Annotated in this window: 54 protein-coding genes (2 of these 54 only partly in view); 27 read left to right on the top strand and 27 right to left on the bottom strand. The window is 69.6% G+C overall.

Annotated elements, in window-relative coordinates; translation table 11 throughout:
* Positions 1-144, bottom strand: the start of a protein-coding gene (locus tag ABD987_RS08395) for a TetR/AcrR family transcriptional regulator (protein WP_345388830.1). Its footprint begins 432 nt before the window's first position; only the first 144 of its 576 coding nucleotides appear in the window; it begins with the start codon at positions 142-144; its stop codon lies off the left edge, out of view.
* A gap of 37 nt (positions 145-181) precedes the next feature.
* The gene (locus ABD987_RS08390; RefSeq protein WP_345388828.1) at positions 182-550 is read right to left on the bottom strand and encodes an SPW repeat domain-containing protein; all 369 of its coding nucleotides are present in this window, start codon (positions 548-550) and stop codon (positions 182-184) included.
* A gap of 223 nt (positions 551-773) precedes the next feature.
* On the opposite strand from ABD987_RS08390, the gene ccrA reads away from it, so the two are divergent.
* From ccrA to ABD987_RS08365, 5 genes are all read left to right on the top strand, one after another.
* Positions 774-2,114, top strand: a complete 1,341-nt coding sequence (gene ccrA / locus ABD987_RS08385) for a crotonyl-CoA carboxylase/reductase (protein WP_345388826.1) — start codon at positions 774-776, stop codon at positions 2,112-2,114.
* Between the two features lie 203 nt (positions 2,115-2,317).
* Positions 2,318-3,496, top strand: coding sequence for a coiled-coil domain-containing protein (locus tag ABD987_RS08380; protein WP_378214272.1), 1,179 nt, complete (start codon positions 2,318-2,320; stop codon positions 3,494-3,496).
* Positions 3,497-3,598: 102 nt separating this feature from the next.
* Complete coding sequence (locus ABD987_RS08375; protein WP_345388822.1) at positions 3,599-4,048, top strand: universal stress protein; 450 nt, start codon at positions 3,599-3,601, stop codon at positions 4,046-4,048.
* Complete coding sequence (locus ABD987_RS08370; RefSeq protein ID WP_345388820.1) at positions 4,045-5,190, top strand: adenylate/guanylate cyclase domain-containing protein; 1,146 nt, start codon at positions 4,045-4,047, stop codon at positions 5,188-5,190. Before ABD987_RS08375 ends, ABD987_RS08370 begins: the two co-directional genes overlap by 4 nt.
* A 79-nt stretch (positions 5,191-5,269) precedes the next feature.
* Positions 5,270-6,415: a hypothetical protein gene (locus ABD987_RS08365; RefSeq protein WP_345388818.1), complete on the top strand. Its 1,146-nt coding sequence runs from the start codon at positions 5,270-5,272 to the stop codon at positions 6,413-6,415.
* A 34-nt stretch (positions 6,416-6,449) separates the two neighbouring features.
* Here ABD987_RS08365 and ABD987_RS08360 read toward each other — a convergent pair whose 3' ends face one another.
* Both ABD987_RS08360 and ABD987_RS08355 read right to left on the bottom strand, forming a co-directional pair.
* Positions 6,450-7,160 carry a class I SAM-dependent methyltransferase gene (locus tag ABD987_RS08360; RefSeq protein ID WP_345388816.1) on the bottom strand — a complete coding sequence of 237 codons (711 nt, stop codon included), beginning with the start codon at positions 7,158-7,160 and terminating at the stop codon, positions 6,450-6,452.
* Positions 7,161-7,164: 4 nt separating this feature from the next.
* Positions 7,165-7,845, bottom strand: coding sequence for a class I SAM-dependent methyltransferase (locus ABD987_RS08355; protein WP_345388814.1), 681 nt, complete (start codon positions 7,843-7,845; stop codon positions 7,165-7,167).
* A 188-nt stretch (positions 7,846-8,033) separates the two neighbouring features.
* On the opposite strand from ABD987_RS08355, the gene ABD987_RS08350 reads away from it, so the two are divergent.
* Positions 8,034-9,248, top strand: a complete 1,215-nt coding sequence (locus tag ABD987_RS08350) for an HNH endonuclease signature motif containing protein (RefSeq protein ID WP_345388812.1) — start codon at positions 8,034-8,036, stop codon at positions 9,246-9,248.
* Positions 9,249-9,288: 40 nt separating this feature from the next.
* On the opposite strand, the gene ABD987_RS08345 is transcribed toward ABD987_RS08350, so the two are convergent.
* Positions 9,289-10,011 (bottom strand): MarR family transcriptional regulator, encoded by a 723-nt coding sequence (locus ABD987_RS08345; RefSeq protein ID WP_345388810.1) that lies wholly within the window; start codon positions 10,009-10,011, stop codon positions 9,289-9,291.
* Positions 10,012-10,206: 195 nt separating this feature from the next.
* On the opposite strand from ABD987_RS08345, the gene ABD987_RS08340 reads away from it, so the two are divergent.
* Positions 10,207-11,343 carry a serine hydrolase domain-containing protein gene (locus tag ABD987_RS08340; RefSeq protein WP_345388808.1) on the top strand — a complete coding sequence of 379 codons (1,137 nt, stop codon included), beginning with the start codon at positions 10,207-10,209 and terminating at the stop codon, positions 11,341-11,343.
* A gap of 13 nt (positions 11,344-11,356) precedes the next feature.
* On the opposite strand, the gene paaE is transcribed toward ABD987_RS08340, so the two are convergent.
* From paaE to paaZ, 6 genes are read right to left on the bottom strand one after another with little or no spacing between them, the layout of a single operon-like run.
* A complete protein-coding gene (gene paaE, locus ABD987_RS08335; protein WP_345388806.1) occupies positions 11,357-12,436 on the bottom strand; it encodes a 1,2-phenylacetyl-CoA epoxidase subunit PaaE in 1,080 nt (359 codons plus the stop codon).
* Positions 12,437-12,928 (bottom strand): 1,2-phenylacetyl-CoA epoxidase subunit PaaD, encoded by a 492-nt coding sequence (paaD, locus tag ABD987_RS08330; protein WP_345388804.1) that lies wholly within the window; start codon positions 12,926-12,928, stop codon positions 12,437-12,439. It lies immediately after the preceding gene.
* Positions 12,922-13,779 carry a 1,2-phenylacetyl-CoA epoxidase subunit PaaC gene (paaC, locus tag ABD987_RS08325; RefSeq protein WP_345388802.1) on the bottom strand — a complete coding sequence of 286 codons (858 nt, stop codon included), beginning with the start codon at positions 13,777-13,779 and terminating at the stop codon, positions 12,922-12,924. Before paaC ends, paaD begins: the two co-directional genes overlap by 7 nt.
* Entirely contained in the window at positions 13,776-14,060 is a 285-nt protein-coding gene (gene paaB, locus ABD987_RS08320) for a 1,2-phenylacetyl-CoA epoxidase subunit PaaB (protein ID WP_345388800.1), read from the bottom strand. The genes paaC and paaB overlap by 4 nt, the downstream gene beginning before the upstream one ends.
* Entirely contained in the window at positions 14,057-15,001 is a 945-nt protein-coding gene (paaA, locus tag ABD987_RS08315) for a 1,2-phenylacetyl-CoA epoxidase subunit PaaA (protein ID WP_345388798.1), read from the bottom strand. Before paaA ends, paaB begins: the two co-directional genes overlap by 4 nt.
* Complete coding sequence (gene paaZ, locus ABD987_RS08310; protein WP_345388796.1) at positions 14,998-17,025, bottom strand: phenylacetic acid degradation bifunctional protein PaaZ; 2,028 nt, start codon at positions 17,023-17,025, stop codon at positions 14,998-15,000. The genes paaA and paaZ overlap by 4 nt, the downstream gene beginning before the upstream one ends.
* Before the next feature lie 239 nt (positions 17,026-17,264).
* Between paaZ and ABD987_RS08305 the strand changes: the two genes are divergently transcribed.
* From ABD987_RS08305 to ABD987_RS08270, 8 genes are all read left to right on the top strand, one after another.
* Complete coding sequence (locus ABD987_RS08305; RefSeq protein WP_345388794.1) at positions 17,265-17,456, top strand: hypothetical protein; 192 nt, start codon at positions 17,265-17,267, stop codon at positions 17,454-17,456.
* Positions 17,457-17,969: a DUF6879 family protein gene (locus tag ABD987_RS08300; protein ID WP_345388792.1), complete on the top strand. Its 513-nt coding sequence runs from the start codon at positions 17,457-17,459 to the stop codon at positions 17,967-17,969.
* Entirely contained in the window at positions 17,917-18,792 is an 876-nt protein-coding gene (locus ABD987_RS08295) for a helix-turn-helix domain-containing protein (RefSeq protein WP_345388790.1), read from the top strand. The genes ABD987_RS08300 and ABD987_RS08295 overlap by 53 nt, the downstream gene beginning before the upstream one ends.
* A 23-nt stretch (positions 18,793-18,815) precedes the next feature.
* The gene (locus tag ABD987_RS08290) at positions 18,816-19,328 is read left to right on the top strand and encodes a DUF6879 family protein (RefSeq protein ID WP_345388788.1); all 513 of its coding nucleotides are present in this window, start codon (positions 18,816-18,818) and stop codon (positions 19,326-19,328) included.
* Positions 19,329-19,393: 65 nt separating this feature from the next.
* Complete coding sequence (locus ABD987_RS08285; RefSeq protein ID WP_345388786.1) at positions 19,394-19,675, top strand: hypothetical protein; 282 nt, start codon at positions 19,394-19,396, stop codon at positions 19,673-19,675.
* Positions 19,676-20,080: 405 nt separating this feature from the next.
* The gene (gene paaI / locus ABD987_RS08280; RefSeq protein ID WP_345389879.1) at positions 20,081-20,473 is read left to right on the top strand and encodes a hydroxyphenylacetyl-CoA thioesterase PaaI; all 393 of its coding nucleotides are present in this window, start codon (positions 20,081-20,083) and stop codon (positions 20,471-20,473) included.
* Positions 20,473-21,762 carry a phenylacetate--CoA ligase PaaK gene (gene paaK / locus ABD987_RS08275; RefSeq protein ID WP_345388784.1) on the top strand — a complete coding sequence of 430 codons (1,290 nt, stop codon included), beginning with the start codon at positions 20,473-20,475 and terminating at the stop codon, positions 21,760-21,762. Before paaI ends, paaK begins: the two co-directional genes overlap by 1 nt.
* Positions 21,759-22,388 carry a TetR/AcrR family transcriptional regulator gene (locus ABD987_RS08270; protein WP_345388782.1) on the top strand — a complete coding sequence of 210 codons (630 nt, stop codon included), beginning with the start codon at positions 21,759-21,761 and terminating at the stop codon, positions 22,386-22,388. Before paaK ends, ABD987_RS08270 begins: the two co-directional genes overlap by 4 nt.
* 2 nt (positions 22,389-22,390) lie before the next feature.
* On the opposite strand, the gene ABD987_RS08265 is transcribed toward ABD987_RS08270, so the two are convergent.
* A complete protein-coding gene (locus ABD987_RS08265; RefSeq protein WP_345388780.1) occupies positions 22,391-22,693 on the bottom strand; it encodes a hypothetical protein in 303 nt (100 codons plus the stop codon).
* Between the two features lie 188 nt (positions 22,694-22,881).
* Here ABD987_RS08265 and ABD987_RS08260 point away from each other — a divergent pair, with 188 nt between their 5' ends.
* Positions 22,882-23,547 carry a TetR/AcrR family transcriptional regulator gene (locus ABD987_RS08260; RefSeq protein ID WP_345388778.1) on the top strand — a complete coding sequence of 222 codons (666 nt, stop codon included), beginning with the start codon at positions 22,882-22,884 and terminating at the stop codon, positions 23,545-23,547.
* On the opposite strand, the gene ABD987_RS08255 is transcribed toward ABD987_RS08260, so the two are convergent.
* Entirely contained in the window at positions 23,459-24,529 is a 1,071-nt protein-coding gene (locus tag ABD987_RS08255) for an AraC family transcriptional regulator (RefSeq protein ID WP_345388776.1), read from the bottom strand. The genes ABD987_RS08260 and ABD987_RS08255 overlap by 89 nt on opposite strands.
* An 85-nt stretch (positions 24,530-24,614) precedes the next feature.
* Here ABD987_RS08255 and ABD987_RS08250 point away from each other — a divergent pair, with 85 nt between their 5' ends.
* Together ABD987_RS08250 and ABD987_RS08245 are read left to right on the top strand one after the other, a co-directional pair.
* Positions 24,615-25,727: a winged helix DNA-binding domain-containing protein gene (locus ABD987_RS08250; RefSeq protein ID WP_345388774.1), complete on the top strand. Its 1,113-nt coding sequence runs from the start codon at positions 24,615-24,617 to the stop codon at positions 25,725-25,727.
* Positions 25,728-26,115: 388 nt separating this feature from the next.
* The gene (locus ABD987_RS08245) at positions 26,116-28,350 is read left to right on the top strand and encodes an ATP-binding protein (protein ID WP_345388772.1); all 2,235 of its coding nucleotides are present in this window, start codon (positions 26,116-26,118) and stop codon (positions 28,348-28,350) included.
* A gap of 314 nt (positions 28,351-28,664) precedes the next feature.
* Here the strand turns inward: ABD987_RS08245 and ABD987_RS08240 are convergent, their stop codons facing one another.
* Complete coding sequence (locus tag ABD987_RS08240; protein ID WP_345388770.1) at positions 28,665-29,870, bottom strand: hypothetical protein; 1,206 nt, start codon at positions 29,868-29,870, stop codon at positions 28,665-28,667.
* 235 nt (positions 29,871-30,105) lie between these two features.
* Between ABD987_RS08240 and ABD987_RS08235 the strand changes: the two genes are divergently transcribed.
* Positions 30,106-33,141 carry an AfsR/SARP family transcriptional regulator gene (locus ABD987_RS08235; protein WP_345388768.1) on the top strand — a complete coding sequence of 1,012 codons (3,036 nt, stop codon included), beginning with the start codon at positions 30,106-30,108 and terminating at the stop codon, positions 33,139-33,141.
* 376 nt (positions 33,142-33,517) lie between these two features.
* Here ABD987_RS08235 and ABD987_RS08230 read toward each other — a convergent pair whose 3' ends face one another.
* Positions 33,518-33,910, bottom strand: coding sequence for a helix-turn-helix domain-containing protein (locus ABD987_RS08230; protein WP_378273060.1), 393 nt, complete (start codon positions 33,908-33,910; stop codon positions 33,518-33,520).
* A gap of 321 nt (positions 33,911-34,231) precedes the next feature.
* Between ABD987_RS08230 and ABD987_RS08225 the strand changes: the two genes are divergently transcribed.
* Entirely contained in the window at positions 34,232-35,722 is a 1,491-nt protein-coding gene (locus tag ABD987_RS08225) for a flavin-containing monooxygenase (RefSeq protein WP_345388764.1), read from the top strand.
* Entirely contained in the window at positions 35,719-37,431 is a 1,713-nt protein-coding gene (locus tag ABD987_RS08220; protein ID WP_345388762.1) for a GMC oxidoreductase, read from the top strand. The genes ABD987_RS08225 and ABD987_RS08220 overlap by 4 nt, the downstream gene beginning before the upstream one ends.
* A gap of 69 nt (positions 37,432-37,500) precedes the next feature.
* On the opposite strand, the gene ABD987_RS08215 is transcribed toward ABD987_RS08220, so the two are convergent.
* Both ABD987_RS08215 and ABD987_RS08210 read right to left on the bottom strand, forming a co-directional pair.
* A complete protein-coding gene (locus tag ABD987_RS08215) occupies positions 37,501-37,659 on the bottom strand; it encodes a hypothetical protein (RefSeq protein ID WP_345388760.1) in 159 nt (52 codons plus the stop codon).
* 233 nt (positions 37,660-37,892) lie between these two features.
* A complete protein-coding gene (locus ABD987_RS08210; RefSeq protein ID WP_345388758.1) occupies positions 37,893-39,374 on the bottom strand; it encodes a chitinase in 1,482 nt (493 codons plus the stop codon).
* Between the two features lie 176 nt (positions 39,375-39,550).
* Between ABD987_RS08210 and ABD987_RS08205 the strand changes: the two genes are divergently transcribed.
* A complete protein-coding gene (locus ABD987_RS08205) occupies positions 39,551-41,974 on the top strand; it encodes a Tex family protein (RefSeq protein WP_345389876.1) in 2,424 nt (807 codons plus the stop codon).
* Between the two features lie 77 nt (positions 41,975-42,051).
* On the opposite strand, the gene ABD987_RS08200 is transcribed toward ABD987_RS08205, so the two are convergent.
* Positions 42,052-42,624, bottom strand: a complete 573-nt coding sequence (locus tag ABD987_RS08200; protein ID WP_345388756.1) for a pYEATS domain-containing protein — start codon at positions 42,622-42,624, stop codon at positions 42,052-42,054.
* Positions 42,625-42,787: 163 nt separating this feature from the next.
* On the opposite strand from ABD987_RS08200, the gene ABD987_RS08195 reads away from it, so the two are divergent.
* The 3 genes from ABD987_RS08195 to vanY-N are packed head-to-tail and all read left to right on the top strand — an operon-like array spanning position 42,788 to position 44,353.
* A complete protein-coding gene (locus ABD987_RS08195; protein ID WP_345388754.1) occupies positions 42,788-43,324 on the top strand; it encodes an AAA family ATPase in 537 nt (178 codons plus the stop codon).
* Complete coding sequence (locus ABD987_RS08190; RefSeq protein ID WP_345388752.1) at positions 43,321-43,746, top strand: nuclear transport factor 2 family protein; 426 nt, start codon at positions 43,321-43,323, stop codon at positions 43,744-43,746. Before ABD987_RS08195 ends, ABD987_RS08190 begins: the two co-directional genes overlap by 4 nt.
* Positions 43,747-43,801: 55 nt before the next feature.
* Entirely contained in the window at positions 43,802-44,353 is a 552-nt protein-coding gene (gene vanY-N, locus ABD987_RS08185; protein WP_345389873.1) for a D,D-peptidase/D,D-carboxypeptidase VanY-N, read from the top strand.
* Between the two features lie 45 nt (positions 44,354-44,398).
* Here vanY-N and ABD987_RS08180 read toward each other — a convergent pair whose 3' ends face one another.
* The 4 genes from ABD987_RS08180 to ABD987_RS08165 all read right to left on the bottom strand — a co-directional run bounded on the left by ABD987_RS08180 (position 44,399) and on the right by ABD987_RS08165 (position 47,677).
* Positions 44,399-44,881, bottom strand: coding sequence for a DUF1707 SHOCT-like domain-containing protein (locus ABD987_RS08180; protein WP_345388750.1), 483 nt, complete (start codon positions 44,879-44,881; stop codon positions 44,399-44,401).
* Positions 44,882-44,923: 42 nt separating this feature from the next.
* Entirely contained in the window at positions 44,924-45,700 is a 777-nt protein-coding gene (locus ABD987_RS08175; protein ID WP_345388748.1) for a DUF6338 family protein, read from the bottom strand.
* A gap of 3 nt (positions 45,701-45,703) precedes the next feature.
* Positions 45,704-45,883 (bottom strand): hypothetical protein, encoded by a 180-nt coding sequence (locus tag ABD987_RS08170; protein WP_345388747.1) that lies wholly within the window; start codon positions 45,881-45,883, stop codon positions 45,704-45,706.
* A gap of 75 nt (positions 45,884-45,958) precedes the next feature.
* Positions 45,959-47,677: an acyl-CoA dehydrogenase family protein gene (locus tag ABD987_RS08165; protein ID WP_345388745.1), complete on the bottom strand. Its 1,719-nt coding sequence runs from the start codon at positions 47,675-47,677 to the stop codon at positions 45,959-45,961.
* 239 nt (positions 47,678-47,916) lie between these two features.
* Here ABD987_RS08165 and ABD987_RS08160 point away from each other — a divergent pair, with 239 nt between their 5' ends.
* Positions 47,917-49,536 (top strand): DEAD/DEAH box helicase, encoded by a 1,620-nt coding sequence (locus ABD987_RS08160; RefSeq protein ID WP_345388743.1) that lies wholly within the window; start codon positions 47,917-47,919, stop codon positions 49,534-49,536.
* A 117-nt stretch (positions 49,537-49,653) separates the two neighbouring features.
* On the opposite strand, the gene ABD987_RS08155 is transcribed toward ABD987_RS08160, so the two are convergent.
* The 5 genes from ABD987_RS08155 to ABD987_RS08135 are packed head-to-tail and all read right to left on the bottom strand — an operon-like array spanning position 49,654 to position 55,105.
* On the bottom strand, positions 49,654-51,027 hold the full coding sequence (locus tag ABD987_RS08155) for an MFS transporter (RefSeq protein WP_345388742.1): 1,374 nt from the start codon (positions 51,025-51,027) through the stop codon (positions 49,654-49,656).
* The gene (locus tag ABD987_RS08150; protein WP_345388740.1) at positions 51,024-52,304 is read right to left on the bottom strand and encodes an FAD-dependent oxidoreductase; all 1,281 of its coding nucleotides are present in this window, start codon (positions 52,302-52,304) and stop codon (positions 51,024-51,026) included. Before ABD987_RS08150 ends, ABD987_RS08155 begins: the two co-directional genes overlap by 4 nt.
* 48 nt (positions 52,305-52,352) lie before the next feature.
* Entirely contained in the window at positions 52,353-53,258 is a 906-nt protein-coding gene (locus ABD987_RS08145; RefSeq protein ID WP_345388738.1) for an ABC transporter permease, read from the bottom strand.
* Positions 53,245-54,030 (bottom strand): ABC transporter ATP-binding protein, encoded by a 786-nt coding sequence (locus ABD987_RS08140; RefSeq protein WP_345388736.1) that lies wholly within the window; start codon positions 54,028-54,030, stop codon positions 53,245-53,247. The genes ABD987_RS08145 and ABD987_RS08140 overlap by 14 nt, the downstream gene beginning before the upstream one ends.
* Positions 54,031-54,043: 13 nt before the next feature.
* Positions 54,044-55,105: an ABC transporter substrate-binding protein gene (locus tag ABD987_RS08135; RefSeq protein WP_345388734.1), complete on the bottom strand. Its 1,062-nt coding sequence runs from the start codon at positions 55,103-55,105 to the stop codon at positions 54,044-54,046.
* A gap of 286 nt (positions 55,106-55,391) precedes the next feature.
* Between ABD987_RS08135 and ABD987_RS08130 the strand changes: the two genes are divergently transcribed.
* A protein-coding gene (locus tag ABD987_RS08130; RefSeq protein ID WP_345389870.1) for a sensor histidine kinase crosses the window boundary here: on the top strand, positions 55,392-56,027 show its beginning. Its footprint extends 891 nt past the window's final position; 636 of the gene's 1,527 nt are visible here — the first part of the coding sequence; its start codon is at positions 55,392-55,394; its stop codon lies off the right edge, out of view.

The raw sequence follows: 56,027 nt of genomic DNA, 5'->3' as shown, positions 1-56,027 counted from the left end.
GCGCTTGAAGTAGTAGTGCACCAGCCCCTTCGGCACCCCGGCACGCTCCGCGATGCGAGAGGTCGGGGTGGCGTCGAAGCCCGACTCGGCGAAGAGGGCTTCCGCCGCGCGCAGGATGCGCTCCTTCGCCGAGTCGTCCTCCATGACTACTCCTTCGTAGCGCCCTGTTCCTGGGTAGGACTCAGTGTGACCCGGCCATCCGGTGCGCCGCCTGTGCGACCGGCATCGCGACCGCGCCGGCGATCACGACCAGCACACCGGCGACCCACGAGGTCCAGGACGCCCCGTTGAATTCGGTGTACCCGATCACCCAGGGCGCGAGGAACATCAACACGCCCAGCACGATCTGGATGCCTTCGCCGTAAACCATGCCAGGCATGGCAAGCGACGCGAGGCCGTCGAGCGCGATCAGCGCGCCGAGAACGATCATCGTCCACATCGCGGCGGTGCTCGTGCTCAGCCAAAGGGGTGAAAGCGCGGCAACGACCCCGATGACCACCTCCGCCCAGTCATGGGGGCGGCTCCAAGGGCGCGTCGACACTTCGTTCATCGTGCTCACCTCCAGTGGAGAACTCCGGTTCCACAGTGCTTCCGCTGCTCCGATCGTCCTCTTGGTTGGCCAGCCGGTCAAGACGGATGAGCAGGGGTTTCGCCGGGTTTTGTGGGGTTCCTACGGGGTTTCGCCGGGCGCGTGTGCGCTTACTCTCGTACTGTTGCCGCCACGAGTTACTGGCGAGTAATTTGATCCGCCAACGCCGCACCGTGGAGGTTCGATGACTGAGCTCGGCGAAATCCAGCAGGCCATCCTGACCGGCGACACCACCGCGGTGGGTTCGCTGCCGATGCCCGAGAGCTACCGGGGAGTGACCGTCCACGCGGACGAGGTCGGCATGTTCGAAGACCTGCCCAGCAGGGAGAAGGACCCGCGCAAGTCGCTGCACGTCGACGAGGTGCCGATCCCCGAGCTCGGCCCCGGCGAGGCGCTGGTCGCGGTGTTCGCCAGCGCGATCAACTACAACACCGTCTGGACCTCGATCTTCGAGCCGATCCCGACGTTCAAGTTCCTCCAGCGCTACGGCAGGCTTTCGCCGCTGGCCAAGCGCCACGACCTGCCGTACCACGTGGTCGGCTCGGACCTGTCCGGCGTCGTGCTGCGCACCGGCGTCGGCGTGCACAACTGGAAGCCGGGCGACGAGGTCGTCGCGCACTGCCTCAACGTCGAGCTGGAGGGCCCGGACGGGCACAACGACACGATGCTCGACACCGAGCAGCGGATCTGGGGCTTCGAGACGAACTTCGGCGGCCTGGCCGAGATCGCGCTCGTCAAGGCCAACCAGCTGATGCCCAAGCCCGCGCACCTGACCTGGGAGGAGGCCGCCTCGCCAGGGCTGGTGAACTCCACCGCGTACCGCCAGCTCGTCTCGCGCAACGGCGCGGACATGAAGCAGGGCGACGTGGTGCTGATCTGGGGCGCTTCCGGCGGGCTCGGCTCGTACGCGACGCAGTACGCGCTCAACGGCGGCGCGATCCCGGTGTGCGTGGTGTCCAGCCCGGAGAAGGCCGCGATCTGCCGCAAGCTCGGCGCCGAGCTGATCATCGACCGCAACGCCGAGGGATACCGGTTCTGGAAGGACGAGAACACCCAGGACCCGAAGGAATGGCAGCGGTTCGGTGCGAAGATCCGCGAGCTGACCGGCGGCGAGGACCCGGACATCGTGTTCGAGCACCCGGGCCGCGAGACCTTCGGCGCGTCCGTGTACGCCGCGCGCAAGGGCGGCACGATCGTCACCTGCGCCTCGACGTCGGGCTTCATGCACCAGTACGACAACCGGTACCTGTGGATGAACCTCAAGCGGATCATCGGCTCCCACTTCGCGAACTACCGCGAGTCGTGGGAGGCGAACCGGCTGATCTCGAAGGGTCTCATCCACCCGACGCTGTCGAAGACCTATCGCCTCGAAGAGACCGGACAGGCCGCGTTGGACGTCCACCGCAACGCGCACCAGGGCAAGGTCGGCGTCCTCGCGCTGGCCCCGGAAGAGGGTCTCGGCGTCCGTGACGAGGAACTGCGCGCCAAGCACCTCGACGCCATCAACGCCTTCCGCGGCGCGTAATCCCGGGGATCGGGCACAGCCGTGCCGCTCATCGACGTGCCCGGTGACATCGCGATGAGCAGTGTCACGTCGGTGCCGTCGCCACGCGGCGCACCAGCGCGTGCACTCACCGCAGGACACCCGCCGCGAACCGGGTGCTCACCCTTCCGGGAGACGCGAGCGACTACGGTAGAAGAATGAGCCTTGGCGAGGAACGGGAGCTGGTGCCGCTGGGAGCCGGCTTCGACGTGGCGAAGCGCGGGTACAGCCGGGCCCAGGTCGACGAGCACCTGGAGCGGCTGGACGGCGACCTGAAGATGCTCACCGCGGACCGGGACGCCGCCATCGCGCAGGCGGGCGACCTGGCCAGGCAGCTGGAGATCGCCCGCGGTGAGATCGCGGACCTCCGCGGCCAGGTGGACCGGCTGGCGCAGCCGCCGACGAGCGTGGAGGGCCTGTCCGAGCGCCTGCAGCGGATGCTGCGGCTGGCCCAGGACGAGGCCGCCGACACCAAGGCACGGGCCGAGGCCGAGGCCGGGCACATCCGGGCGAAGGCCGAGACCGACGCGAGCGCCATGCGCGCCCGCTACGAGCAGCTGCTCACCGAGCTCGACCTGCGGCGCAAGGAGATGGAGGCCGAGCACCGCAAGGTCCTGGAGGACGCGCGGGCCGAGGCCAAGGACATCACCGACAAGGCCAAGGCCGAGCGCGACCGGCTCGACGCGGAGTCCGAGGCGCGGCGCACCCAGGTCGAAGAGGACTTCGAGATCGCGATGGCCACGCGTCGCACCGAAGCCATGCGCGCGCTGGCCGAGCAGGAGGCGTCGAGCAAGGCCGAGGCGGCCCGCCGCGTCCGCGAAGCGACCGAGGACGCGGCCGCCATCCGCGCGAAGGTGCTCGAAGAGGAGACCGCCGCGAAGGCGGACATCGAGCGGCGCCAGCGCGAGTCGGTGGCCGACGCGAACAAGCGCAAGCAGGACTCGATCACCGAGGCCAACGCCCGACTCGCCGAGGCCGCCGACGAGGCACGCCGCCGCGTCCGCGTCGCCACCGAGGAGTCGAACCGGCGGATCACCCAGGCCAACGAGCGCGTCGAGTCGCTGCGGACGGTCCGCGCCGGGCTGGCCGAGCAGGTCCGCGCCGCGCGCACGGTGCTGGCCGAGGCGAGCACCGTGCTCGGCGACGAGCCGGAGATCCCGGCCGAGCTCATGGCACCCGCCGCCGGCGCGCCCGCGAAGCCACAGCCGAAGGCCCAGCCCGCGAAACCCGCCCAGCCGGTCGGGGCCGCGAAGGCGTCCAACGGCGGCGATTCGGAGAAGACGGTCCAGCTCAGCACCGCGAGCGTGCCCAAGCCGCAGCCTTCACCCCGGCCATCCGGAGCGCAGAAACCGACTGGCGAGTAACCTACGTCCCGACAAGGGCGGCCGACGGTCCGCGCGGGTTCGCTGAACCAGGCGTCGTCGCTGCTCACGCGGGAAGTGGCGAGCTTCGGTGGAGGTTGGCGGATGGTTGCGTATCGGACCGTGGTGGTAGGGACGGACGGCTCGGACTCGTCGTTCGCGGCGGTCGACAGGGCGGCCGCGGTCGCCGGCGACGCGGGCGCGAAACTGGTCATCACCTGCGCCTACTTCCCGGCCAGCAAACAGGACGTGGAGAAGGCGCAGGACGTGCTCGGCGACGAGGCGTACCAGGTCGTCGGATCGGCCCCGGCCGAGGACACGCTGCAGTCCGCCAGGGACCGCGCGACCAGGGCGGGCGCCAAGGACATCGACACCGTCGCGGTGAAGGGCGAGCCGGTCGAATCCCTGCGCAAGGTCGTGACGGAGCGTTCGGCGGATCTCCTGGTCGTCGGGAACCGCGGGCTCAACACCCTCGCCGGGCGCATCCTCGGCTCGGTGCCCTCGGAGGTCGCCCGCAAGTCCGGGGTGGACGTCCTGATCGTCCACACCACGTGACCGATCCCGGCGAAGCCGCGGCGGACGCCGGGCTCCAGCAGCGGCTCGAACGGATTCTGCTCGGCGGCAGGCGCAAGTACACCCGCGCGGAGGTCGCCGAGAAGGCCGGTGTGCCACCGGAACGGTCCCTGCGGCTGTGGCGCGCGCTGGGTTTCGCCTCGGTCGGCGACGACGAGGTCGTCTTCACCGACGCCGACATCGACGCCGTCCGCACGGCCGACCAGCTCGTCCAGTCCGGCCTGATCGACCAGAGCGTCGAGGTGGCGATCACCCGCACGCTCGGTCAGCACCTGTCGCGGCTGGCCGAGTGGCAGGTGCACATGCTGTGGAAGCTGATCACCGAACAGCCGGAGGTGGCCGGGAACGAACGGCAGATCGCGCGCCTGGTCGACCGGCTGCTGCCCGAACTGGAGCAGGTGCAGAACTTCGTCTGGCGCCGTCATCTCGCGGCCTACGCCGGCCGCGCGCTGGCCTCGGACGAGGATCTGGAGGAACGCACCGAGGTCGTCGGGTTCGTCGACATGGTGGGCTACACCCGGCTCACCCGGCAGATCGACGAGGACGAGCTGGGCCGGGTGCTCGACTCCTTCGAGTCGCTGACCACCGAGGTCATCGCGGAACAGCACGGACGCGTCGTGAAGATGATCGGCGACGAGGTGCTCTTCGTGGCCGACTCCGCGGCCGACGCCGCCGAGATCGCGCTGGCACTGACCGAACGGGCCGACCAAGCGGACGAGCTGCCCGCGGTCCGCGCGGGCATGGCCTCGGGCCGGATCCTCAGCCGCTACGGCGACGTCTACGGCTCGGTGGTCAACCTCGCCGCGCGGCTGACGTCGATCGCCCGGCCGGGAACCATCCTCATCGACAAGCAACTCGCCTCGGAGCTGGAGGACGAGCCCGCCTACGAGGTGCGTTCCCGGCGTCCGGTCTCGGTCCGCGGTTACAGCCGGATGCGTCCCTCGGCGCTGCGGCGGGCACGGGTGGAGCCGACCGGGATGTTCGCGACCTCCCAGGAACTCGCGGCCGAAATGCTCGGCCTCGCCGACGCCGCCGAACCGGAGGCGGACACCGGCGACGCGGCCGAGCAGGAACCGGAAACCCCTGCGGAGTACCGAAAGCGCGGCAGGCGACGTCGGCGCTGACCCCCGAACGGCCGCTGTCGGGCACGCGCTTTCCCGCTAGATTCGGTTTCACCGAGTCAATCTTCCGAGGGGGAAACACATGCGCAGTCATGCCCGCAGAACCGTGCTGGGCGCCATCGTCCTGGCCACCGCGTCGGCGCTGGTGGCGGCGCCCGCCGCGCAGGCGAGCACCGCCGGATTCACCGCTACGGACACGAAAAAGCTGCTGACGACCACCGATCTGGAAGCGATCACCACCGCGGGCGAGGACGGGGTGTGGGCGGTGGGCACCGCGCGCGACAGCCCGTTCGTCGCGCGGTGGGGCGGCCAGGCGTGGAAGTCCGAAAGCTGGACTCCTTCGGTGCTGGGCGGGCTTTCGGCCGTGGCCGCCGCCGGGCCGTCCGACGTGTGGGCGGTGGGCACCCGGCTTTCGCTGTCCCGCCAGCCGCTTCCGCTTTTCATGCACGACAACGGAAGCGGGTGGACCACGGTGGCCGGACCGCCGGACCCCGAGGGCGGTGGCCACCTGCGGAGCGTGGCCGTCGCGGCGCCGGACGACGTGTGGGCGGTGGGCACCGCGGGCCCGGACGCCACACCGCGGCCCTACGCGGCGCACTGGGACGGGCAGTCCTGGCAGGAGGTCACGCTGCCGGACAAGCAGTCGGGGGCGTTGTCGTCGGTGACGGCGGCCGGGCCGGACGACGTCTGGGTCACCGGGGAGGCCGACGTCGTCCTCGGCACCGGCCAAGCGCGTAAACAGGCGATCGTCGCCCACTGGGACGGTCAGCGGTGGACGGACGTCCCGCCGGCCGAGGAGCCGGGCGCCCCGGAGGGGATTCTGCCTATCGGGCAACGGATTTCCGCCGCCGCGCCGGATCAGGTCTGGCTCGTCGGCCAGATCCCGCAGACGTCCAGGACGGTCGTCCAGCGCTGGAACGGCTCCGAATGGACGCGGGGCCCGGCGTTGCCCGCCGAGCAGGCCCGGCCGGGGAACGCGGGACTGAGCGCCGATCCGTCGGGAGTCACGTGGGTTTCCAACTCCGCCAAGAACAGCGTCACCGGTAAACCGCGCCCGGTCTTCGCCCGCTGGTGCGACGGACAGTGGACCGACGTCCCTGTACCGTCCACAGTGGTCACCGGCAACGGCGGCGCGGTGGCCACCACCGCGGACGGCGCGACGACGTGGGCACTGGTCCGCACCGGCACGACGGGAACCCCGGTGGTGTTGCGGTACAACCGGCCGTGACCTGCCGTACCCGACCTCCGTCCACAAAGGAGTATCAGGGGCGGGGGTCGGGCACGGCCCTGATGGCGAGGAACCCGGTCGGCTCGCGAGACAGTCTCTCGTAGCCCTCGCGGTCGATCGCCGCCGCCTCCGGCCTCGGTCGCGGTTCGACCAGCCGCTCGATGAGAAAGCCCGCCGCGCGCAGTTCCTCGCACGTCTGCTCCAGCGGCGCCAGCCAGTACCGGACCCGCCAGCCCTTGCTCCACACCTCCTCGACGATCCGCTCGTCGAAGTAGTTTCCGCCGTGCCGCAACCAGTCGCCGGTGGGATGCATCCGCGAGAACACCAGTGCCCCGCCCGGCCGCAGGACGCGGCGCAGCTCCCGGAACAGGGAGACCCGGTCGTCGACGTATTCGAGCGCGAGCGCGAACAACACCAGGTCGACGGAGGCATCGGGTACCCAGTCGAGCGGATCGGCCAGGTCGTGGACGCGGAACTCGCCGGCGGGGACCCGGTGCCCGGCCAGCTCGACCATGCGCGGGCTGTGGTCCAGTCCGATCACCGTTGCCCCGCGCGCGACGAGTTCCGCGGCGTACAGGCCGGGCCCGCAGGCCACGTCGAGCACGCGGCGCCCGGCCACGTCGCCGAGCAGGTCCAGGCAGGCCGGACGGTCGCAGTGCGCGTTGTAGAGGCCGTCGCGCGCGTGGTCGAGGAACTCGTCGGCGAACACCTCGTACTGCGGCTCCTGGCCCACCATGTCGGTCATGGGTTCAGTCTGCCCCGGACGGCCCCGCACGTCGCGCCCTTATCGCCAGCACCGCGGGGGTCGGCGCGCCGCCCTCCACGAACCGGTCGAGCGTCAGGCCCGCGTCGAGGAAGGCGTGCAGGAGCGCGGGAAGCGGGGTGTGCGTGGCGCCGACCTTGTCCCGTATTCCCCGATCGGTCCAGGATTCCGTGGTCCAGTACCGGTCGAGGTAGCCGGGCCGGATCACCACCGCGCCGGGATCGCCGCGGTCGGCGAATCCACCGCAGAAACAGGGATGGACCCCCACGTGCACGAACACGCCGCCGGGGCGCAGGACCCGGGCCACCTCGCGCAGCACGGCGGGATAGCCGGGCATGTCGGTGTGCACCATCATCGCGAGGACCGCGGGCACGCTGTGGTCCCCGATCGGCAGCCGCTCGGCCTCGGCCCTCGCCACCGGCAACCGGCTTCGCGCGTGCCGCAGCATTCCGCCGGAGAGGTCGATCCCCACCGGCGTCCACCCGAGTTCGCGCACGCCCGCGGCGTGGACCCCGGTGCCACAGCCGATCTCCAGGCAGGGCCCGTGCCCCGGCCCGAGCAGACCGCGCAGCGCGGCGTCGATGCCGATCGGATCGCCGGTCCCCCTGGCGTTCAGGAACTTTTCCTCGTACCAGTCCGCGATTTCGTCGTATGCCGCGTCCGCCATCGTTTCAGCTGAGCACGTTTTCGGCGGTATCGCCGTGGATTTCGCGCGCGGCGGAATGGTGGCCACCCTGACGTCGCGAAGGGGGCGGGCCACGTCGTTCACCCCATTGTGTAGCTACATGCGTTCGACTGTGTCGGTAACGTTGATGGTGTGAGTACCAGCGGCGGCACCCAGACATCGCGCACCGAGTGGTGGCGCGAGGATGCCGACTGCCTGCTGTCCGAACTCGTCCGCACCGAACGCGCACAGCGACGTTTGGCGGCGCGCAAGGAGAAATCCTGGCCGAACTGGAACGCCGCGGAGTCCGGGAAGTCACCGGATACGGCAGTCTCGCACGATTGTTGTGTGAAACCCTGCACCTTCCGTTCTCCGAAGCGAAAACGCGAGCGGCACGCGCGATGGCGTTGAACGGCACCCGCGATCTCACCACCGGCGAGCAACCCCCGATCGCGCCTGCCACGGCACTCGCGGCGGTGGAGGGTGCGGTCGGTGCGGCGCAGATCGACAAGATCCTCGGCGTTCTCGGGAAACTCCCGACAACAGTGTCTGGGCCCGAGCGGGACGAGGCGGAGAAGATCCTCGCCGAACTGGCCCGCGCGGCCGGGCCCCGGGAGATCGACAAGGCCGGGGCGCGGTTGCTGGCTCAGCTCGATCCGGACGGCCCGGAGCCGAAGAGCCCGGAGCCGGAACCCTTCCGGCCCGAGTTCTCCATCGCCCCACACCGCGACGGCGGACACCAGATCAAAGCCCGCGTCGACGACGAGACCTCCGCACGTCTTCAGGCAATGCTCAATCCCTTGGCGAAACCCCGGCCCGCCACCGAAGAGGGCCGGGACACCCGCTCGCCGTGGGAACGACGCGGGCACGCCTTCTCCGAACTCGTCCGCATGTGGGCCGAACATCCCGACCTACCCACCCAAGCCGGAGAATCTACTCACATCGTGGTCACCGTCGGGCTGGAGGAACTACGCACCGGCATCGGGCAGGCCACCCTCGACCCGATCGGCGAGATCACCGCCGCCCAAGCCCGACGGCTGGCCTGCGACGCCAAAATCATCCCCATGGTGCTGGGCACCCACAGCGAACCTCTTGATGTGGGCCGGGCGCAGCGACTCGCAACACCGGCGATCCGCCGCGCCCTCATCCACCGCGACCGCGGATGTGCGTTCCCGGGCTGTGAAGCCCCCGCCTCCCAATGCACCGCGCACCACATCGTCTGCTGGGCACACCACGGGGAGACCAAAGTGGACAATCTTGTGCTCGTATGTTCCATACACCACAAGGTCATCCACCGATCCGAATGGGAAGTCCGCATCGCCACCGACGGACTCCCCGAATTCCTGCCACCCACCTGGCTCGACCCGACCCGTACGCCTCGACGCAACACCATCAACCGAACCTGAGGAGATCCGTCAGGTCAGCCGGTGCGGCACTGTCCGGTAGTCACTCGACAGGCGGAGGCGTGGCGTAGACCTGGCGCCACCGCTGGGCCGAGCGAACCATGTCCTCGCTGACATGGTGGATGAACTCGCCCATGTTCTCCAGCCGGGCACCGGCGGGAGTGGTGGCGCCGAGGCGCCGGGCGCCGGTCCGGCAGGCGGCGGCGATCTGGGCGTCGACGCGCGCGCCGGCGATAACGGCCTGGAACCACATGTCTTCGTCGACCACGTAGCGTTCCGCGCGGCGGCGGGGGTCGCGTTCGCGCCTGATGAGTTCTCGCTCCTCCAGGTAGCCGACGGCCTTGGAGACGGAGGCGGGACTGACCCGCAGCCGCCGCACGAGATCGGCCGAGGTCAGGCTGCCGCTGTCGGTGGTGAGCAGCGCGGAGAGCACCCTGGCCATCATCCTCGGGAGTCCTGTTTGGACGAACAGATCCGTGCTCTGCGCGGCCACCCCGTGCACGGTCCGTGGATCGCGGCCGCCGAGGTCGGCACCTCGTGGTGGCGGAGCCTGCGGAGCGGTCCCCCGGCTGCGCGCGTGCCGCGTTCCGGCCCGGTGGGCCTGGTCGACGCGATAGTCGCCCGGACCGCCGTTGCGCATCACCTCACGGGTGACGGTCGAGGTCGGCCGCCCGATGCCGCGGCCTATCGCGGCGTAGGTCAGACCCTCACGCAGCCCCGCGGCGATCTGCCGCCGGTCGGCCCTGGTGAGTCTTTCTCCAGCCATCCGTGCCCCTGATTCCTTCGACGTCGGAACATCGTAACGCACTATGACCATTGCATTAGCCGACAGCACTGCGCAACGAATCATGGCCTTTGACCTGCATGTTTGGTCGTTGCATCAGTAGAACATGATTGACCGGATCGTGTACGCAACGTAATTTTTTTGGTATCGGAAACCTCACAACGCAAAGGCAACGACATGATCTACACCGACATTCAGCAGGTACTCGACTGGGCGGTGGCCGAGGTCGGCGTCCCCGGCATCGTCGCCGAGGTCAGGGACGGGGACCGGACCTGGTTCGGCACCGCCGGCGTGGCCGATCTCAGGACCGGCGCGCCCCGGCGGCCGGGGGAGCACGCGCAGATCGGCAGCGGCGGCAAGGCCGTCATGGCCGCGGTGCTCCTCGGCCTCGAAGCCGAGGGCAGGCTGAGCATCGACGACCCGGTGAACACGTATCTACCGGGCGTGCTGGACGTCAACGGCTACGACGGTGACAAGATCACCATCAGGCACCTGCTCAGCAACACCGGCGGCCTGTTCGCCACCGGCCTGGCACCGGAGCTGACCGATCGCTACGGCACCCGCGCGGCGTTCCTGGAACACCGCTTCGACAGGTTCACCACCGAAGACCTGTTCAGGATGACGGTTTCCCAGCCGCCGGTCGCCGAGCCCGGTGAGCGCTTCCTTTATGCCAACGGCGGCTTCTACCTCGCCGAGGCGATGATCGAAAAGATCACCGGCACCGGCTTCGCCGAGGAGGCCGAGCGCAGGGTCTTCCGCCCGCTCGGCATGGCCAACACCTACGTACGCCCCCGCGGTGAGACGGGATACCGCGATCCGCACCCCCGCGCGTACTCCAGGCAGTTCTTCAAGGACGGCACCGACATGACCGCGGTCACCGCGGAGAACTGGGAATCGCTGTTCGAAGAGCCCGGCCTCGAACCGCTGGACGTCACCGAGTTCGACACCTCGTGGCTCCCCGGCAACATCGTCTCCACCACCGGCGACATGATCCGGCTCGTCGGGGCGCTGGCGAGCGGGACTCTGCTCCCGAGGGTCCAGCACCAGAAGATGTGGACCACGGTCTCCACCGAGGGCACGAACTGGTTGCCGCACACCCGGTACGGCCTCGGCCTGTTCGAGTTCGACAAGGCGGCCGCCGACGGCCAGGCCCTGCGCGGTGTGGGCGGCAGCTACTGGGGATCCATGTTCTTCACGGTGAGCACCGCCGACGGCGCGCACGTCATCTCCGTCCAGACCAACCTGGAGCTGAGGTCCTGGGAGGTCCTCAGCAGGATCTTCGAAGCAGGGTTCGGGGCTTCCCTCGGCGCGTAAGCCGCTCCCGGCCTCAGGCGTCGAAGTCGACGGTGACCGTCTCCGAGACCGGCAGTGACTGGCAGGTGAGCACGAACCCGGCGTCCACTTCGGACTTTTCGAGGGCGAAGTTCCGCCGCATGTCCACCTTTCCCTCGGTCACCCGCGCGCGGCAGGTGCCGCACACGCCGCCCTTGCAGGCGAAGGGCAGGTCCGGGCGGAAGCGCTGGGCGCCGTCGAGCACGGACGTTTCGCGGGACAGGCTCATGGTGGTGGAGCGGCCGTCCAGCACCAGGGTGACCTCGCTGGCGGCACCGGAGACGCCCGGTTCGGGATGCCGCACCGGCTCCGGTGGGAGATCGTCCACATAGAACAGTTCCTGGTGCACGCGGTCGCCGGGGACGCCGAGCGAGGTCAGCAGTTCCTGGGCACCGGTCACCATGCCGAACGGGCCGCACAGCCACCAGTGCGCGACGTCGGCGACCGGGACCAGCGCGGAGAACAGCGCCGACAGCTTCTCGGTGTCCAGCCGTCCGGTGAACAGTTCCGCCTCGCGGGGTTCCCTGGACAGCACGTGCACGAGTTCCAGCCGGGACGGCCAGCGATCCTTCAGATCGGCGAGCTCGTCGGCGAACATGACCGTGCCGGTGCGACGGTTGCCGTACAGCACGGTGACCGTCGCGTCCGGCGACGCGCCCAGCAGCGACGCCGCGATGGACAGCACCGGGGTGATGCCGGAACCGGCGGCGATCAGCACGTGGTGCCCACCCGCCGCGAGATCGGGGGTGAACGACCCGGTGGGCGGGGCCACCTCGATCTCGTCGCCCGGCCGGACGTCGTGCACCAGCCAGCTCGAAAAGAGCCCGCCCGGCACCTCACGCACGCCGACCCGAGGCCGCTCCCCCGTCGCGGCGCAGATCGAGTACGAACGCCGCTCGTCGCGGCCGTCCACCATCCGGCGCAGGGTGAGCGACTGCCCCGGCCGGAAGTCGAAGTCCGCCGCCAGCTCCGCGGGCACGTCGAAGGTGACGGCGACCGCGTCGGCGCACAGCCGTTCGACGCCCGCCACGCGCAGGGTGTGGAAGGCGGTGCGCCGGGAAACCGTGCTGGTCACTCAGATCTCCTTGACGTGTTCGAACGGTTCGAGGCAGGACCGGCACCGGCGCAGCGCCCTGCAGGCGGTCGCGCCGAACCGTGACTGCTCCTCGGTGTCGGCCGACCCGCAGCGCGGGCACGGGACCCGCGACACCGGGGCGCCCAGGGTGAGCGGGATCGGCCCGGACGGCCGCCGCGGCGCCGTGCCCGGCGGGGCGATCCCGGCGGCGGCGAGCTTCTTCCTGCCGTCCTCGGTGATCCAGTCGCTGGACCACGCCGGGTCCAGCACGGTCCGGATCTCGACCTCGGCGAACCCGGCGCCCCGGAGCGCGTGCTCCAGGTCGTCCCGCATGGTGTCCATGGCCGGGCAGCCGGTGTAGGTCGGGGTGATCGCCACCGTCACCCGGCCGTCGGATTCGGACACCTCGCGCAGCACGCCGAGGTCCGCGAGCGTCAGCATCGGCAGCTCGGGATCGGTGACCGTGGCCGCGACGGCCAGCGCGCTCACCACGTCGCCCCCGGCATCGCCCTGGCCACGCTCTGCAGTTCGGCCAGCAGGAAGCCGAACTGCTCGGTGTGCACGCCGTCCCGGCCCATCCGGCCGGACACGCCCGCGAGCGGGCCCGCCTCGGGGCGGGTCAGCGTCGCGGCCGTCAGCGCCTGGTCGAAAACGGCGTCGACCTCGGAACGCAGCGTCGCGGCGTCGACCACCTCGACCGGGTGCGTCGCGAACAGTTCGCCCACGTAGGGCCAGACCGCGTCGAGGCCCTCCCGCATCCGCTCGTGCGACAGCTCGGTGCCGTCGCCGAGCCGCACGAGCCAGCCCGCGGCGTACTCGCGGTGGTAGGTCAGCTCCTTGACGCCCTTGACCGCGATGGCCGCGAGCACCGGGTCCACACTGGACTCCAGCCGCTGGAACAGGGCCAGCCGCCAGGTGGTGAACACGAACAGCCGCGCGATCAGGTGCCCGAAGTGGCCGCCGCCGAGTTCGGCGAGCCGGACGTTGCGGAACTCGTGCTCGGCACGCAGGAAGGCCAGCTCGTCCTCACCGCGGCCGGAGCCGTCGGCCCTGCCCGCGCGGGCCAGCAGGAGCCGGGCCTGGCCGAGCAGGTCGAGCGCGATGTTCGCGATCGCGACCTCGTCCTCCAGCTCGGGCGCGTTGGTGCACCACTCCTGCAGCCGGTGCGAGAAGATCAGCGCGTCGTCGCCGAGCATCAGGCAGTACGCCGCCAGCGCCGCACCGTCCACACCGGACGGTACCGTGGTGTCCACTCCGGACAGCGGGTCCTCGAACCCGGTGCCGAAGGCCCACCGCGCGTCGTTCTCTTCGGTGATCGCCTCGTAGACGTTGTCAAAACTCATATGTGCGGCACATTCTCGGGAATGTCGTAGAACGTCGGGTGCCGGTAGACCTTGTCCCCGCTGGGTGCGAAGAACGGGTCCTTCTCGTCCGGGCTCGACGCGGTGATGTGCTCGGCGCGCACGACCCAGATCGACACGCCCTCGTTGCGCCGGGTGTAGAGGTCGCGGGCGTGGTGCAGCGCCATCTCGTCGTCGGCCGCGTGCAGCGAGCCGACGTGCACGTGGTTCAGCCCGCGCTTGCCGCGGACGAACACCTCGTACAGCGGCCAGTCGTGGTTCATCGCCGTGCCTCCCGCTTCCGCGCGTGGGCGACCGCCGCCGCACGCACCCATTCGCCGTCCTCGTGCGCGCGCCGCCGCTGCGCGACGCGCTGGGCGTTGCACGGGCCGTTGCCCTTGAGGATGTTCTTGAACTCGTCCCAGTCGACGGCGCCGAAGTCGTAGTGTTCGCGTTCGGCGTTCCAGCGCAGGTCCGGATCGGGGAAGGTGACGCCCAGCGCCTCCGCCTGCGGCACCGACATGTCGACAAAGCGCTGGCGCAGCTCGTCGTTGGTGTGCCGCTTGATCTTCCACGCCATGGACTGCGCGGTGTTCGGCGAGTCCGCGTCCGGCGGGCCGAACATCATCAGCGACGGCCACCACCAGCGGTTCACCGCCTCCTGCACCATCTCCCGCTGCTGTTCGGTGCCGCGCATCATCGTCATCAACAGCTCGTAGCCCTGCCGCTGGTGGAAGGACTCCTCCTTGCAGATGCGGATCATCGCCCGCGCGTACGGCCCGTACGAACTGCGGCACAGCGGGACCTGGTTGCAGATCGCCGCGCCGTCGACCAGCCAGCCGATCACCCCGACGTCGGCGAAGGTCAGCGTCGGGTAGTTGAAGATCGACGAGTACTTCTGCCGCCCGGTGATCAGCTTGTCCGTCAGGTCAGCGCGATCCGCGCCCAGCGTCGCCGCCGCCGAGTACAGGTACAGGCCGTGCCCGGCCTCGTCCTGCACCTTCGCCAGCAGAATCGCCTTACGCCGCAAGGAAGGCGCGCGGGTGATCCAGTTTCCCTCCGGCTGCATGCCGATGATCTCCGAATGCGCGTGCTGCGCGATCTGCCGGATCATCGTCTTGCGGTAGCCCTCGGGCACCCAGTCGCGCGGCTCGACGCGCTGGTCACGCTCGATGGTGTGCTCGAAATGCTGTTCGAGGTCTTCCTCGGACACGGTGGCTGTCACGACTGCTCCTTCGAGACCAGGGTCAGCAGGTCGTACTTCGCGACCGACTCGCCCGCGGAGTTGGTGACGTCGGCGTCCCAGCGGACCTCGCCGTAGTCCTGGTCGATGCGCGGGGTGATCTGTTTGGCGGTCAGCGTCACGGTCAGCTCGTCCCCGGCCTTGACCGGGGTGAGGAACCGCAGGTTCTCCAGGCCGTAGTTGGCCAGTACCGGGCCGGGCTCCGGCGAGACGAACAGGCCCGCGGCGAAAGAGAGGATGAGGTAGCCGTGCGCGACGATGCCGCCGAACAGCGGGTTCGCGGCGGCCGCCTCGGGATTGGTGTGCGCGTAGAAGGTGTCGCCGGTGAACTCGGCGAAGTGGTCGATGTCGGCCAGGGTGACCTGGCGCGGCGCGGTGACCACCGAGTCGCCGATCTTCAACTCCGCCAAGGACTTCCGGAACGGGTGCAGGCCCTCCTCGCGCGGCGCGCCCGCGACCCAGCGGCCGGTGACCGCGGTGAGCGCGGCGGGCGAGCCCTGGACGGCGGTGCGCTGCATGTGGTGCAGCACGCCACGGACGCCGCCCATCTCCTCACCGCCGCCCGCGCGGCCGGGGCCGCCGTGCACGAGCTGCGGCATCGGCGAACCGTGGCCGGTGGACTCCTTGGCGTCGTCGGCGTCGAGCACCAGCAGCCGGCCGTGGTACGGCGCGGCGCCGAGCACGACCTCCCGCACGAACTCCTTGTCCGCGCTCACGATCGACCCGGCGAGGCTGCCGCCGCCGCGCGCGGCCAGCTCGACGACCTGCTCGACAGAGGTGTACGGCAGCAGCGTCGACACCGGCCCGAACGCCTCGACCTCGTGCGGCTCGGAACGGTCCGGGTCGGCCTTGAGCAGCACCGGGGAGAGGAAGGCGCCACGCTCGGCGTCGGCATCGACCACCTCGACCCGCTCGGGGTCGCCGAAGACGACACTGCCCGCGTCCCGCAGCGCCTTGAGCGAGCGGCGGACTTCTTCGCGTTGTTCGAGGCTGGCGAGCGCGCCCATCCGGACGCCGTCGGAGGTCGGGTTGCCGACGGTGGTCTTCGCCAGCCGCGCGCTCGCGGCGGCGGCGACGTCGTCCAGGAGTTCGGCGGGTACGAACGCGCGCCGGATCGCGGTGCACTTCTGGCCGGCCTTGACCGTCATCTCGGTGACGAGTTGCTTGACGTAGAGGTCGAACTCGGTGGTCCCCGGCTTCGCGTCCGGGCCGAGGATCGAGCAGTTCAGCGAGTCGGCCTCGGCGGTGAACCGGACGGCGTTGCGCACGATCGCCGGATGCGCGCGCAGCTTCCGCGCGGTGGAGGCGGATCCGGTGAAGGAGACGAGGTCCTGCGCGGTGACATGGTCGAGCAGGTCGCCGACGCTCCCGGCGACGAACTGCACGGTGCCCTCGGGCAGGATGCCGGATTCGATGATCAGCTCGACCAGGCGCGAGGTGAGGTACGCGGTCTGGCTGGCGGGTTTGATCAGGCTCGGCACCCCGGCGAGGAACGCGGGCGCGAGCTTCTCCAGCGGGCCCCAGACCGGGAAGTTGAACGCGTTGATCTGGATCGCGACCCCGCGCAGCGGCGTGCAGATGTGCTGGGCGACGAAGGTGCCGCCCCGGCTCAGCTGCTCGACGTTGCCGTCGACGTACACGGTGTCGTTGGGCATCTCGCGCTTACCCTTGCTGGAGTACGCGAACAGTGTGCCGAAGCCGCCGTCGATGTCGAACTTCGAGTCGCCGAGCGTCGCGCCGGTCCTCGCCGACAGCGCGTACAGCTCTTCGCGGTGCTCACGCAGGTGCGAGGCGAGCGCCTTGAGCAGCGCGGCCCGCTGGTGGAACGTCAGCTCGCGCAGCGCGGGGCCACCCACCCGGCGGCCGTACTCCAGCGCGGCCGCGAAGTCGATGCCCGCCGACGAGATCCGGGCGGCCTCCTCGCCGGTGACCGCGTCGTGCAGCGGCACACCCTCCTCCGCGGCGGTGTGCCACTCGCCGGATACGTAACTGCGGAGCAATGCCATGGGGTCCGACCCTCTCAGTCTGCGCTGGCGCTGTGTGGTGGCGAGGTGTACTGGTGCCCGATTTACCTACCGTACGTTCGGTAATTCGTCATACTAGCTGCCGCTGGTCTGCTCGCCAAGCCCCTCAGCGCTCACCAGCACGAACGGGCGAGGTGACGGTGTTACCTGCTTTATGCGAGACCGTGACTGAGCGGGGTGACTTGCTTGCTCTCGGTGTCCGCTTCGGCCACGCTGAGCACATGAAACTTCGCAAGCTCACCGACTGCCGCATCGACGAGTGCCCCACGGTCTACCTGTCCGATCGCGGCACCGTGGTCTTCCAAGGCAACACCGTGACCAGCGGCCTACGCCTCGGACCGGGAGAACAAGCCGTAGAGCTACCCTTGGAAGTAGTACGACAGGCGCTTCCCGAGCTGTCCGGAGGTAACTAGATGGTCCAGGCCAGGAAACCTTCCAGCGACCTGTTCGACAGCTACAAACGTTCGGCGTTTCGCCTGGAAACAAAGCAGGTCTACATCGTTCCTGGCCTCGAAGACCCGATCAAGCAGTTCTTGGCCGGAGAACCGATGCCGAAGGAATTCAATGCCGACTGGCATGAAACAGTCCGTGGCTACGTCGCAGCCGGGAAGACCATGCAGCGCGCCAAGATTGTCCGGCGACCACTGACCGACTACAGCCGCTACCTGTTGTCGTGGGGCGTGCCCGGCAACGTCGAAGCAGGTGAGGACTACCAGATCCTCGACCTCACCGACCGTACCGTCGACCTGCCGGAACAGGACTTCTGGCTCTTCGACGACGAGACCGTCCTCCTGCTCAACTTCAACGCGGACGGCACCTTCCGAGATCGTGAGATTGCCGATCCCGCCGACTTGGACCAGTATCGGCGGTGGCGTGACCTTGCGCTGTCCGAAGCTGTGCCTTGGAGCGAATATCGACCTGAATGACCCCAACACCGGCAGCGACCTAGGAGAGATCCTTCGAAAACTGCGCAAAGCGGCCAGCCTCTCGGGTGAGCGGCTGGCCCTTCGCTGTGCCATGTCGCAGTCCACGATCAGCCGCATCGAACGCGGCAAACACCTGCCGAGCGTCACTGATGTCGAACGGATTCTCATCGCCCTGGAGGTCCCGCGCGAGGCCGCCGACAAGATCATCGCCTTGACTCGACGAGCGAACGTCGAGCACGTTTCCGTCCGAGCCTTGGCAGAGAAGGGACTGTGGCGAAATCAGCTCGAACTCAAGGCGCTGACCGAAACCTCAACTGTAGTGCGGTCCTTCCTTCCGATCATGCCGAGCGGTCTTCTCCAGATACCCGAATACGCACGAGCGGTGTTGTCGCCGGTTCTAGTTACTTCATCCGTGCGAGACGTCGACAAGGCTGTAGCCGCGCGCCTTGAGCGGCAACAAGTACTCGACGACACAGCGCGCCGATTCTTATTCCTCATGACCGAGCAGGCGGTCAAGCTGCGACGTGCCGATCGATCGGTCATGACCCGGCAATGCGCCCACATGGCCGAACTTTCCGAACGCCCCAACATCGAGATCGCGGTTCTCCCCTTGACCACCCGCATGCCGGATTCCCCGATGAACACGTTCCTCGCCCTCGATGACCGCATGGTCATCGTTGAACTCTTCTCCGGAAGAGTGGTTTTTCGCGATTACAAGGACATCAAGTACCACCTTGAGCACTTCGACCTGTTCCACAGCCACGCGTTGACCGGCGATCGAGCGCGGGCGTTCCTGCTCTCCGCCCGCGACGAGTTCTCGTGAACCTTCTGTTGAGGAGTTCGGCCATGGCCCTGACCCATGATGAGATCAACGCCCTGTTCACTGGCTTCCAGCAGTCGGCGTTCCGGCTGGAGACCTTGCAGACCTACACGATCCCCAGTGAGCAGGACTCGTTTCAGCGATTCCTGGCGGGTAAACCCAAGCCGAAGGGCTACGGCGAAGCATGGCACGCGCTGATCCGCGGCAAGGTCGAGTCCGGGAAGAGCATGCAACGCGCCAAGGTCGTGCGACGGCCGCTGACCGACTACAGCCGCTATCTGCTCTCACGCGGCGTTCCCGCCAACATCGCCGCCGGTGAGGACTACCGGATTCTCGATCTCACCGACCGCACCGTCGACCTGCCCGAACAGGACTTCTGGCTCTTCGACGACGAAACAGTGCTGCTACTCAACTTCAACGCGGACGGCACGTTGCGCGACCGTACGATCGCCGATTCCGGTGACCTGGACCGGTACCGGCGGTGGCGTGACCTGGCGCTCGCCGAGGCCGTTCCCTGGAATGAATATCGGATGCCCTGACGGGTTTATGTGAGACCCTGACCAAAACTCGCCGACGCGCGCAGCCGCTTTCTACCGTCATCGGCATGGGCGAGAAATGCGAGTGTGGCGGGCGAAACCGGGTACCGCGGAAGAAGTGGAGCCCGTTCGCCGACGGGACGTTCCGGCTCTCGGTCGACGACACCGCGTGGATCCTCCGGCCGACGCCGCGCGGCAGGTACCCGTGGCTGCTCAGCGGCGGCGGGGTCACGCAGGAGGTCAACGCGCGGGACGCCGCGGAGGCCCAGTCGCGGGCCGAGCTCTGGCTCGACATCACCACCCTGGTCCCGCTACCCCCGTGGCCGGACGCCGCCGAGGCCGGGTGCTGAAGGACGCTTTCAGTGCGTTGACCGCACCGAAGGACGCCATCAATGCACCGAACGCACCGAAGGCGTCCTTCAGCACATCCGCGCTCCTGCCGCTGTGCCCGGTCGTGCCGAGGGACGCCTTCGGTGCATCCAACGCAGCGAGGGACGCCCTTGGTGCATCCAACGCACCCAAGGCGTCCCTCGGGCACCACGCCGCGCCGCACTGACGAAGCGCGCGCACAAATGACAGGTCCCGAAAGCGTCCTTCAGCACACCTCGCCCCGGAATCCGCCACCCGCAGCGGCCGAGAACTCTTGACACCGGGCACTGCCTCTGCCTTTACTGAGCGGCAGCGTAGGTGACCGTCCATTCGGTCGGGAATTCTCGAACGGAGGGACCAGGGTGCCAGGCAACGCCGCACACACCATGTTCGAGGCCGACGAGGCCTCCCGCGCGCTCGGCATCGAGCTGATCGAAGCCGGGGACGGCCACGCGGTCGCGAGCATGAGGATCACCGCGTCGATGGTCAACGGGCACGACATCGCGCACGGCGGCTACGTCTTCCTGCTGGCCGACACCACGTTCGCCCTGGCGTGCAACAGCCACGGCCCGGTCACCGTCGCCGCCGGCGCCGACATCACCTTCGTCGCGGCCGGGCGGCTGGGCGATCACCTCGTCGCCACCGCGACCGAGCGCACCCGCTACGGACGCAACGGCATCTACGACGTCACCGTGCACCGGGAAACCCCCGGCGGGCCGGAGACGGTCGCCGAGTTCCGCGGCCGCAGCCGCACCATCGAGAAGTCCCGGGACGCGTGATGACCGACCTCGAAGCCGCCGAACGGCTTTCCGCCGACGAACTGGCCGCACTCCAGCTGGAACGTCTGCAATGGACACTCCGGCACGCCTACGCCAACGTGCCCTGCTACACCAGGAAGTTCGACGAGGCCGGCGTACATCCCGACGACTGTCGCGAGCTGGCCGACCTGGCGAAGTTCCCCTTCACCACGAAGGAGGACCTGCGGCAGAACTACCCGTTCGGGATGTTCGCGGTACCGCAGGCCGAGGTCCGGCGCGTCCACGCGTCCAGCGGCACCACCGGGAAACCGACCGTGGTCGGCTACACCGAACAGGATCTCGACACCTGGGCGACCGTGGTGGCGCGCTCGATCCGCGCCGCGGGCGGGCGGCCCGGCGACAAGGTGCACGTCGCCTACGGCTACGGCCTGTTCACCGGCGGGCTCGGCGCGCACTACGGCGCCGAAAAGCTCGGCTGCACGGTGATCCCGGCGTCCGGCGGCATGACGGCGCGGCAGGTCCAGCTGATCACCGACTTCCGGCCGGAGATCATCATGGTCACCCCTTCGTACCTGCTCACGCTGCTCGACGAGTTCGAGCGCCAGGGTGTCGACCCGAAGACGAGTTCGCTGCGCGTCGGGATCTTCGGCGCCGAGCCGTGGACCGAGCAGATGCGCGCCGAGATCGAGGAGCGCTGCGGGATCGACGCCGTCGACATCTACGGGCTGTCCGAGGTGATGGGCCCCGGCGTCGCGCAGGAGTGCGTCGAAACCAAGGACGGCCTGCACATCTGGGAGGACCACTTCTACCCCGAGGTGATCGACCCGTTCACCGAGGACGTGCTGCCCGGCGGTACCGAGGGCGAGTTGCTGTTCACCTCGCTCACCAAGCAGGCGATGCCGATCATCCGCTACCGCACGCGCGACCTGACCCGGCTCCAGCCCGGCACCGCGCGGCCCGCGTTCCGGCGGATGGCGAAGGTGACCGGCCGCAGCGACGATCTGATCATCCTGCGCGGGGTCAACGTGTTCCCGACGCAGATCGAGGAGATCGTGCTGCGGACCGCCGGGCTCAGCCCGCACTTCCAGCTGGTCCGGTCGACACGGGGCAGGCTGGATCACCTCGCCGTGCGGGTCGAGGCGCGGCACGACGCCTCGGCCGACGACCGGGCGCGGGCGGCGAACGAGCTGGGCTCGGGGATCAAGGACGGCGTCGGGATCAGCGTCGAAGTGAACATCGTGGACCCGGACACGCTCGAACGCTCGCTGGGCAAGATGCGCCGCGTCGTCGACGAGCGGGACAAGCCGTGACCACGCCCGCGCGGCGCGGCAGGCCGGGCTACGACCTGGAATCGCTGCTGGGCGTCGCGGTCAAGCTGTTCAACGAGCGCGGCTACGACGGCACCAGCATGGAGGACCTGTCCCGCAAGCTCGGCATCACGAAATCGGCCATCTACCACCATGTTCCGAGCAAGGAGGAGCTGCTGCGGCTCGCGGTGGACCGCGCGCTGAACGGGCTGTTCGCGGTCGCCCACGAGATGGAGGCCCAGGACGGGCGCGCCATCGACCGGCTGGAGTTCCTGGTCCGCGGCAGCGTGGCGGTACTGGCCGAGCAGCTGCCGTTCGTGACACTGCTGCTGCGCGTGCGCGGCAACACGAAGGCCGAGCGCGCGGCGCTGGCCCGGCGGCGCGAGTTCGACCGGCTGGTGACCGAGCTGGTCCGGCAGGCCGCGGCCGAGGGCGACGTCCGGCCGGACGTCGATCCCGCGGTCACCGCGCGGTTGTTGTACGGCATGGTGAACTCGCTGATCGAGTGGTACCGGCCGCAGGCCCGCCGCCGTAGCACCGCCAACGGCGACGGCGCCGAGCACGGTGCCACGCCGGACGAACTGGCCGACGCGGTGTGCAAGATCGCGTTCACCGGACTGCGGACCTGACCTCACTCCCCCGCTGCTTGCGGCGGGCGCCCAGCCTGCCACAGCAGTGCTTCGCGCAGTTGCTCGATGAGGTACTCGTCGTCCTCCTCGGAGGGATCGGATCCGAGCGGGATCCAGCGTTCGGACACCTTCTGGCCCGCTTCGTAGCCGGTGATGACGATCCCGGCATAGGACACGGTGACGTCCGCGCACGGTTCGTCACCGGCGGGTTCGTCGGTCTCGTCGCCGAAGCGGACCTGCCGGTGCTGCAACCGGACGCTCACCCAGCGCCCGGACGGGGCCGGACCACCGGCCGCGGCGCTCATGGACTCCTACCCAGGACAACCACCCCCAGCTCCACGCCTTCTCGTCGCACTGCGGGGCGAGGAAGTTACCCACGGGTTGTTCCGGTTGAATAACATCACTTCAGGTTAGGGAACACCCGGTTCCCCCGTCCTTGACCACAGGTCAACAGCTTGTTGACACGACACCGGCGGCGGGTGAGGCTGGGTGGATGACCACCGGCACCCAGGCCTCCGGCGCGCGGCGGCGACGGCTGGAACCCGCCGAGCGCCGGGCCGAGATCCTCGCCGTCGCCCGGCGCCTGTTCGGCGCCGGCAGCTACGATTCGGTGTCCACTTCGGACATCGCGGAGGCGGCGGGGGTGGCCCGGCCGCTGATCAACCACTACTTCGGCGGCAAGCGCGAACTGTACCTGGAAGTGGTGCGGCAGCTGATGATCGTGCCCGCGCCGGTCACCGAGTCCCTGCCGGACACCACGATGGAGGAGCGGCTCGCGATCGGCGTCGACCGCTGGCTGGACGTGATCGAGCGCAACCGCGACGCCTGGCTCGTGGTGATCGCGGCCGGACGCGACGCGGAGATCGAGCGGATCATCCTGGAGGGCGACGAGATCGCGGCCGACCGCGTGCTGGAGACCGCGCTGATGTCCGACGTCACCGAAGGCCGCGAGGAGCTGCGCGCGATGATCCGGTCGTGCGGCGAAATGCTGCGGGCGGCGTCTCGGGAATGGCTCGTCCGGGGCACTCTCGACCGGGCGACACTGCGCACGTTCGTCACCGAGACGATCGTCAGCCTGCTGAAGGTGACCTACCCAGCGGTGCTCGCGGCGCGTTCCGGCGCGCGTACGCCGCCGGAGTCATCCCCGTCCAGCGCTTGAACGCGTAGATGAAACTGGACGCCTCGGCGTACCCGAGGCGCAGCGCGACATCCTCCACCGACAGCGCCCCGGTGCCGAGCATCTCCTCGGCCAGCGTCTGCCGAACCTCGTCGACGAGCGCGCGGAAGCCGGTGCCCGCCTCGGCGAGCCGCCGACGCAGCGTCCGGGGACTGACCGCGAGCTGACGGGCGATCTCGTCCATGCCCGCGTCGACACCGCCGGGACGCACCAGCCGTTCGCGGACCAGCTGGGAGATCCCGGACCGGTGACGCCTCCTGGCCACCAGTGTCTCGCACTGCGCGGCGCACAGCGCGACCGTCTGTTCGTTGGCCTGGGGCAGCGGCCGTGCCAGGTAGCTCGCGTCGAGCAGCGCGCGGTGCCGTTCGCGGGAGAACACCGGCCGGACGCCGAAGGTGTCCACATAGGAATCCACAGTGGATGGTTCAGGATGGCGGCATTCCAGCGCGTCCAGCGTGATCTCGGGCAGCAGGTCCCGCAGCACCGTGTGGATCGCGCCGTGGTCGCGCAGCACGAGGAAGCGGGCGACGTCGGCGGGGACCCGCGTGTCGTCCATGGCGAGGCTGATCCGGCCGGCCGCGACGCTCACGTGCGGGATGCAGAAGGTGAAGCTGAGGTCGAGGAACCGCAGCGCGAACAGCACCGCGTCCCGCAGCGTCGGGCTGCTGATACAGGCGAAGCCGAAGATGCCGAACGTGGTGACGCGGTAGCGGCGGGCCAGTGCCAGCGCGAGATCGTCACCGTCGCCGAGCTCCCTGATCAGCGCCCGGACCACCGCGAGCTCCTGGCGGGCGTCGATCTGGAGGTCGTGGGCGGCCAGCCGGGCCGGGTCGAGGGAGGTGCCGGCGAGCAGCCGGGCGGAGGGCACCCCGCGGTCCTCGGCGAAGCGGGTCATCAGCAGGACGCTCGCAGTGCCGCGCGGGAAGTCCCAATCGGCCACGGCGGGGGCGGCGAGCTCTGCCATGGCCGGAATTATGGATCAGCGGGCAACGCGCCGCCATCCCGATCTAGGTCCCAGACTGTCCGCTATCGCGGTTAAGGTGACGCTCATGCTGGGGAAGACGCTGAGCCACCGGGCCCTCAACCGCGCGACGCTGGAACGGCAGCTGTTGCTGCGCCGGGTGAAACTGACCGCGCTGGAGGCGGTCGAGCACCTGGCCGGGTTGCAGGCGCAGGCGCCGTCGCCGCCGTACTACGCGCTGTGGACGCGGCTGCACGGGTTCCGGCAGGAGGAGCTGTCCGAGCTGCTCCTCTCGCGTGCCGTGGCCAGGATCGTGCTGATGCGCGGCACCGTGCACCTGGTCTCCGCCGCCGACGCGCTCGCGTGGCGGCCGGTGGTGCAGGTGGTCATGGACCGGGACCTGGTCTCGAACATGCAGCACGCCAGGGGGATCGCACATCTCGATCACGCCGAGGTCGCGGCCTACGCACGAAAGCTGCTCGCCGCGCGGCCGCACACGAGCGCCGAACTCGGCGCCGAACTCGAAGCGCGCTGGCCCGGCGTGCCGCGCTCGTCGCTGACCCACATCGCGCGGGGCCTGCTGCCGCTGGTCCAGCTCCCGCCGCGCGGGGTGTGGGGCAAATCCGGGCAGCCGAGGTTCCAGACCGCCGACGACTGGCTGGGCGCGCCGCTCGACCCCCGCCCCTCCACCGAACGGCTCATCGAGCGTTACCTGGCGGCCTTCGGCCCCGCGTCGGTGGCCGACGCGCAGACATGGATGGGCGTCACCCGGCTGGGCGAAGTCGTCGACGGCATGCGCTCGCGGCTGCGGGTGTTCCGGGACCCGGACGGCCGCGAGCTGTTCGACCTGCCGGACACCCCCCTTCCCGACGAGGACACGAGCGCTCCCCCGCGCCTGCTGGGCCCGTTCGACCAGACCCTGCTTTCCTACGCGGACCGCACCCGGATGATCAGCGACGCGCACCGCAAGCGGGTCATCACGCAGAACGGCCTGGTCAAGGGCACGATCCTGGTCGAGGGCTACGTGCGCGGCAGCTGGGAGATCACGACCGCGCGACGGACCGCGACGCTGATCGTGACGCCGTTCGAGCGGGTGGCGAAACGGGACGTCACGGCACTGGAAAGCGCGGGCGCGCGGCTGCTGCGCTGGGCCGAACCGGACGCGGAGTCCCACGAGGTCCACTTCGCCGCGGTGTCCTGAATCGGGCTCCCGATTTCCCCGTCCCCGATCGGCCGGGTGACATCAACGAAAACGACAAGAATAGGCGTGGATGTTCAGCCTGTATTGAGTGATTAAGCGATACGGAGTGAGAACTCGGCGGCACATACCGAGAAATGGCCACGTACAGTGACCGGAGCCGTACCCGTTTCCCAGCCAGCGAGCATCTCGCCCACCCTGGAAGTACTGTGCGTAGAACGATCCTGGTCGCCGGGTGTGGCCCGAGTCATGGTATCTCCGCGCCGCGTCGCCGGGTCTTTAACTCCGCAGGCGGCAACTCGTGCTTTCGGGTTATTGTCGGCTCCGGTTTCCGGAAATGTGATTCGGAGCGGGTAGACAGGAAGATTCGAGGATTGGCGGGAGTTCTCGGATGGATCATCTCGGCGGCGGGACGCGGGCTGGTCAGGGACCGGCGACCGTGTCGTCGGCGAACGCCGTCACGGGGTCCGTGACCGGTGCGTCGGTGCAGTCGGGCGTGATCCACGGCGACGTGACGATCCAGCAGACCGTCCGCTCGCCGCCGCCTCCGGTGCCCCGCCAGCTGCCGCCGGTACCCGCCCATTTCATCCGCCGGTCCGGCGAGATGTCGGCCCTCGACCGGGTCGCGGGATCCGCTGCGGGACAAGGGGACGTGGCCGTGCCGGGGGTCGCCATGGTGGCCGGCCCCGGCGGGGTGGGCAAGACGGCGCTGGCCGTGGCATGGGCGACGACCAACGCGGACCGCTTCCCGGACGGGCAGCTCTACGCCGACCTGCGCGGGTTTTCCAGCGGCGGCGCCGTGACCCCGGAGGAGATCCTGGGCCGGTTCCTGCGCGGGGTGGGCGTACCACCGGAACAGGTGCCCGTCGAACTGGCCGAGCAGTCCGCGCTCTTCCGGACGATGACCGCGGGCAAACGGTTGCTGGTGCTCGCCGACAACGCGCTGTCCGCGGCTCAGGTGCGTCCGCTGATGCCGTCGTCGCCGCGGTGCATGGTCGTGGTGACCAGCAGGCTCCGCCTGGACGGGCTCTACGCGGATGGCGCCGAATTCGTGGAGGTGCCGCCGCTTCCGCAGGGCGAGGCGGTGGAGTTGCTCACCCGTTCGCTGGGGCCGCGACGGGTTGCCGACGAGAAGCCGCATCTCGGCGAACTGGCGTCGTTGTGCGGCCGGTTGCCGATCGCGCTCCGGGTGGCGAGCGCGCGGCTGGTCTCGCGGCCGCGCTGGCCGGTCGCGCGGGTGGTGGCGGAGTTGAAGGACGAAGGGCGCCGGCTGCAACGGCTGTCCACGAGCGGCGAGGTGTCCGTGGACGCCGCGTTCGATCTGTCGTATCAGGCACTGCCGGACAAGGTGGCCGGCCTGTATCGGCTGATCAGCGTGCTTCCTGGCCCGGAATTCGACGCGGCACTGGCCGCGGCGGCGGCCGGGATACCCGAGGAGGACGCCGTCGACGGGCTCCAGGAACTGGTGGACGCGAGCCTGCTCGAAGACGTCGGCGGGGACCACTACCGCTTCCACGACCTCCTGCGGCTGCACGCGCGCGGCCAGCCGGACGAGGACCGCGCGAACGCGCGGATCCGTGCCACGGAATGGCTTCTGCACCAGGTGACGCGCGCGAACATGGTCGTCATCCCGATCCGCTGGCGGATCAGCACGGTGTGCGAGCGGTACCGCGACGCCCCGCCGATGTTTCCGAACGGCGGCGAAGCGGTCGCCTGGCTGGACGCCCGGCTGCCCACGCTGCTCGCGACGCTCGAAGACGCCGTGCGGGCGGGGCTGGACGAGCTGGCCTGGCAGCTGTGTGAGGCGTTGTGGGAGCTTTTCCTGTACCGCAAGCACTATCGGCACTGGCTCAGCTCGCACGAAATCGGGATCGCCGCGGCCAGGCGATGCGGGAACGAGGTGGCCGAGTCCCGGTTGCGCTGCCAGCTCGCGTGCGCCTACCTCGACCTGCGGAGGTTCGACGAAGCCGAACGCGAGTGCCACACGGCGCTGGAGCTGGCTCGCCGCAACGGCAGCAAACACAACGAGTCGGTGGCCGTTGACCAGCTGGGCACGGCCGCACGAGGCCGCGGCGACCTCGACGCGGCACTCGCGTACTTCGAGAAAAGCCTTTCGCTGGAAAAAGAACTCGGCATCGAACGAGGCGTGGCACTGCGCCACCGCCGGATCGGTGAGGTTCTCCTGCAGGCCGGGCGCGACGTGGAAGCCGCCGAACACCTCGCCTCGGCCCTCGCGATCTTTGTCCGGCTGGACGACACGAAGGCCGAGGCACAGGTGCTGATCAGGCTGGCCAGGATCGACGCACACGCCGGTGCGCCCGGCTCCGCGCGGCGGCGGCTGGAGAAGGCGCTCGACGTCATGAGCGCCTCGGGATCAGCGGTGTACCAGGCTGATGTGCTGCTCGCGTTCGCGGAGATCGCCGAGGACGACGGTGATCCCGCTGCCGCACGGGCACACCTGCGGAAGGCGCTGCGGTTGTGCGACGGGGTCAGCGCCACCTACGTGGAACGCATCCAGGCCGCGCTGGGGCGGCTCGGCACAGCCGAGGACGACAGCGCCGAGATGGCCCAGCCTCCGGCGCAGGAGCAGCCAGAGGCAGGCCGACACCGCGGTGGTCTCCACTGAGGGTGAGGGCAGCACGAGGAGTTCGCCGCCGCGGGACCCCAGCACACACCGCGTGCCGTCCCCTGCCGCGGCCAGGGTCAGCGCGGGAAGCCGCGTGAACGCGCGCGCGACCAGCGCACGGGCGTCAGCGAGGCAGACCGGGTGCCGGTGGACGAGCAGGTCCGCCAGGGACAGGCGCGCACGGCATCCGGTGGAGGCGGAGACGAACCCGCCCACCGGAGCGTCGTCGACGGAATATCGCCACAGGCACAGCCGGCTTCCGTCGTCCGCCGTCCGCGCCACCCGCACCGTGCTCGGGGGCCGCTGGTCGCCGCTCATGATGGGAGCAGCCTAGGCAGGGGCACCGGGGACGCGGGCACCGCCCTGGCCGGTTCGTCGAGGCCCAGCAGCCGGTACATCGTGCGCCGGAGGATGGCACCCGACTGACCGGGCCGCGAGGTCAGCAGCCGCCGGACCGCGCCGGGGTCGTGGTCCGGCCGGTCGGCCAGCAGCGTGGCCAGCGGGGTGCCGGGCCGCCAGCGGGGCGTCCGCCGGGCGACCACGTCGGAGGGACTTCCCGGCAGCAGCGGCGCACCGCCGCAGTCGGTCAGCAGTACCGGGGTCCCGAGGCCCGCGGCGTAGGTGGTGACCGAACCGTAGTCGCCGATGACGTGGTCGGCCGCGACCAGCGCCGCACGCCAGCCCTCGTCCGGGGGAAGCAGGCGCAAACCGGCACGGAGGCAGTCGGCCAGCCATGCCCGGACCTGCCATTCGCCGTGATGGGACCAGATCTGCGGGTGCAGGGCGCCCACGACGCGGTAGCGCTCGGGCGGCAGCTCCGCCAGCACCCGTTCGAACAGGTCGTGATGGCTCCCGAACGCCGAGCGCTCGGACCAGGTGGACGTGACGACGACCAGCTTCTCGTCGGTCACCCCGAGCGCGCGCCGATAGTGCTCCCGGAAGGGGACGCTGGCGCACAGCCGGTCGAAGGCGATGTTCCCGGCGACCACGGCCGCCGGGACGGCGCGCGGGCAGACCTGCTTGAGCACGGCCAGTTCGTCGTCGTGGGTGAGCACGATCGCCTCGGCCCGTACCCGGCCTTCGCGCAGCAGCTGGTCGGCGTCGAGGCCGAGAACCGGCTGGTGCTCGTCGCCCGCCCCGGGCGGCCGCCACGGCCGGTACTGCGCGAGCCCGCCGCCGTGCGGCACGAGCACGACCGGGCCGGCGACCTCGTCGATGCCGCGGGTGCTGCCCGCCAGGACGAGGTCGTAGCCGCCCCGGCGCGCGTGTGCCCATGGCAGGACCACCCCGCCCTGCGCGCGGACGAAGTCGTGCGTCGCCTGCCACGACTCCCAGGTCTCGGGCACGCTGAACACCACCTGGACCCGGTGGTCGGCCTCGATCAGCGGCAGCAGATCGAGCAGCCGGGTCCCGGCGACCATGAACGGCACCAGCACCAGCACCGACTTGCACCCCACCCGGGTGGAAAGGTGCCGATCCCGTGCCCCTATCGGGCTGTGCACCCACGAAATCCCGTCCACGTCCGTCTCCCCTCACGAGCATCCGATGGCTGGACGTCTGTCCGGGATCCAGCGTGCGGAGGAGGACTGAGAGATCGGTTTCCACGCGTATTTCCGTCCACTGACAATTGATCATCCCGACCACCCGAATTGCGGACATTCCCGCGCTGACCTGGTGTGACCCGGGAAATAGTGCGAAACTGTCCGACGGAGGAGAGGGGCGCGAACGGTTGATCGCGCGGGGAAGGGGCCTGCCGTGAATAGCGTGTTCGAGGTTCTCGGGCAAACGCGTCTGCGCATGCACGGGAACGTGACCATGAAAGACGCCAAGCCCCGGGCGCGTCAAGTCCTGACCGCGCTGCTGACCGCGCCGAACCAGCGCATGACGCTGAAACGGCTGGTGGAGTGGGTTTGGGCCGACAACGAACAACTTCCGCAGGATCCGCGCGCGACGATGCACCAGTACCTCACCCAGCTGCGGCGCGTGCTGGCCGCCGCCAAGGTGCCCGCACGGCTGATCGCGGCGAACGGCGGCTGCACCCTCGAAACCGATACCACGCTCATCGATTATTACGTCTTCCGTTCCTTGCTGGAGCGCGCGCGAAACCATCGCGACCGCGGGAATCATCGAAGTGCACATGCAGATGCGCTGGCAGCGATACAATTACAGCGCGATGAGCCGCTGTCCAGCCTTTCCACCGAACTCGCGGACCGGTGGCGAGCTTCCTGGGCGCGCACCCATTGGATACCCGCGAATGTTTTTCTCGTCGGCGAACAATTGGCCGAGAACCGTCCCGGTGACGCGCTGGCCCGTCTCGACGACCTGGAGCACGACCACCCGCTCGAACTCGGCCTGGCGAAGCTGCGGATCCGCGCGCTGCACGCGCTGGAACGTTTCTCCGAAGCCACCGACTACTTCGTCGCCACGCACCGGGGCTTCCGGAACTCGGGCGACGACCGGTCCGCCGACGAGTTGCGTTCGTTCCACGACCCGCTCGCCTACCCGCGGCCCGGGCAGGTGACCACCGTGGCGCGCCCCACCGCGGAGGAACAACCGGACCCGGTCCCGAGCGTCCGGCGGCTGCCACCGGACGCCGTCGAGGTCACCGGCCGGGAGCACACTCTCGCCGCCCTCGACACGTTGACCACCGACGACACCGGGGCGCCACAGCCGGTGATCCTGACGCTGACCGGGGAACCGGGGGTGGGCAAGACGACCGCGGCGGTGGCCTGGGCCCACCGGGCCAAGTCCCGGTACCCGCACGGCGTGGTGCTGCTCGACCTGCACGGCTACGGCCAGGCGCCCCGCCTGGAAGCGGCCGACGTCGTCGACGCCCTGCTCGCGGTACTGGGGTACCCGGTGGATCAGATCATCGGGCCGTTCGGGCGCGCGGCGAAGCTGACCACGTTGCTCGCCCGGCGTCCGCTACTGTTGATCCTGGACAACGTGGAGGACTCCGCGCACGTCGAACCGCTGCTCAGCGTGGTGAACTCCTGCACGGTGGTGATCACATCGCGACGGCGGCTCGGTCCGCTGGCGATCCGGCACACGACGCGGGTCGTCACGGTCACCGCGCTGACGATGCCCGAATCGCGGGCACTGCTGGCCCGGCGGATCGGGGCTCGCGCGGCGCGAGAACCCGAAGCGCTCGACGCGCTGGCGCGGCTCTGCGGACGGCTGCCCCTGGCGCTGACCATCGTCGCGGAACGGGCTGCCGCGCGGGCCGGCACCAGGCTGGAGACCCTCGCCGCGCAACTGCGGGACGCCGAAACGCTGCTGACCCTCGGCGACGACGGCGACGGCGCGGGGACAAGCCTGCAGTCCGCGTTCGCCCTTTCCTACCAAGCACTTCCGCCCGCCGAGCAGCGCGTGTTCTGCCTGGTCGGGCTGAACCCGGGCACCGAGCTGACGAGTGCCGCGCTGGCGGCCGCCGACGGGCGCGGCGTGGCCGAGGTCCGGCGCTCACTGGACGTGCTCGTGGCCGCGCACCTGGTGCACCAGCCCGGCGACCTCGACCGATTCCAGATCCACGATCTGCTGCACCTCTACGCGGCGACCCTGGCCAAGCGCCTCCCCGACCTCGACGCGGCACGGGAACGCATGGTGTCGTTCTACCTGTGGTCGGTCTTCCACGCGCACTCGGTGATGTTCCCGCACAAAACGCGCCCGCCGATGCCCCCGGCCGTTTTCGGGATCACACCTGTCGCTTTCGCCGACGCGAGCGCCGCGGGCCGCTGGTGCCTCCAGGAACGAAGCAACCTCAACGCGATGGTCCCGCTCGCCGCGGAACATCACCTGCACGAACTGGCCTGGCGCCTCCCCGCACTGATGATCGACTTCATGGACAACTCGGGGTTCTACGAGGACATCGTCGCCGGTCTCGTGATCGCTGTGCGATCCGCGGCGATTGTCGGCGATCTGGAGGCGCAGGCCTCGACGCTCAACGACCTTGGGCAGATGCACATGCTCATGGGCCATGACCATCAGGCGGACCACTACCTCCAGCAGGCCCACGACCTGGCCACCGCACATCGGATGGAATACGGGCTGATCGCCGTGACACTGAACATGGCCCGGCGGCACCATCACGCGGGGCGGGCTTTGGAAGCCGTGACCCAGTATCGAGCCGGTCTCGCACTGACCCGCGCCAGCGAATACTCGTACTTTCACGCGACAGCCGCATACCGGCTGGGCAACGCGCTCGTCGATGCCGGACGTAACGAGTTCGAGGTCTACGAACTGTATTGCGAGGCGCTGCGGGTCTACCAGGTTATCGGGGACATCGCGGGGCAGATTTCCACCCGTGTCGCGTTGGGTTCGCTGTTGACCCGCCTTGGACGCTACGAGGAGGCCGAGCAGCATTGCCGAGCGGCCTCGAAGCTGACCGACACCACCCGGCATCTTCCAACCGCGATGAAACTGAAGACAGTCTGGGCCCAGCTGGCACATGCCCAGCGGGAGGACGCGACCGCCCTTCGCTATGCGGGCGAAGCAGTGGAGCTGGCCGAACGATCCCGGCACGCGACCGGCCAGGCAAGGGCCCTGTCCGCGCTGGGAGAAATCCTCGCTGCCCACGGCAACATCACCGATGCCTGCCAAATGTGGCGAACCGCAGTGAAGCTTTTTCGGAACCGGGAACGTCACGCTAAAGCCGATCTTCTCGAGGCCAGGCTGACAACGCTCGAGAGCCAAAAAGAGACCATTGTACCGGAAGCGCGACAGGCAGACGAAGACACCATGGCAATGCCGCCACCGCGACTACAGAGCAAACGAGAAAAACATACACTTTAGCGTGAACTCTCAACCTAAACCATGATCATATATTCGCACTCTTAGCTGAAAGTGCTGGTCAGAGTATCCCTCACCGGGGGAATCCTGCCCGTTAGTGCAAACAGCACCTTGCCTTCGAGACCCACTGCCCCTACCGTGTGCGCAGTAAAGATCCGAGCCTTTCCCTCACCGGCACGGACACTCTCTCTCCCTCTGCACTAGGAGCATGGTGAAACGATTGCTGCGGCAGCCCCACCTGGCCATGGGCGCCCTGACCGTTATGGCCGTCATGGCAGCAGCCCTCCCCCTGTGGTGGCACGTGTAGTAGCGAGCAGGCGCCCGGCGGACCCCGGGCGCCTCCCCCCTTGCCCGCAAAGAAACTTCGGCGAGTAGGCCGTCACCAGGGGCGGCCTCGTCTGCGTAGTTCGACACCGGCGTTGAGCAGCATCCGGCGCGTCTGGCCGTAGGTGAGACCGAACTGGGCGGCCGTTTCCTTGATCGACTTACCCCCTCGGTAGGCCTCCGCCATGCCCGGCGGCGCGGGCGGTGTCAGTGGCATGGCCGGCCGGAGCGTGACACCGGCCTCCAGCAACGTCTCACGGACTTTCCGGAAGCTCAGGTTCTTGCTTTCGACCAGATCCGTCAGGGTTTCACCGCCCTGATAACGGCGCACCAGCTCCTCCGCGACCGACCGGGCAGAGTCTTCGGCATCAGTTCGTTGTTCGGTAACGTCTTGTTCGGTACTGTCTTGCCCGACGGTATCGTCACCGCAATCTCCAGTCTCCCTCATCGCAGCCCCCGCGCCGCTGAGTGGTTTCGCCTTTTGGGCACTCCTTCCAGATAAGAAGACTTGGCCCGTCGGCTCAACCCACCAACTCAGTGATGTTCCACGATCGCCACCAAGAGAACCGTGCGGGAGCGCAGGGTTTTTCCAGCACCGATTATCCGAAGGCATACAATAATTGTGATTGTTACGAATTGATAACGCCAACTCGCCGCTGAGTGATCATTGATCCACTGGTCAGCCACGACACAGACCTGGCCGGAAGTCTCGATTGGGTGACCGGCTGTACGCTACCGAACCGGTCCTCGGCTGGGTAGCTTCCCTGGAATGAGTGGTGCGGCGGAGTCAGGGAAGACGAAGGCGGGCACGCCGTCGGTGCTGATCGTGGGCGCCGGGTTCGGCGGGGTCGGCACGGCGGTCGAGCTCAAGCGCGCGGGGTTCGAGGACTTCACGATCCTCGAGAGCGCGAGCGAGCCCGGCGGCGTCTGGCGGGAGAACACCTACCCCGGCGCGGCCTGCGACATCCCCTCGCCGCTGTACTCCTTCTCCTACGAGCCCAATCCGCACTGGCCGCAGCGCTTTTCGCAGCAGCCGGACATCCACGCCTACCTCAGGCACGTCATCGCCAAGTACGGGCTCGAACGGCACATCCGCTACGACACCGAGGTCACCGGCGCCGCCTTCGACGAAACACGCGGCCGGTGGCACGTCGAAACAAGCCGCGGCGAAACGTACGAGGCCGACGTGTTCGTACCCGCGGTCGGGCAGCTGTCCCGGCCGGTGTGGCCGGACCTCCCCGGGCGCGACACGTTCGCGGGCACGAGTTTCCACTCCGCGCGGTGGGACCACGACTGCGACCTGCGGGGCAAGCGGGTGCTCGTGATCGGGACCGGCGCGAGCGCGATCCAGTTCGTGCCCACGCTGCAACGGCAGGCGGGCGCGCTCACGATCTTCCAGCGGACGCCGCCGTACATCATGGCGAAGCGCGACACGACCTACCGCCGCTGGCAGCAGTGGCTGTTCGAGCACGTGCCACCCACGCAACTGCTCGGCAGGCTGCGCATCTTCCTGCTCGCCGAGTACGCGACCTACGGCATGACCCGGCTCCCCGTGCTGGCCAAGCTCTTCGAGCTGCGCACGGCCCAGCTGCGCCACCGCTACGTCAAGGATCCCGCGCTACGCAAGAAAATCACCCCTTCCTATCCCCTGGGCTGCAAACGGATTCTCTTCACCAACGACTACCTCCCTGCCCTCGCTCAGCCCAACGTAACCGTCACCACCGACAAAATCGCCGAGATCACCCCGCGCGGGGTGCGGACCGCGGACGGCACCGAGCACGAGGCCGACGTCCTCGTCTACGGCACCGGCTTCGCGGCCACCGACTTCCTCGGCAAGCTCAAGGTGCTCGGGCTCGGCGGGCGGCTCTTGCAGGACGCGTGGTCCGGCGGGGCGCACGCGTACCTGGGCATGACGGTCCCCGGCTTCCCGAACCTGTTCTGCGTCTACGGCCCGAACACCAACCTCGGCGCGGGGTCCATCATCTACATGATCGAGCGGCAGGCCCGCTACATCCGCCAGGCCGTCGAACAGCTCGCCCGGCCCGACGTGTCCTATGTGGACGTCCGACCGGAGGTGGAAGCCCGCTACGACGCGGAAGTCCAGCGGCGACTGGGCCGCAGCGTCTGGTCTGGCTGCACGAGCTGGTACCGCCAGGCCGACGGCAGGGTCACCACGAACTGGCCGGGCCTGGTCACCGAGTACGACCGCCGCACCCGCCGCTTCGACGCGGGCGACTACCGGATGGTGGGCACACGATGAGCGATTTCGACTCCGGAACCTTCGACTACGACGTACTGGTGATCGGCTCGGGTTTCGGCGGCAGTGTCACGGCGCTGCGGCTCACCGAGAAGGGCTACCGCGTCGGAGTGCTGGAGACCGGCCGCCGCTTCGCCGACCACGAGTTCGCGAAGACCTCGTGGCGGGTCCGGAAGTACCTGTGGGCCCCGAAACTCGGCTGCTTCGGCATCCAACGGCTGACGCTGCTCAAGAACACCTTCGTGATGAGCGGGTCCGGTGTCGGCGGCGGCTCGCTCGTCTACGCGAACACGCTGTACGAGCCACCGGACACCTTCTACCGGGACCCGCAGTGGGCGCACATCACCGACTGGCGGTCCGAACTGGCGCCGTACTACGACCAGGCCAAACGCATGCTCGGCGTGGTCGAGAACCCCGCGACCACCCCGGCCGACCGGGTGCTGCGCGAGGTCGCGGACGAGCTGGGCATCGGGCACACCTACCGCCGCACGCCGGTCGGGGTCCACTTCGGCGAACCCGGCGCGAAACCCGGCGAGGTGCCGGATCCGTTCTTCGGCGGTGCCGGGCCGTCGCGGCACACCTGCACGCTGTGCGGCGAGTGCATGACCGGCTGCCGGGTCGGGGCGAAGAACACGACCGTCAAGAACTACCTCCACCTCGCCGAACGCGCCGGCGCGGCGGTCCATCCGCTGACCACGGCGGTGTCCCTGCGGCCGATCGACGGCGGGTACGCGGTCGGCACCGAGCGCACCGGCCGCTGGACGCGCAAGGGGCGGCGGACGTTCACCGCCGAGCAGGTCGTGTTCGCGGCCGCTTCCCTTGGTACACAAAGACTTCTGCATCGGCTGCGGGACACCGGCGCGCTGCCCCGGGTGTCGAAGCGGCTGGGCCTGCTGGCGCGGACGAACTCGGAGGCCGTGCTCGCGGCGAAATCCCTGCGGAAGGACAACGACTTCACCCGCGGCGTCGCGATCACGTCGTCGATTCACCCGGACGCGGTCACCCACGTCGAGCCGGTGCGCTACGGCAGGGGCAGCAACTTCATGAGCCTCCTGACGACGGTGCTCGTCGACGCCGAGACCGGCAAGCGGCGCTGGGTCCTCGGCCTGCGCCAGCTACGGCGGCAGTGGCGTGACCTGGTGAAGCTGCACAATCCGCGGCACTGGTCGGAGCGGACGGTCGGGCTGCTGGTGATGCAGACGCTGGACAACTCGGTGACCACGTACACGAAACGCGGGCTGTTCGGCCGCCGGATGACCACGAAACAGGGCGAGGGCGAACCGAGCCCGGAGTGGATCCCGGCCGGGCACGAGATCGCGCGGCGGGTGGCGGCGAAGATCGGCGGGCTGCCGCAGGGCGCCTGGACCGAGCTGGCGAACATCCCGATCACCGGGCACTTCATCGGCGGCTGCGCGATCGGCGACTCGCCGGAGACCGGCGTCGTCGATCCGTACCAGCGGCTGTTCGGGCATCCGGGGCTGCATGTCGCGGACGGCTCGGCGATCTCGGCGAACCTCGGGGTGAACCCGTCGCTGACGATCACCGCGCAGGCGGAACGCGCGATGTCGTTCTGGCCCAACAGGGGCGACGCGGACCCGCGTCCGTCACTCGGCTCGGCCTACCGGCGGATCACCCCGGTGGCGCCGAAAAACCCCGCGGTCCCCCACGACGCCCCCGGCGCCCTCCGCCTGCCCATCACCCCGGCTTCCTGACGTTCTCTGAAGGCCACCTTGAGGGACTTGAGTTCCCTCAAGGTGGCCTTCAGAGGCTTGGGTGCCGGGTCACGAGGGTTCGGTGTGCAGCAGGTGATCGGCGAGCAGTTGCAGGCGTCGCGAGTGTTCCCTGGCGCGCACGGCTCGCGCCCGGAAGCGCCGCGCGTCCTTGGCCACGGCCGAACGAGCCGCGTAGTCGTCGTTGGTGACCGCGAAGGTGGACCACATCGCGGCGAGATGCTGGTGGGTACGCCATGCCGAGGCGTGCGTCCGCCGCGCACACCTGAACCGATCGGCACCGGCGGGGACACGACCGGCCCGACTCCCGCTGACACGGGGCACGAACGAAGACCTACCCCTTTTCCCCGGCACGCAAACAAACCGTGGCCCAAGTCCGTGAATGCCACATTGAGGGACTCAGAGTCCCTCAATGTGGCATTCACGGACCTATCGGAGAAGCGTCACGGCAGGCCGTCGAGGCCCGCGCGGACGGTGTTCGCGAAGGAGTACCCGTTCGAGGCGTCCCAGTTGATCGACCAGGTCATCGCGCCGCGGATGTCCGGGTACGTGGCCGGCGGCTTGAAGTTCCCGCACGAGCTGCCCTTGGCCAGGCAGTTCAGCGCCGACACGGTGTTCGACGGCGACTGATAGCCACCACCGGCCGCCCGGGGCGAGGCGGGCAGGCCGAGCCCGACCTGGTCCGCGCGCAGGCCGCCCTTGAGCTGGATGCAGGACAGCCCGGTCAGGAAGTCGACGGTGCCCTGCGAGTAGACGTTGCCGTCACACCCGTTCATCGCGCCGCTGTTGTAGTACTGCATGTTGACCACGGTCAGGATGTCCTTGACGTTCAGCGCGAGCTGGAAGTACCCGCCGCCGGTCGACTGCATGTCGATGGTCTGCGGCGCCATGGTGATCACCGAACCGCCACCGTCGTGGATGCTGCGCAGCGCGGAGCCCATGTACGTCGGGCTGATGCCGTTCTCCAGGTCGATGTCGACGCCGTCGAAGCCGTACTGCGCGATCAGCGACTTCATGCTGCTCGCGAAGTTCGCCGCGGCACCGGAATCGCCGACGCTGATCGTGCCCTTCTCGCCGCCGACGGACAGGATCACCTTCTGGCCGCGCGCCTGGAGCGTCTTGACGTCGGCCTTGAACTGCGCGTCGGTGTATCCGCCCAGCTGCGAGGAGAGCCCGGGGTCGAGGGTGAAGGTGACCCCGCCGCGGTTGCCGGGGTCGGCGTCCGCGAACGCCACCGCGACGATGTTGTAGCTGCTCGGGACGTCGGCGAGCTTCAGCGCCTTCGCGCCGTTGTAGAAGTTCTGCCAGTACCCGGTCAGCACGTGCTTGGGCAGCGAGCCGTTCGGCGGTGTGGTGGTCGTGGTGGTCGGCGGCGTCGTGGGGGCCGTCGTCGAAGTGGTGGGCGTGGTCGGTGTGGTCGTCGGCGGGGTGCCGGGGCCGTCGAGGTTGACGTCGTCGGCGTAGTAGCCGGGCTGCCCGTACCAGCCGTGCAGGTACACCGTGACCTGCGTCGACGCGCCGGTGGTGAAGTTCAGCGACAGCTGCTGCCAGCTGGTGGCACCCGGCGTCCAGGTGCTCGTGTCGGTGCTGCCGGTGCCGGAGACACCGAGGTAGACGTAGCTGCCCTGCACCCACGCCGACAGCTTGTACGCGGTGTTCGGCTTGACGGTGACGGTCTGGCCGCACTGGCCGGTGTCCTGACCGGCCGGGGTCGCGCTCAGCGCGCCCTGACCGCTGTGCACCGGGCTGGTCACCACGGCCGAGGTACCGGTGCAGGTCCAGCCCGACAGCGTCCCCGCTTCGAAGCCGGGATTGGACAGGATGTTCGCCGCAGAAGCGTTTCCACTCAGCGCGAGCGTGACGCCGAGACACAGCGCGAGGGTGGAAAAGAGCGCGACGAGGGCGTTCCTGGGTTTGAGGACCACGGTGGCCTCCACGAATGGGTAAGTTGAGTCACATAAAAATGGACTAGACCAATATGGGTGTCAAGGGAGTAGCCCGGGAGGCCCAGTCCGAACGTCGCACCGGCCGGACGGCACAATGCTGGGTCAGGACGGTGCAGGAGCAGAGCACACATCCAAAGCGGAGCGGGAGCGTGGCAGTGGGCGTGCAGTCGGTCGAGCAGAAGATCGCCGAAGAGCTGGGGGTGCGCGAGGGGCAGGTCAAGGCCGCGGTCGACCTGCTCGACGGCGGTTCGACGGTGCCGTTCATCGCCCGGTACCGCAAGGAAGTCACCGGCATGCTCGACGACGCGCAGCTGCGCACGCTCGAAGAGCGCCTGCGTTACCTGCGCGAGCTCGACGAGCGCCGCGTCGCGGTGCTGGACTCGATCCGCACCCAGGGCAAGCTCACCGACGAGCTGGAGGCGCAGATCGTCGCGGCGGACACCAAGTCCCGCCTGGAGGACATCTACCTCCCCTACAAGCCGAAGCGCCGCACCAAGGCCCAGATCGCCCGTGAGGCGGGGCTGGAGCCCCTCGCGGACGGCCTGCTCGGCGACCCGTCAACCGACCCGCAGGCCGCCGCCGCGGTGTTCGTCGACGCCGACAAGGGTGTCGCGGACGCGCAGGCCGCGCTCGACGGCGCCCGCGCGATCCTCGTCGAGCGCTTCGCCGAGGACGCCGACCTCATCGGCGAGCTGCGCGAGAAGATGTGGACGCAGGGACGGCTGGCCTCCAAGGTCCGCGAGGGCAAGGCCGAGGCGGGCGCGAAGTTCGCCGACTACTTCGAGTTCGACGAGCCCTACACGAAGCTCCCCTCGCACCGCATCCTCGCGATGTTCCGCGGTGAGAAGGAGGAGATCCTCGACCTCACCATGGAATCCGAGGAAGCCACCGAGGAACCGCGCGTCGGGCCGACGGAGTACGAGCAGCGCATCGCGCAGCGGTTCGGCATCGCCAACGAGGGCCGCGCGGGTGACAAGTGGCTCGCCGACACCGTCCGCTGGGCCTGGCGCACGAAGATCCTCCTGCACCTGGGCATCGACCTGCGGATGCGGCTGCGCCAGTCCGCCGAGGACGACGCCGTGCGCGTGTTCGCCGCCAACCTGCGCGATCTGCTGCTCGCCGCCCCGGCGGGCACCCGCGCGACGATGGGCCTCGACCCCGGCTTCCGCACCGGCGTCAAGGTCGCGGTCGTGGACGCCACCGGCAAGGTCGTCGCGACGCACACGATCTACCCGCACCAGCCCGCCAACAAGTGGGACGCCTCGATCGCCGAGCTGGCCGCGCTGTGCACCCGCCACCAGGTCGACCTGATCTCCATCGGCAACGGCACCGCGTCCCGCGAGACCGACAAGCTCGCCGGCGAGCTGATCAAGAAGTACCCGGACCTGAAGCTGACGAAGGTCGTGGTGTCCGAGGCCGGGGCGTCGGTGTACTCCGCGTCCGCGTTCGCCTCGCAGGAGCTGCCGGGCATGGACGTTTCCCTGCGCGGCGCGGTCTCCATCGCGCGGCGGCTCCAGGACCCCCTGGCAGAGCTGGTCAAGATCGACCCGAAGTCGATCGGGGTCGGGCAGTACCAGCACGACCTGTCCGAGGTCTCGCTGTCCCGTTCGCTCGACGCGGTGGTCGAGGACTGCGTGAACGCCGTCGGCGTCGACCTCAACACCGCCTCCGCTCCCCTGCTGAGCCGCGTTTCCGGCATCACGACCGGCCTCGCGGAGAACATCGTCGGGCACCGCGACGAGCACGGGCCGTTCCGCTCGCGGACCGCGCTCAAGGACGTCGCGCGGCTCGGGCCGAAGGCGTTCGAGCAGTGCGCCGGCTTCCTGCGCATCCCGGACGGAGACGACCCGCTCGACTCCTCGTCGGTGCACCCCGAGGCCTACCCGGTGGTGCGGCGGATCCTGTCGAGCACCGGTTCGGACATCCGCGAGCTGATCGGCAACAGCCGGACGCTGCAGAAGCTGCGCCCGGCGGACTTCGTCGACGACACCTTCGGGCTCCCGACGGTCACCGACATCCTGTCCGAACTGGACAAGCCGGGCCGCGACCCGCGTCCGGCGTTCAAGACCGCGACCTTCGTCGACGGCGTCGAGAAGATCTCCGACCTCAAGCCGGGGATGACCCTGGAAGGCGTGGTCACCAACGTCGCCGCGTTCGGCGCGTTCATCGACGTCGGCGTGCACCAGGACGGCCTCGCGCACGTTTCCGCGCTGTCGAAGAACTTCGTCAAGGACCCTCGTGAGGTCGTGAAGCCCGGCGACATCGTGAAGTGCAAGGTGCTCGACGTCGACGTGCCGCGCAAGCGGATCTCGCTGACCCTGCGCCTGGACGACGAGCCCGGCGCCGGTGGCTCCGGCGGCCAGGACCGTCGCGGCGGTGGTCAGGGGCGTCAGGGTGGCGGCGGCGGTCGTGGCCAGGGTGCGCAGGGCGGTCAGGGTGGCGGCCAGGGTCAGCGCCGCGGTGGCCAGCAGGGTGGCCGCGGTGGCGGCGGCCGGGGCGGCAACTCCGGTGGCGGCGGTGGCTTCGGCGGTGGCGGCGCCATGGCCGACGCGCTGCGCCGCGCGGGCTACAAGAAGTAGGTCTCAACGGTCCGTGAATGCCACATTGAGGGACTCTGAGTCCCTCAATGTGGCATTCACGGACCTTCCGGAGCCGGTCAGAAGTTGAGGTAGCGCTCCAGGCTCACGGGAGCCGGGCGGCCTTTCAGGTAGACGTCGGCGCGGAGCGGGAACATCCCCCACGCCGCCGTCATCAGCTCGAAGTTCGTCCGCCGGTCCGTGACGGTCCGGACCGGGTTGTAGAAGGTCGGATGCAGGTGATAGACGACCTTCTCGACGTGGTCGAGATCGCTGTCCTCCTCGCCCTCCAGGAAGACGCGAATGCGGAAGTACCGGTAGTCGCCCCGGTCCAGGGACCGGTCGCGCTGCGCGGTGTGGACCAGGTGAAAACGGGACAGGGGTTCGGCTTCGGTCTCCGGGACCGGTCCGGACGCCGCGGCCTCGTCCAGTGCCGGTTGCGCGCCGGGCTCCGGTGCGTCCCCGGAAGGTTTTCCCGGTTCCGCCGCCTTCAGCTTCACACCGCCCGGCCCGACTTCGAGGTGATCGCCCTTCGCGACACGCGCGTTGACCGAGGCGAGCAGCTTGCGGATCGCGGAGCGGAACGCGAACACCAGCACCGCGATGAACACCGGCCAGACCAGGCTCTGGAACAGCGGTATCCAGTCCTTCACCCCAGCTCCCCTCAGCACCCGTCGACGGCCGAAGGTAGCAGGGAAGCGGCGGCTCGGTCGCCGGTGTCGAGCTTGACAAGCCCGAGGTAGGAGGTAACCGATACGCTGCTCAGGGACAGTGCTGGGATCAGCAAAGGGTGAACCACGTGAAGGCAGCGCGGCGTTGAGCAAAGTCGTCATTCTCACCGGGCCGCCCGGGGCCGGGAAGAGCACCGTCGCGCGGCTGCTCGCCGACGCCGTCTCCCCGAGCGTCCACCTGCACACGGACGACTTCTACGCCTACATCCGCAACGGCGCGATCCTGCCCTACCTGCCCGAGGCACAGCGGCAGAACGAGGTCGTCACCACCGTGCTCGCGCAGGCGGCGGCCGGGTACGCCGAGGGCGGGTACGAGGTGTTCTGCGACGGCGTGGTCGGCCCGTGGTTCCTCGACCCGTTCCGCATCGCCGCGAAGCAGCACGGCGTGCCCCTGCACTACGTCGTCCTGCGCCCGGACGAGGCCACCACGGTCACCCGCGCGGGCGGGCGGGGCGCCGACGCGCTGACCGATCCGGAGCCGGTGCGCGCGATGCACCGGCAGTTCGCGGACCTCGGCGAGTTCGAGCCGCACGCCCTCGATTCCACCGGTCTCGACGCGACGGCGACGGCCGCCGCGGTCCGCGACGCCCTCGCCGGGGAAACGCACCGCCTCAAGCCATGACCCCCGAAGAAATGGACGCGATCTTCGACGTCTTCGTCCGCGCGCACCGGGCCCAGGACATCGACGGCCTGATCGCGCTCTTCACCGAGGACGCCGACTACGAGGTCGTCGGCGACACCTATGGCCGGCGGCGCGGCCACGCGTCCATCCGGCGACGCTACGAGGAGGCGTTCGACGAGTTCGGCGAGGCCTCGTTGAACGTGGTCCGTCGCTCCCACGGCGAGAACCTGCTCGTCACCGAAAGCATCATGACGGCGACGGCCACCGGTACCATTTTCGGCGTCCACGGTGGCGGGCGGACGGTGCGCTACCGGCTGCTGCACCTGTGCGAGTTCTCCGGCGGGCGGATCAGCAGGCACACCGTCTGGGTCGACGCGACCGAGCTGATGGCCCAGCTGCTCGCGCCCCAGGACCCGCGCTGATCGTCCGGACGTGTACCGTCCGGAAACCGGCACCCGCGAGAAAGGCACCGCCACCATGGGACGTCACGTCCGCGACCGGATGTTCGCCGTGATCACCCTGGCGCTGGCCGTGGTGCTGCTGCCCGTCGCGTTCGTCACCCGCCCCGGCCGCGCCCGCGAGCGGGCGTGCCAGTGGGCGCTGCGATTCCGGTTCCCGAAGGAGAACCTCGGCGGGCTCGACGCGGGAGCCGGGGCGGCGTTCGTCGCGGCCCGCACCGACGCGCTGTGGCGGCACGGTCAGCTCATCGGCCTCACCTCGGGATACCGCGATCCCCGGAAGCAGCAACAGGTCTTCGACGACGAGGTGCGCCGCACCGGTTCGGAGGCCCAGGCGCGGCTGCTCGTACTGCCGCCGGAGGAGTCCAGTCACGTCCAGGGCGTCGCGCTGGACGTGCGTCCGCGTGAAGGCGCGCTCTGGCTGGAAAAACACGGCGTGCGTTACCGCCTCTACCGCACCTACGCCAACGAGTGGTGGCACTTCGAGTACCTGCCGGAGCACGAATCGGCGCCCGAAATGTGGGCCAACCCCAGCGTCAAGGCCGCGCAGAACGCGCGCCCCGAGCACTGAACCCCGGCCTCGCCGACTGTCCACAAGCTACCCAACAGCGCGCCGTCAGCGTCGGCGATCCAGCCGCCGGAAGATCTCCGTCGTGAGCACCACGGAACCCCAGGGCGCCCCGATGACGGGCCACAACGTGAACCACACCGAATCGGCGGGCAGCCCCAGGGCCAGGCAGATGACCAGGTAGGCGACGTTGACGACGAGCCAGAGACCGATGGCCGCGGGGCCCACGAGCAGCGCCGCCGCCCCGCGCTGCCCCGGCGGTCGTCCGGCCAGCCCGCGAAACCATTCGAGCTGGCGATATCGGAGGTCCAGATACGCCCTGACGGGATCGGCGCGGGTTGGACCGCGCGTCAGCAACAGGTCCTGCTGTACGACGTCAAGCTGCGTATACGTTTTCGCGGCGTACGCGGCCTTAACGCGTTCTTCGAACTCCTCAAGGGTGACGCGTCCCTCGCTGTAGGCCGTTCGCAACCGTGCCACGGCTTCTTCACGATCCGCGTCGCTCGCGCGAGAGTCCCCCAGTGATGTCATGGCTGCCCGAACCCTCCCAAGCAAGACAGCTGAACCACCAGGCTACGCCGTGGTCAGGCCCACCATCAACAGCGTCAGAAGGATCAGCAGGGCGACGCCCAGCGCGGCCCGCCATGCCCGGCGGACAAGGAGAACCGAGAGCCGCCGGCCGAGTCCCGGTGGGCTCTCCGACAACGGTGAACCGACGTACGCGGCGGCGACCGTGCGGATCTCGGCGCCGTTGAGCACGAGGGTCTGCCAGTCCTCGTCGAGCGCGTCCGGCGCCGCCGCCCCCGGCTGGCGGATCGCCAGCGGCGCGCTGAGCAGCAGATCGCGTTTCGCGGGATCGGATTCGGTGGAGTACCCCGCCGAATAGCCGGTGACCGTGGTCCCGTCCTTGAGCTGCACGCTGAGGAACACCCGCACGCCCGGCGCCGCGAGCCGGTTGAAAGCCGTGTACCACACCGTTTCCTGCGCGATCCGGCGTTCGGTGTCCGGGGTCAGCACGTCGTGCGCGGCGACCGCGAAACACAGCGCGAGCAGCGTCACCGCGACCAGCGAGACGAGCGTCAGCACCGGGTGCGCCGAGAAGTACTTCCCGGTGTCCCGCACCAGATCCGGCAGCGCCGCCGCCGAACCGGGGACGAGCGCCGCGAGCACGGCGACGAGCACGACCGCCAGCACGCTGAACACCACGCCGGTGAACAACACCCGGCTGATCTCGACGAACGTGCTTTCCTCGCGCCGCATCCGGGTGGTCTGCCAGAGCAGTTCGAACGCGATGCCCGGCGTCACCATCAACAGGAAGACGACGACCGCGGCGGCGGTCGACGGGACCACGGGCTACCGATCTTCCTCGGGCTCGGGTTCCGGTACCTGAGGCGGCTGCGCGGGAACGCCGGGCGGCTGTTCCACGGTCTTCACCCTGAGCTGGTCCTCGACCACCGCTCCCCCGACGTTCGTGGTCGGGAGCACGACGCCCGCGTTCCAGTTGGTTCCCGGTGACGGTACGTCCCTGCCCATCACAGCCTCCCCGCTGTCCGGTCGATCGGGCCGTTATACCACGGCGGACAGCGGGGAAAGCGGGGAATCGGACACTTACACCGTCATGGCGTAGGCGCCGGAAAGGTCGCGCACCTGGGCCCATACGCGGTCGAAACGCTCGGCGTCCACGACCGGCTTGCGGACCGCCGCCAGCGCCAGCGCCTGCTGGGCGTCGGTGGAGCTCGCCTTGCCGTTGAGGTCGACCGCGGCGACGCTGAAGTCCTGCACCAGCACGGCGAAGATCTGGTCGACGACGTCGGTTTCGAGGCCGGTGATGTCGGCCTGTTCGAGGATCAGCTGGCCGTACACGATCAGCGTGAACAGCTCGGTCAGCGCGAGGCCGAAGTCGAGGTCCGCCTGCTGGGCCTCGTCCGGGGTGGCCTCGGACAGCAGTTTCACCAGGTAGCCCGCCTGTTCGGTGAACAGGACGACGTTCGGGACGGTGGCGAACTTCTCGTAGGCCGCGCGCCAGTCGTGGAAGCGGACCTTGGACAGGCCGCGCGCCGGGCCCTGACGGAACAGGAACTCGTCGTCCGCGGCGTCGTCGCGGGTGGGCACCGGGGCGTAGTCCTGCGGGGCGAACAGGTACGCGGGCATGAACTTCGCGATGAGCGCGAGGTTCACCGCGACGGTCCCCTCCAGCTTGGGCAGGCCGTCGATGTCGTTCTTGGCCATCGCGAGGTAGGTGTCGGCCTCGAAACCCTTGGCCGCCACCACATCCGCGACCAGGCCGATGACGCGCTGGGCCTCGGTGGTCACCTTCATCTTGGTGATCGGGTTGAACAGCAGGTAGCGGCGGTCGTCCGGATTCGCCGAGCGGAAGTAGTCCACGGCGCGGTCGGAGAACAGCTTCATCGCGGTCAGCCGCGCGTACGCCTCGACGAACTCCCTGCGCACGTGCGGGAAATCGGTCACCGGATTGCCGTAGAGAACGCGGTTGTGCGCGTGCGTGATCGCCTCGTACAGCGAGTGCGTCGCCATCCCGATGCCGCCGAAGCACAGGTTGAACTTGCCGATGTTGACCGTGTTCAGCGCCGCGCTGAACGCCTCCTGGCCGACGTGCAGGATGTCCTCGGCGCGGACCGGGTAGCCCTCCAGCCGGAATTCGGCGACGTACATCTGCGAGGGCACCACGTTCTTGACCACGTGGTAGTCCGGGTGGTTCGAGTCGGCGTAGAAGAACACGTACTGCTCGGGGCCCTCGACGCCGTCGATGCGGCCGAAGACGGACACGGTCTGCGCGCAGTTGCCGTTGCCGATGTAGTACTTCGAACCGGTGGCGCGGTAGCCGCCCGCGCCGTCCGGCGTGAGCACCATGTCCGAGGAGTAGATGTCCGCGCCGTGGTCCTTTTCGGACAGTCCGAAGGCGCCGACGCCGCCCGCGGCCAGCGCGTCCGCGGCCCGCTTGCGGGCGGCCTCGTTCGAGCTCTGCCACACCGGGCCGAGGCCGAGGATGGTGACCTGCCACGGGTACCAGTAATTCAGGCCGTAGAACCCGAGAATCTCCGACAGCGCGGCGATCCGGCTGGTGTCCCACCGCTTGTCCGCGTTGCCCTCGGCGTTCGCGCTGGGCGTCAGGAACGTCGAGAAGAGACCTTCCTTCCCGGCGAACTCGAGGAAGTCGGCGTAGAACGTCCGCGCGTGGTAGTCCTCGGTGAGCTTGCGCTTGCCGCGCCGCTCGAACCAGTCGATGGTGGCACGCAGCAGGCGCCGCGTTTCCGCGTCGAAGTGCTTCGGGTCGTAGGTGCCCGGGTTCAACAGCGCCACGCTCATCCACTCCAACGGTCATCGACGTTACTAAGCGGTAACTTAGCAAGCCGGGTCCGGTGCGGGCAATCTCACGTGCTGGGCGCCACCCGGCCCGGTTACAATGATCTGGCGGCCCGCCCAGTTCTGCCTCGGGCCGCGTCTAGTTGTTCGAGGACCACGCGCCGCGACCAGCAGGGTCTGCGCCGGGCAGAACAACCCCTTCTCAGTGATGGAGAACGAGGGCGCCTCGCGCCCGTACCACCATGAACGACACACCGACTTTCGCCGACCTCGGCCTGCCCACCACCCTGGTGCGCGCGCTGGCCGGGCAGGGCATCACCACCCCGTTCCCGATCCAGGCCGCCACCCTGCCGCACGCGCTGGCCGGGCGCGACGTGCTCGGCCGCGGCCGCACCGGCTCCGGCAAGACGTACGGCTTCGTGCTGCCCGTCCTCGCCCGGCTCGCCGCCAAGCCCGCCCAGCGCCGCGCCGGCCGTCCGCGCGCGCTCATCCTCGCGCCGACCCGTGAGCTGGTGACGCAGATCGAGGCGTCGATCCTGCCGCTCGGCAAGGCGCTCGGCCTGCGGACCATGACCATCTTCGGCGGGGTCAGCGCGAACCCGCAGATCTCGAAGCTGCGGGACGGCGTCGACATCGTCGTCGCCTGCCCCGGCCGCCTCGCCGACCACATGCGCTCCGGCGCCGCCAAGCTGGACGGCGTCGAGATCACCGTGCTCGACGAGGCCGACCACATGGCCGACCTCGGGTTCCTGCCCGAGGTCCGGCGCATCCTGGCCGCGACGCCCGAGCGCGGGCAGCGGCTGCTGTTCTCGGCGACGCTGGACGCCGGGGTCGACGTGCTGGTCAAGAAGTTCCTGGACGACCCGGTCCTGCACAGCGTCGACTCGGCCCAGTCGCCGGTCTCCACCATGACCCACCACGTGCTGCACCTCGAGGAGACGCACCGGCTGCCGGTGCTCGTCGACCTCACGGCCGCGCCGGGCCGGACGCTGGTGTTCACCCGCACCAAGCACCGCGCGAAGGCGCTGACCCGCAAGCTCAACGCGTCCGGGGTCCCGGCCGTCGAGCTGCACGGCAACCTCGGGCAGAACGCGCGCACCCGGAACCTGGAAGCGTTTTCCTCGGGGGCGGCGAAGACGCTGGTGGCCACCGACATCGCCGCGCGCGGCATCCACGTCGACGACGTCACGCTGGTGATCCACGCCGATCCGCCGGTCGAGCACAAGGCGTACCTGCACCGTTCGGGGCGGACGGCGCGGGCCGGCGCGTCCGGCACCGTGGTGACGCTGATGACCGACGAGCAGGTCCGCGACGTCCGCGACCTGACCCGCAAGGCCGGCATCAAGCCGACCACCACCCAGCTCGGCCCCGGCCACCCGCTGCTGGCGGAGCTGGCGCCGGGTGAGCGGACGCTGACCGCGCCGCACCGGCCGGTGGTGGACAACCGGCCGAAGAAGGTCACCGCGTCCGGCGCGGCGAAGCCCGCGGGCCGCCGGTCGGCGGAGGGTAACCGCGGTGGTCAGCGGTCGCGGGCGACGGCGCAGGCGCGGCGCGAGGAGCAGCCGGGTCGTTCCGGCGGTCAGGGCCGTTCGGGTCAGGGCCGTGCCGGTTCGGGTTCCGGTGGTCAGGGCCGTTCCGGTGGTCAGGGCCGTGGGCGTGGGCAGTCGCAGGGTGGCTCGGCACGGCAGGGCGCGTCGCGGCAGGACTCGCCGCGCGGTGCGCAGCGTGGTGCTCAGCGGCAGGCCGAGGCCGGTGCCGGTCGTCGCGGTGGCGCGGCTTCGTCCGGTGGCGGCGGGCGCCGGGGCGGCGCGGCCGCGTTCTCGGCCGGTACGCGCGCCGGGTCGCGCCGCTCCGGCCGGTAGATCTTGGTAGGTCCGTGGGGGCCTCCTTGAGGGACTCTGGCTCCCTCAAGGAGGCCCCCACGGACCTTTGGGTGGTCGGGGCGCCGGGGCACTCAGCGTCCCGAGCGACGGAAAGCCTTAGGGGGAAAGGGTTTCCAGGGGACGTCGGGCGGTTTCGACGCCGAACAGGACCAGGACGAGACCAGCCACGCCGCTCGCGACGGCGAGCGCGGTGAACACCGGCGCGATACCCCCTCCCCCAGCAGAGCCGGTACCGACCAGCGCGCCGGTGAGCAGCGGACCGGCGATCACGCCCAGCCGCGCGAAGATCCCGCCGACGCTCGCGCCGAGGGCACGGCTGCGCGTCGGATACAGCTCCGGCCCGTAGAGGTTGAGGCCGAGATTCACCGCGAAGACGAACACCGACGCCGCCGAGACGAACAGCATCACCCCGAGGCCGGTCCCCGGGCTCACCCACGCGGCGACGCCCAGGACCAACGCGCCGCCCAGCAGGCAGACGGCCATCGCCGGCCGCCGCCCCACCCGGTCGACGGTGAGTGCGAGGACCACGCAGCCGATCAGCCCGGCGGCCATGGTGACCACGCTGTAGCGCAGGGCGGTGTCCAGCGGGAGGCGGTAGACGGTGGCGTAGAGCGTCGGCAGCCACGACGTCAGGCCGTAGTTGACCAGGAAAGCCACGAACCACAGCACCGAGACCACCAGTGTCCGGCGCAGATAACGCCCGGTGAACAGGTCGGCGAGCCGCGGCCGCCGCGCCGGGGCGACGGCCACCGGCGTGACCTCGGGCAGCGTGCCGAACTGCGCGCGGGCCCGGCGTTCCAGCTCGTCGACGATCCCGGCGGCCTCGGCGGTCCGGCCCCGCGCGGCCAGCCAGCGCGGCGACTCCGGGACCTGCCTCGGCAGCACGAACGCCAGCACCACCGGCAGCGCGCCGACCAGGAACAACACCCGCCAGCCGAACGCCGGGACCACCCACGCCGAGACGAGCGACGCGGCCGCCAGGCCGAAGACGAACGCGAGTTCGTAAACCAGGACGAACCGGCCGCGCCGTCCGGCGCCGACGATCTCGTTGACGTAGGCCGCCGCCACCAGTACCTCACCACCGATGCCGATGCCCTGCAGGAACCGCGCCCCCTGCACCCAGCCGACGTCCGGAGCCGCCGCGGCGAGCACACTGGTCAGCGCGTACAGCAGCAGGCACCAGGTCAGCGTGCGCACCCGGCCGGCCCGGTCGGCGAGCCAGCCGGACAGCGCCGCGCCCACGAGCATGCCGACCGAGCCGGCGGTGATGGTGAGCGTGACGTCCGCGGTGTCCAATGTGTACTGTGCGCGGATCGCGGGCAGCGCATAGGCGATCAGGAGCTGGTCGAAGCCGTCGAAGAAGGTCACCAGCCCGATCAGCAGGCGCACCCTGACATGCCAGCGTGACAGCGGGAGACGTTCGATCCTGGCCGCGATCGTCCCGGCGTCGTCGGTCGCCTCGCCGGTCACGACGCCGCCCCGAAGTCCAGGTCACGTGAGGTCGGGTTGGCCATCCCGGCGACCCGCAGCGCGATCTCGCGCCTGCGGTCCGGATCGGCGAGCCAGGCGTGGTCGGCCACGCAGCGCTCGTCGATCTCCTCGCCGGTCGCGGCCTGCCGCAGCGTCTGCTCGTGCGACGCGGCGAGCGCGGCGACGTTGACCGGGCGGCGGGCCCGCTCGTACCGGCCGAGCGCCGCGTCGCTCACGCCGTCGACCTCGACGCAGCGGTTGACGACCGCCGCGAGGACCTCGGCGTCGAGCATCGCCATGTTCATGCCCTGCCCGACCGTCGGCGGCACCACGTGCGCGGCGTCCCCGACCAGGCAGACGTGGTGGCGCACATAGCTTTTCGCGTGCCGCAGGTGGATGCGGTAGGAGTGCGTGCCATCGGTGATCGCGTCCGCAGTGGCGACGTCTTCGAGAATCGGCGCGCGTTCGAGCAACCGGTCCCGCAGCCGGTCCGGCGGCAGCGAACGCCAGTAGGCACCGTCGGCCGACTCGATCTGGAACGGGATCCGGACCCGCTCGCCACCGTCGAGCGGGATCAGCATGGTGAGCCCGTCCTTGCCGACGTAACGCATCGAGCGGTGCTCCAGCTCGGGCACGCGGGGCCGCGGACACGAGAGCATCAGGTACTCGTGCTGATAGGTGTAGGGCTCTTCGACCTCGATCCCGAGGAACCGGGCCAGCTTCGACTGGGCGCCGTCCGCCGCGACGACCAGCTTCCCGCGCGCGTGAAACCGTTGCCCGGCAAAGGTTCCGCCGATGCCGACGACGTCGTCCCCCTCGACCAGCACCGTGTTCGCCTGCGCGTCGCGGCACACCCGCACCAGCTCGGGTTTCGCGGCGAACGCGGCGTACAGCGCGCGGTGGAAGTTGGTGTGCCGCAGGATGACCTGGTGCCGGAACGGCCCCGGCAGGCCCTCGAAGTCCCACGAACCGAGAAAACCGTGCTTCCGGTGGAAAAACCCGGATTCGGACACGTGGTAGCCGGAAAGTCTTTCGATCTCCGGCAGCACGCCCCAGCGGTCGAGGAAACCCAGGCTCAGCGGCTGGATGGTGTCGCCGCGGTTCAGCTCGGGGAACTCGGCCGCGCGTTCCAGCAGGATCGAGGTCAGCCCGTACTCGGCGAGGGCGTGCGCGGTCGCGGCGCCCGCGACCGAGCCGCCGACGATGACGACGTCGGCGTCCCAGCGCAGGTCCGGCTTCCCCGGCCGGTCGGTGGCACCCAGCGAAAGCTCACGCATTCACCCGAGTATGGCCCGTGGCCCCGGCGCGGGGCGGTGTTCTTGCCCTTAAAGAGAAGCGGTGAGTCCTCTCGCACGCAGCACGGCGCGTTCCAGCGGGCGGAACACCAGCAGCTCGATGCCGATCCCGACCAGCAGGATCAGGAAGATCGCGGCGATCACGGTCGGCATGTCGTTGAACGAGGATCCCTCGTTCAGGTAAGCGCCGAGGCCGATGCCGAGATCGGGCGAGCGCGCGATCAGCTCGGCCGCCATCAGCGAGCGCCAGGAGAACGCCCAGCCCTGCTTGAGCCCCGCGAGGAACCCGGGCAGCGCGGCCGGGAGCAGGATGTGCCGCGCCGACGCGAGCCGGTTGGCGCCCATCACCTTGCCCACCCTCGGCAGGATCGGCGGGATCTGGTCGATACCGGAGACGAGGCCGTTCGCGATCGAGGGCACCGAGCCGAGCAGCACGACGAAGTAGATCGCGGCGTCCTTGGTGCCGAACCAGATCACCGCGGCGGGCACCCACGCCACCGAGGGCAGGCTCTGCAGCCCGGTCAGCAGCGGGCCGATCGCCGCGCGCACCACGCGCACCTTGGCCACCAGCAGCCCCAGCGGCGTCCCGAGCACGACCCCGGCGGCGAAGCCGAGCGCGGCGCGGTGCACCGACGTCCAGACGAAGCCGAAGACACTGCCGTCGACGACGGTGGCCCAGAACTTTTCCCACACCGCCAGCGGCGCGGGCAGCGTCGTCTCGGGCCAGAACGCGGCGGCCCACAGGATCTGCCACAGCACGACGAGCAGGACGAGCGCGACGAGCGGGGGCAGCCCGCTGCGCAGGAACCGGCGCCCGAGCGAGGGCCGCTGTTCCCCGACCGGCGTGTCGAGGGTGTCCAGGCCCGCCTCGACACGCTGGTCGATGTCCGTGCGGGCGCTCTCCGGTTCGGTCACCAGCCGGTCAGGCCGCGGCATGGGTGCTGATCACCTCGCGCAGGTGCGCGGTGATCTCCTCGGTCAGCTCCTCGACGTCGGCCGAGGGCACGTTCCGCCACTCGCGCACCACGCGTCCCGGGCGCGAGGACAGCAGCACGACCCGCCCGCCGAGCCGGACGGCCTCGCGCACGTCGTGCGTGACGAACAGCACCGAGGTCCCGGTGCTGCGGTAGACGCGCAGCAGTTCGCCCTGGAGGACGTCGCGCGTGATCGCGTCCAGCGCCGCGAACGGCTCGTCCATCAGCAGCAGCGCCTGGCCCTGGTCGCTTCCGGTGCGCAGGGTCGCGGCGAGGGCCCTGGCCAGCGCGACCCGCTGCCGCATCCCGCCGGACAGCTCGTGCGGCCGCTTGCCGCCCGCGCCGCCCAGCCGGACCAGGTCCAGCAGCTCGGTGACCTTCTCCCGCCGCTCGGCGCGGCCGAACCCGGCCAGCCGCAGCGGCAGCTCGACGTTGCGGGCCGCGGTCAGCCACGGCATCAGCGCGGCCTCCTGGAACATCACCGCGGGCCGCGAGGTGTTCAGCGTGATCTCGCCCGCGCTCGGCGCGTCCAGGCCGGCGACCAGGTTGAGCAGCGTGCTCTTGCCGCAGCCGGACGCGCCGAGCAGGCAGACGAACTCGCCCGGTTCGACGGTGAGGTCCACGCCGTCCAGCGCGACGACCGCGCGCCCGGCGGGGCCGAACGTCTTCCGCACGCCGTCGAGCCGGACCGCGACCTCGGTGGACAGGCTCGGTGCGGAGAGGGTGGTGGTCATCGCTGGCCTCCGGTCACTTGGTGAGTTCGGGTGCGCTGACGGCGGGCTGTCCCTGTGCCTTGAGAACGTCGTTGAGCGGGCCGAAGTCGGCGAATCCCTTGAGGTTGACGGCTTCCTTCACGATCCCCGCGGTCACCGAGTCCTTGGCGAGCTGCGGGAACTGCGCGGCGACCGGGTCGGTGGTCAGCTCGATCCCGGAGAAGGCGCGGTCGAGCACGGCCTCACCGAGCGAGCTGCCCGCCAGCTCCTTGAGCGCGCCGTTGACCACGGTCTTCGCCTCTGCGGGGTTGGCCTTCGCCCAGCCGATCGCGGCGAGCTCGCCCTTCAGCAGCGCGCGCACGGTGTCGGGGTGCTGCTGCAGGAACTCGCTGCGCACGATGACCACAGTGGACGGGAACTTTCCTTCCGGCCACAGGGTTTTCTCGTCGACGAGCACCTTCGCGCCCGCGTCGGCGACCAGCCGTGACGACCACGGCTCGGGCAGCCAGCCGCCGTCGACCTCGCCCTTCTTGAAGGTGTCGAAGGTCTTCGGGTTGTCCAAGGCGGTGACCTTGACCTGATCGGTCAGCTTCTTCTCGGCGAGGAACTTCTTCAGCGCGACGTCCTGGGTGTTGCCGAGCTGAGGGGTCGCGATGGTCCGCCCCTTGAGCTGCTCGACGCTGGTGATCTCCGGCTTGACGACCAGCTGCGCGCCGCCGGAGACCGCGCCCGCGACCAGCTGGATGGTGCCCTTGGACTTGGTGAAGGCGTTGATCGCCGGGCCGGAGCCGATGAAGGCGATGTCGAGGGACTTGCCGAGCAGCGCGTTGACCTCGTCCGGGCCCGCGTTGAAGGTCTGCGTGGTGAGCTTGGTCTTGCCCAGTTCCTTGGCGAAGAAGTCCTTCTTCGTGCCGATGAGCGCCGGGGCGTGTGTCACGTTGGGGAAGTACCCGACCCTGACCTCGGTGGCGGCCCCCTGGTTCTGGGCGGGCGCCGAGGCGGATTCCGCCGCCCGCGAACAGCCCGCGAGCCCGGCCGCGACGGTCAGTGCGGCCAGTGTGGCGGCCAGGATTCGAGGTCTGTGGTGGGTACGCACTTTCGACGTGCCTTTCACGGGGGACGGGCGGGAGGCGCGAACGAGACTCGCACGCTCCCCCGCCCGGACGCATAGCCATCCGCATCCCGGGAAACCCGGTGAGAATCCTTGACACGGGCCAGGCCGCCCTACTCACCGGGAAACCGTCCACTCACGACTAGCGCTGTGTAACGGAACGTGTCGGTTCGGCGAATCACGAAGTGCCGGTGCGGTGGGTCGCGGGGTCCCTCGGCGCGGGCGCCGGGAGGATACGACGGTGGCGGTGAGACACCCGCGGACGCTGATCATGACCGGGGTGCTGATCGCGGGGATCGCGCTCGGGATCGTGGCGACGACGCTGAAGGTCCGGGACGGCGGGCATTCCGCCTTCGACATCGCGCTGAGCACGTTGACCGGGTCGCTGTTCCTGCTCTCCGGCGCCGTCGCCCACGTGCGCCGCCCGGAGAACCGGATCGGTGCGCTGATCGCACTGGTCGGGGTGGCGTTGTTCTGCGAGGACCTGCAGTTTTCCCGTACCCCGCTGATCTACACGGTCGGGCTGGCACTGACCGCGGCGTCCAGTCCGATGATCGCGCACCTCGTGCTCGTCTTCCCGCGCGGCGAGCTGCGTTCACGCTGGGAACGGCTGGTCGTCGTCGCGGCGTACGCGGCGGTGCTGGCGTCGGCGACGCTGCGGCTCGTGTTCGGGAACGACCCGCGCGACCTCGCCTCGGTGGTGTCCCGGCCCGCCGTCTACGACGTCGCCGTGCGGGTGCTCGACTTCGTCGGCGCGCTCACCGGCGCCGGGATCGTGGTCATCCTGCTCTACCGCTGGCTCACCGGACGGCTGCCGCAGCGCAGGCTGCTGTCCCCCGCGGTCGCGATCGCCCTCGTCGGCGCGTTCAGCTCGGCGGTCGGCAGCGCGCTCGGCCCGCACCACCCG

It is taken from the genome of Amycolatopsis samaneae (assembly GCF_039541975.1).
Classification (GTDB): Bacteria; Actinomycetota; Actinomycetes; order Mycobacteriales; family Pseudonocardiaceae; genus Amycolatopsis; species Amycolatopsis samaneae.
This window is presented reverse-complemented; position numbering and strand designations above follow the sequence as displayed.

What these genes read in the sequence shown, in the direction of transcription:
- ABD987_RS08255 (WP_345388776.1), bottom strand. Translation starts at nt 24,529, where the DNA reads ATGGCAGAGCTCGCCGCCCCCGCCGTGGCCGATTGGGACTTCCCGCGC.
- paaI (WP_345389879.1), top strand. Translation starts at nt 20,081, where the DNA reads ATGTTCGAGGCCGACGAGGCCTCCCGCGCGCTCGGCATCGAGCTGATC.
- ABD987_RS08220 (WP_345388762.1), top strand. Translation starts at nt 35,719, where the DNA reads ATGAGCGATTTCGACTCCGGAACCTTCGACTACGACGTACTGGTGATC.
- ABD987_RS08140 (WP_345388736.1), bottom strand. Translation starts at nt 54,030, where the DNA reads ATGACCACCACCCTCTCCGCACCGAGCCTGTCCACCGAGGTCGCGGTC.
- ABD987_RS08165 (WP_345388745.1), bottom strand. Translation starts at nt 47,677, where the DNA reads ATGAGCGTGGCGCTGTTGAACCCGGGCACCTACGACCCGAAGCACTTC.
- ABD987_RS08265 (WP_345388780.1), bottom strand. Translation starts at nt 22,693, where the DNA reads ATGAGCGCCGCGGCCGGTGGTCCGGCCCCGTCCGGGCGCTGGGTGAGC.
- ABD987_RS08180 (WP_345388750.1), bottom strand. Translation starts at nt 44,881, where the DNA reads ATGACATCACTGGGGGACTCTCGCGCGAGCGACGCGGATCGTGAAGAA.
- ABD987_RS08290 (WP_345388788.1), top strand. Translation starts at nt 18,816, where the DNA reads ATGGCCCTGACCCATGATGAGATCAACGCCCTGTTCACTGGCTTCCAG.
- paaK (WP_345388784.1), top strand. Translation starts at nt 20,473, where the DNA reads ATGACCGACCTCGAAGCCGCCGAACGGCTTTCCGCCGACGAACTGGCC.
- ABD987_RS08260 (WP_345388778.1), top strand. Translation starts at nt 22,882, where the DNA reads ATGACCACCGGCACCCAGGCCTCCGGCGCGCGGCGGCGACGGCTGGAA.
- ABD987_RS08160 (WP_345388743.1), top strand. Translation starts at nt 47,917, where the DNA reads ATGAACGACACACCGACTTTCGCCGACCTCGGCCTGCCCACCACCCTG.
- ABD987_RS08230 (WP_378273060.1), bottom strand. Translation starts at nt 33,910, where the DNA reads ATGAGGGAGACTGGAGATTGCGGTGACGATACCGTCGGGCAAGACAGT.
- ABD987_RS08345 (WP_345388810.1), bottom strand. Translation starts at nt 10,011, where the DNA reads ATGGCTGGAGAAAGACTCACCAGGGCCGACCGGCGGCAGATCGCCGCG.
- ABD987_RS08285 (WP_345388786.1), top strand. Translation starts at nt 19,394, where the DNA reads ATGGGCGAGAAATGCGAGTGTGGCGGGCGAAACCGGGTACCGCGGAAG.
- ABD987_RS08190 (WP_345388752.1), top strand. Translation starts at nt 43,321, where the DNA reads ATGACCCCCGAAGAAATGGACGCGATCTTCGACGTCTTCGTCCGCGCG.
- ABD987_RS08375 (WP_345388822.1), top strand. Translation starts at nt 3,599, where the DNA reads ATGGTTGCGTATCGGACCGTGGTGGTAGGGACGGACGGCTCGGACTCG.
- ABD987_RS08300 (WP_345388792.1), top strand. Translation starts at nt 17,457, where the DNA reads ATGGTCCAGGCCAGGAAACCTTCCAGCGACCTGTTCGACAGCTACAAA.
- ABD987_RS08305 (WP_345388794.1), top strand. Translation starts at nt 17,265, where the DNA reads ATGAAACTTCGCAAGCTCACCGACTGCCGCATCGACGAGTGCCCCACG.
- ABD987_RS08170 (WP_345388747.1), bottom strand. Translation starts at nt 45,883, where the DNA reads ATGGGCAGGGACGTACCGTCACCGGGAACCAACTGGAACGCGGGCGTC.
- ABD987_RS08390 (WP_345388828.1), bottom strand. Translation starts at nt 550, where the DNA reads ATGAACGAAGTGTCGACGCGCCCTTGGAGCCGCCCCCATGACTGGGCG.
- ABD987_RS08150 (WP_345388740.1), bottom strand. Translation starts at nt 52,304, where the DNA reads ATGCGTGAGCTTTCGCTGGGTGCCACCGACCGGCCGGGGAAGCCGGAC.
- ABD987_RS08340 (WP_345388808.1), top strand. Translation starts at nt 10,207, where the DNA reads ATGATCTACACCGACATTCAGCAGGTACTCGACTGGGCGGTGGCCGAG.
- ABD987_RS08145 (WP_345388738.1), bottom strand. Translation starts at nt 53,258, where the DNA reads ATGCCGCGGCCTGACCGGCTGGTGACCGAACCGGAGAGCGCCCGCACG.
- ABD987_RS08245 (WP_345388772.1), top strand. Translation starts at nt 26,116, where the DNA reads ATGGATCATCTCGGCGGCGGGACGCGGGCTGGTCAGGGACCGGCGACC.
- ABD987_RS08215 (WP_345388760.1), bottom strand. Translation starts at nt 37,659, where the DNA reads ATGTGGTCCACCTTCGCGGTCACCAACGACGACTACGCGGCTCGTTCG.
- ccrA (WP_345388826.1), top strand. Translation starts at nt 774, where the DNA reads ATGACTGAGCTCGGCGAAATCCAGCAGGCCATCCTGACCGGCGACACC.
- paaB (WP_345388800.1), bottom strand. Translation starts at nt 14,060, where the DNA reads ATGAACCACGACTGGCCGCTGTACGAGGTGTTCGTCCGCGGCAAGCGC.
- paaC (WP_345388802.1), bottom strand. Translation starts at nt 13,779, where the DNA reads ATGAGTTTTGACAACGTCTACGAGGCGATCACCGAAGAGAACGACGCG.
- paaZ (WP_345388796.1), bottom strand. Translation starts at nt 17,025, where the DNA reads ATGGCATTGCTCCGCAGTTACGTATCCGGCGAGTGGCACACCGCCGCG.
- ABD987_RS08355 (WP_345388814.1), bottom strand. Translation starts at nt 7,845, where the DNA reads ATGGCGGACGCGGCATACGACGAAATCGCGGACTGGTACGAGGAAAAG.
- ABD987_RS08365 (WP_345388818.1), top strand. Translation starts at nt 5,270, where the DNA reads ATGCGCAGTCATGCCCGCAGAACCGTGCTGGGCGCCATCGTCCTGGCC.
- ABD987_RS08225 (WP_345388764.1), top strand. Translation starts at nt 34,232, where the DNA reads ATGAGTGGTGCGGCGGAGTCAGGGAAGACGAAGGCGGGCACGCCGTCG.
- vanY-N (WP_345389873.1), top strand. Translation starts at nt 43,802, where the DNA reads ATGGGACGTCACGTCCGCGACCGGATGTTCGCCGTGATCACCCTGGCG.
- ABD987_RS08360 (WP_345388816.1), bottom strand. Translation starts at nt 7,160, where the DNA reads ATGACCGACATGGTGGGCCAGGAGCCGCAGTACGAGGTGTTCGCCGAC.
- ABD987_RS08250 (WP_345388774.1), top strand. Translation starts at nt 24,615, where the DNA reads ATGCTGGGGAAGACGCTGAGCCACCGGGCCCTCAACCGCGCGACGCTG.